General features: G+C 71.8%; 49 protein-coding genes and 1 other RNA gene (2 of these 50 running past the window's edge). 30 read left to right on the top strand and 20 right to left on the bottom strand.

Annotated elements, in window-relative coordinates:
- On the bottom strand, positions 1-480 hold the start of the coding sequence (locus tag ACFWYW_RS04815) for a lytic murein transglycosylase (RefSeq protein ID WP_379609705.1). It extends 678 nt beyond the left edge of the window; only the first 480 of its 1,158 coding nucleotides appear in the window; its start codon is at positions 478-480; its stop codon lies beyond the left edge, outside the window.
- Between the two features lie 78 nt (positions 481-558).
- Here ACFWYW_RS04815 and ACFWYW_RS04810 point away from each other — a divergent pair, with 78 nt between their 5' ends.
- The 4 genes from ACFWYW_RS04810 to ACFWYW_RS04795 are packed head-to-tail and all read left to right on the top strand — an operon-like array spanning position 559 to position 5,136.
- On the top strand, positions 559-1,761 hold the full coding sequence (locus tag ACFWYW_RS04810) for an MFS transporter (protein ID WP_379609704.1): 1,203 nt from the start codon (positions 559-561) through the stop codon (positions 1,759-1,761).
- Between the two features lie 56 nt (positions 1,762-1,817).
- Positions 1,818-2,528 carry a polysaccharide deacetylase family protein gene (locus ACFWYW_RS04805; RefSeq protein ID WP_184971880.1) on the top strand — a complete coding sequence of 237 codons (711 nt, stop codon included), beginning with the start codon at positions 1,818-1,820 and terminating at the stop codon, positions 2,526-2,528.
- Positions 2,529-2,573: 45 nt separating this feature from the next.
- Complete coding sequence (locus ACFWYW_RS04800; RefSeq protein ID WP_379609703.1) at positions 2,574-3,851, top strand: D-arabinono-1,4-lactone oxidase; 1,278 nt, start codon at positions 2,574-2,576, stop codon at positions 3,849-3,851.
- A 55-nt stretch (positions 3,852-3,906) separates the two neighbouring features.
- Positions 3,907-5,136, top strand: coding sequence for a sensor histidine kinase (locus ACFWYW_RS04795; protein ID WP_379609702.1), 1,230 nt, complete (start codon positions 3,907-3,909; stop codon positions 5,134-5,136).
- Between the two features lie 40 nt (positions 5,137-5,176).
- Here ACFWYW_RS04795 and ACFWYW_RS04790 read toward each other — a convergent pair whose 3' ends face one another.
- Positions 5,177-5,989, bottom strand: a complete 813-nt coding sequence (locus tag ACFWYW_RS04790) for a hypothetical protein (RefSeq protein WP_379609701.1) — start codon at positions 5,987-5,989, stop codon at positions 5,177-5,179.
- A 113-nt stretch (positions 5,990-6,102) separates the two neighbouring features.
- Here ACFWYW_RS04790 and ACFWYW_RS04785 point away from each other — a divergent pair, with 113 nt between their 5' ends.
- Both ACFWYW_RS04785 and sepH read left to right on the top strand, forming a co-directional pair.
- Positions 6,103-7,236 (top strand): S8 family serine peptidase, encoded by a 1,134-nt coding sequence (locus tag ACFWYW_RS04785; protein WP_379609700.1) that lies wholly within the window; start codon positions 6,103-6,105, stop codon positions 7,234-7,236.
- A gap of 159 nt (positions 7,237-7,395) precedes the next feature.
- The gene (gene sepH / locus ACFWYW_RS04780) at positions 7,396-9,630 is read left to right on the top strand and encodes a septation protein SepH (RefSeq protein ID WP_379609699.1); all 2,235 of its coding nucleotides are present in this window, start codon (positions 7,396-7,398) and stop codon (positions 9,628-9,630) included.
- A 198-nt stretch (positions 9,631-9,828) separates the two neighbouring features.
- Here the strand turns inward: sepH and ACFWYW_RS04775 are convergent, their stop codons facing one another.
- Both ACFWYW_RS04775 and ACFWYW_RS04770 read right to left on the bottom strand, forming a co-directional pair.
- Positions 9,829-11,286 carry a PH domain-containing protein gene (locus tag ACFWYW_RS04775; RefSeq protein WP_379609698.1) on the bottom strand — a complete coding sequence of 486 codons (1,458 nt, stop codon included), beginning with the start codon at positions 11,284-11,286 and terminating at the stop codon, positions 9,829-9,831.
- A gap of 170 nt (positions 11,287-11,456) precedes the next feature.
- A complete protein-coding gene (locus ACFWYW_RS04770) occupies positions 11,457-11,990 on the bottom strand; it encodes a PH domain-containing protein (protein WP_379609697.1) in 534 nt (177 codons plus the stop codon).
- Positions 11,991-12,085: 95 nt separating this feature from the next.
- On the opposite strand from ACFWYW_RS04770, the gene ACFWYW_RS04765 reads away from it, so the two are divergent.
- On the top strand, positions 12,086-13,033 hold the full coding sequence (locus ACFWYW_RS04765; RefSeq protein ID WP_379609696.1) for an ATP-binding cassette domain-containing protein: 948 nt from the start codon (positions 12,086-12,088) through the stop codon (positions 13,031-13,033).
- Entirely contained in the window at positions 13,034-13,831 is a 798-nt protein-coding gene (locus tag ACFWYW_RS04760; RefSeq protein WP_379609695.1) for an ABC transporter permease, read from the top strand.
- Here the strand turns inward: ACFWYW_RS04760 and ACFWYW_RS04755 are convergent.
- Positions 13,815-16,970: a BTAD domain-containing putative transcriptional regulator gene (locus tag ACFWYW_RS04755; protein WP_379640909.1), complete on the bottom strand. Its 3,156-nt coding sequence runs from the start codon at positions 16,968-16,970 to the stop codon at positions 13,815-13,817. The two genes, ACFWYW_RS04760 and ACFWYW_RS04755, sit on opposite strands and share 17 nt — an antisense overlap.
- A 108-nt stretch (positions 16,971-17,078) precedes the next feature.
- On the opposite strand from ACFWYW_RS04755, the gene ACFWYW_RS04750 reads away from it, so the two are divergent.
- From ACFWYW_RS04750 to ACFWYW_RS04735, 4 genes are all read left to right on the top strand, one after another.
- The gene (locus ACFWYW_RS04750) at positions 17,079-17,651 is read left to right on the top strand and encodes a YbhB/YbcL family Raf kinase inhibitor-like protein (protein ID WP_379609692.1); all 573 of its coding nucleotides are present in this window, start codon (positions 17,079-17,081) and stop codon (positions 17,649-17,651) included.
- Positions 17,652-17,834: 183 nt separating this feature from the next.
- Positions 17,835-19,313: a hypothetical protein gene (locus ACFWYW_RS04745; RefSeq protein WP_379609691.1), complete on the top strand. Its 1,479-nt coding sequence runs from the start codon at positions 17,835-17,837 to the stop codon at positions 19,311-19,313.
- Positions 19,314-19,371: 58 nt separating this feature from the next.
- Positions 19,372-21,588 (top strand): SulP family inorganic anion transporter, encoded by a 2,217-nt coding sequence (locus ACFWYW_RS04740; protein WP_379609690.1) that lies wholly within the window; start codon positions 19,372-19,374, stop codon positions 21,586-21,588.
- 34 nt (positions 21,589-21,622) lie between these two features.
- Positions 21,623-22,636, top strand: a complete 1,014-nt coding sequence (locus ACFWYW_RS04735; RefSeq protein ID WP_379609689.1) for an NAD-dependent epimerase/dehydratase family protein — start codon at positions 21,623-21,625, stop codon at positions 22,634-22,636.
- Positions 22,637-22,733: 97 nt separating this feature from the next.
- On the opposite strand, the gene ACFWYW_RS04730 is transcribed toward ACFWYW_RS04735, so the two are convergent.
- The 6 genes from ACFWYW_RS04730 to ACFWYW_RS04705 form a co-directional block, all read right to left on the bottom strand.
- A complete protein-coding gene (locus ACFWYW_RS04730; protein ID WP_379609688.1) occupies positions 22,734-23,201 on the bottom strand; it encodes a GNAT family N-acetyltransferase in 468 nt (155 codons plus the stop codon).
- Positions 23,202-23,233: 32 nt separating this feature from the next.
- Positions 23,234-23,539, bottom strand: coding sequence for a hypothetical protein (locus ACFWYW_RS04725; protein WP_379640907.1), 306 nt, complete (start codon positions 23,537-23,539; stop codon positions 23,234-23,236).
- A gap of 46 nt (positions 23,540-23,585) precedes the next feature.
- Positions 23,586-23,975: RNase P RNA component class A (gene rnpB / locus ACFWYW_RS04720), an RNA gene on the bottom strand.
- 27 nt (positions 23,976-24,002) lie between these two features.
- Positions 24,003-25,544 (bottom strand): histidine phosphatase family protein, encoded by a 1,542-nt coding sequence (locus ACFWYW_RS04715; RefSeq protein ID WP_379609687.1) that lies wholly within the window; start codon positions 25,542-25,544, stop codon positions 24,003-24,005.
- Positions 25,541-26,281, bottom strand: a complete 741-nt coding sequence (locus ACFWYW_RS04710; protein ID WP_379609686.1) for a zinc ribbon domain-containing protein — start codon at positions 26,279-26,281, stop codon at positions 25,541-25,543. The genes ACFWYW_RS04715 and ACFWYW_RS04710 overlap by 4 nt, the downstream gene beginning before the upstream one ends.
- Before the next feature lie 2 nt (positions 26,282-26,283).
- On the bottom strand, positions 26,284-27,084 hold the full coding sequence (locus ACFWYW_RS04705) for a Nif3-like dinuclear metal center hexameric protein (RefSeq protein ID WP_379609685.1): 801 nt from the start codon (positions 27,082-27,084) through the stop codon (positions 26,284-26,286).
- Positions 27,085-27,191: 107 nt separating this feature from the next.
- Between ACFWYW_RS04705 and ACFWYW_RS04700 the strand changes: the two genes are divergently transcribed.
- The 8 genes from ACFWYW_RS04700 to ACFWYW_RS04665 all read left to right on the top strand — a co-directional run bounded on the left by ACFWYW_RS04700 (position 27,192) and on the right by ACFWYW_RS04665 (position 37,620).
- Entirely contained in the window at positions 27,192-28,943 is a 1,752-nt protein-coding gene (locus tag ACFWYW_RS04700) for a flavin-containing monooxygenase (protein WP_379609684.1), read from the top strand.
- Positions 28,944-29,043: 100 nt separating this feature from the next.
- Positions 29,044-30,072, top strand: coding sequence for a dipeptidase (locus ACFWYW_RS04695; protein ID WP_379609683.1), 1,029 nt, complete (start codon positions 29,044-29,046; stop codon positions 30,070-30,072).
- Positions 30,069-31,157, top strand: a complete 1,089-nt coding sequence (locus ACFWYW_RS04690; RefSeq protein WP_379609682.1) for a M20/M25/M40 family metallo-hydrolase — start codon at positions 30,069-30,071, stop codon at positions 31,155-31,157. The genes ACFWYW_RS04695 and ACFWYW_RS04690 overlap by 4 nt, the downstream gene beginning before the upstream one ends.
- A 7-nt stretch (positions 31,158-31,164) precedes the next feature.
- Positions 31,165-31,923, top strand: coding sequence for a GNAT family N-acetyltransferase (locus tag ACFWYW_RS04685; protein ID WP_379609681.1), 759 nt, complete (start codon positions 31,165-31,167; stop codon positions 31,921-31,923).
- Positions 31,924-31,932: 9 nt separating this feature from the next.
- Positions 31,933-33,360: an Nramp family divalent metal transporter gene (locus tag ACFWYW_RS04680; protein WP_379609680.1), complete on the top strand. Its 1,428-nt coding sequence runs from the start codon at positions 31,933-31,935 to the stop codon at positions 33,358-33,360.
- Between the two features lie 224 nt (positions 33,361-33,584).
- Positions 33,585-35,522, top strand: coding sequence for a zinc-binding dehydrogenase (locus tag ACFWYW_RS04675; protein ID WP_379609679.1), 1,938 nt, complete (start codon positions 33,585-33,587; stop codon positions 35,520-35,522).
- 17 nt (positions 35,523-35,539) lie between these two features.
- Positions 35,540-36,493 carry a helix-turn-helix transcriptional regulator gene (locus ACFWYW_RS04670; RefSeq protein WP_379609678.1) on the top strand — a complete coding sequence of 318 codons (954 nt, stop codon included), beginning with the start codon at positions 35,540-35,542 and terminating at the stop codon, positions 36,491-36,493.
- 35 nt (positions 36,494-36,528) lie between these two features.
- Entirely contained in the window at positions 36,529-37,620 is a 1,092-nt protein-coding gene (locus ACFWYW_RS04665) for a C45 family autoproteolytic acyltransferase/hydolase (protein WP_379609677.1), read from the top strand.
- Here ACFWYW_RS04665 and ACFWYW_RS04660 read toward each other — a convergent pair.
- Both ACFWYW_RS04660 and ACFWYW_RS04655 read right to left on the bottom strand, forming a co-directional pair.
- On the bottom strand, positions 37,604-38,263 hold the full coding sequence (locus ACFWYW_RS04660) for a response regulator (RefSeq protein WP_379609676.1): 660 nt from the start codon (positions 38,261-38,263) through the stop codon (positions 37,604-37,606). The genes ACFWYW_RS04665 and ACFWYW_RS04660 overlap by 17 nt on opposite strands.
- Positions 38,260-39,318 carry a sensor histidine kinase gene (locus ACFWYW_RS04655; RefSeq protein ID WP_379609675.1) on the bottom strand — a complete coding sequence of 353 codons (1,059 nt, stop codon included), beginning with the start codon at positions 39,316-39,318 and terminating at the stop codon, positions 38,260-38,262. Before ACFWYW_RS04655 ends, ACFWYW_RS04660 begins: the two co-directional genes overlap by 4 nt.
- Before the next feature lie 122 nt (positions 39,319-39,440).
- On the opposite strand from ACFWYW_RS04655, the gene ACFWYW_RS04650 reads away from it, so the two are divergent.
- Positions 39,441-40,655, top strand: coding sequence for an FAD-binding oxidoreductase (locus tag ACFWYW_RS04650; protein ID WP_379640906.1), 1,215 nt, complete (start codon positions 39,441-39,443; stop codon positions 40,653-40,655).
- 2 nt (positions 40,656-40,657) lie between these two features.
- Positions 40,658-41,569: a carboxymuconolactone decarboxylase family protein gene (locus tag ACFWYW_RS04645; RefSeq protein WP_379640905.1), complete on the top strand. Its 912-nt coding sequence runs from the start codon at positions 40,658-40,660 to the stop codon at positions 41,567-41,569.
- 50 nt (positions 41,570-41,619) lie between these two features.
- Here the strand turns inward: ACFWYW_RS04645 and ACFWYW_RS04640 are convergent, their stop codons facing one another.
- Genes ACFWYW_RS04640 through ACFWYW_RS04630 form a run of 3 tightly spaced genes read right to left on the bottom strand, consistent with a single transcriptional unit; the run spans position 41,620 to position 45,187 of the window.
- The gene (locus tag ACFWYW_RS04640) at positions 41,620-43,068 is read right to left on the bottom strand and encodes an AMP-binding protein (protein ID WP_379609670.1); all 1,449 of its coding nucleotides are present in this window, start codon (positions 43,066-43,068) and stop codon (positions 41,620-41,622) included.
- Complete coding sequence (locus ACFWYW_RS04635; RefSeq protein ID WP_379609669.1) at positions 43,068-44,054, bottom strand: acyl-CoA dehydrogenase family protein; 987 nt, start codon at positions 44,052-44,054, stop codon at positions 43,068-43,070. The genes ACFWYW_RS04640 and ACFWYW_RS04635 overlap by 1 nt, the downstream gene beginning before the upstream one ends.
- Positions 44,051-45,187, bottom strand: a complete 1,137-nt coding sequence (locus tag ACFWYW_RS04630; RefSeq protein ID WP_379609668.1) for an acyl-CoA dehydrogenase family protein — start codon at positions 45,185-45,187, stop codon at positions 44,051-44,053. Before ACFWYW_RS04630 ends, ACFWYW_RS04635 begins: the two co-directional genes overlap by 4 nt.
- A 192-nt stretch (positions 45,188-45,379) precedes the next feature.
- On the opposite strand from ACFWYW_RS04630, the gene ACFWYW_RS04625 reads away from it, so the two are divergent.
- The 6 genes from ACFWYW_RS04625 to ACFWYW_RS04600 all read left to right on the top strand — a co-directional run bounded on the left by ACFWYW_RS04625 (position 45,380) and on the right by ACFWYW_RS04600 (position 50,792).
- Positions 45,380-46,687: a sensor histidine kinase gene (locus tag ACFWYW_RS04625; RefSeq protein WP_379609667.1), complete on the top strand. Its 1,308-nt coding sequence runs from the start codon at positions 45,380-45,382 to the stop codon at positions 46,685-46,687.
- Positions 46,688-46,721: 34 nt separating this feature from the next.
- Positions 46,722-48,050: a sensor histidine kinase gene (locus tag ACFWYW_RS04620; RefSeq protein ID WP_379609666.1), complete on the top strand. Its 1,329-nt coding sequence runs from the start codon at positions 46,722-46,724 to the stop codon at positions 48,048-48,050.
- Positions 48,051-48,064: 14 nt separating this feature from the next.
- Complete coding sequence (locus tag ACFWYW_RS04615; protein WP_379609665.1) at positions 48,065-48,664, top strand: TetR/AcrR family transcriptional regulator; 600 nt, start codon at positions 48,065-48,067, stop codon at positions 48,662-48,664.
- A 68-nt stretch (positions 48,665-48,732) separates the two neighbouring features.
- The gene (locus ACFWYW_RS04610) at positions 48,733-49,716 is read left to right on the top strand and encodes a diiron oxygenase (RefSeq protein ID WP_379609664.1); all 984 of its coding nucleotides are present in this window, start codon (positions 48,733-48,735) and stop codon (positions 49,714-49,716) included.
- Entirely contained in the window at positions 49,713-50,555 is an 843-nt protein-coding gene (locus tag ACFWYW_RS04605) for an SDR family NAD(P)-dependent oxidoreductase (protein ID WP_379609663.1), read from the top strand. Before ACFWYW_RS04610 ends, ACFWYW_RS04605 begins: the two co-directional genes overlap by 4 nt.
- Positions 50,556-50,579: 24 nt before the next feature.
- Positions 50,580-50,792: a hypothetical protein gene (locus ACFWYW_RS04600; protein WP_379609662.1), complete on the top strand. Its 213-nt coding sequence runs from the start codon at positions 50,580-50,582 to the stop codon at positions 50,790-50,792.
- A gap of 173 nt (positions 50,793-50,965) precedes the next feature.
- Here ACFWYW_RS04600 and ACFWYW_RS04595 read toward each other — a convergent pair whose 3' ends face one another.
- Entirely contained in the window at positions 50,966-52,645 is a 1,680-nt protein-coding gene (locus ACFWYW_RS04595) for a beta-galactosidase family protein (protein WP_379609661.1), read from the bottom strand.
- Positions 52,646-52,702: 57 nt separating this feature from the next.
- Entirely contained in the window at positions 52,703-53,461 is a 759-nt protein-coding gene (locus ACFWYW_RS04590) for a class I SAM-dependent methyltransferase (protein ID WP_379609660.1), read from the bottom strand.
- 50 nt (positions 53,462-53,511) lie between these two features.
- Between ACFWYW_RS04590 and ACFWYW_RS04585 the strand changes: the two genes are divergently transcribed.
- Complete coding sequence (locus ACFWYW_RS04585; protein WP_379609659.1) at positions 53,512-54,114, top strand: copper resistance protein CopC; 603 nt, start codon at positions 53,512-53,514, stop codon at positions 54,112-54,114.
- Positions 54,111-55,256, top strand: a complete 1,146-nt coding sequence (locus tag ACFWYW_RS04580; protein ID WP_379609658.1) for a copper resistance D family protein — start codon at positions 54,111-54,113, stop codon at positions 55,254-55,256. Before ACFWYW_RS04585 ends, ACFWYW_RS04580 begins: the two co-directional genes overlap by 4 nt.
- Before the next feature lie 34 nt (positions 55,257-55,290).
- On the opposite strand, the gene ACFWYW_RS04575 is transcribed toward ACFWYW_RS04580, so the two are convergent.
- Positions 55,291-56,454: a hypothetical protein gene (locus ACFWYW_RS04575; protein WP_379609657.1), complete on the bottom strand. Its 1,164-nt coding sequence runs from the start codon at positions 56,452-56,454 to the stop codon at positions 55,291-55,293.
- Between the two features lie 55 nt (positions 56,455-56,509).
- Positions 56,510-57,182: the 3' portion of a cytochrome P450 gene (locus ACFWYW_RS04570; protein WP_379609656.1), read on the bottom strand. 584 nt of this gene lie beyond the right edge of the window; the window shows 673 of its 1,257 coding nt (coding positions 585-1,257); its start codon lies beyond the right edge, outside the window; the stop codon is at positions 56,510-56,512.

Here is a 57,182-nt window from a genome sequence, read left to right as displayed (position 1 = left end):
GGTGTCGGCGACCAGTTCGCCGCGGCTCAGCGCGCTCCAGACGGCCGGCTCGTCGGCGACCGGCTTCGGGGTCCAGGCGCGGAAGTCGGCCGGGGTGACGGCCAGCACGTTCAGGCCGGTGCCGGAGATCTTGATGGCGCCCGCGTCCACGACCGCCACCTTCTGCACGTGCTTGAGCCGGCTGAGCGCGTAGCGGGCCTGCTTGGGCACGGTGGCGCGGGCGATCGCCAGCACCCTGGGCGGGGTGGGGGTGATGCCGGGGCCGCCTCTTCCGAAGTCCTTCACCTGTTCGGGGACCATCCGTTCCAGGGGTTCCGGCCTGGCCTGCGGTTCTTGGGCGCGGCGGGTCGGCTGGGGCCGGGCCGGGTCGGTGAACAGGTCGTCGCGGACGAGGAAGACCACGCCGCCGCTCGTCACGGTGACCACGGCGACCGCGGCCACGAGCAGCACCGCGGAACGGATCGAGGGAAGAGCGGACACGCGGGACACGTTACCCAAAATCAGTTGCGCTTCCGCGAGGGTCTGCAGAAGGGTGTCACGCGGCGATAGGGGGATTTTGTGGTCGGGCCGTATCGGGGACTGTTCAACGCGCCCGGAGTCAAGGGTTTCGTCCTGGCCGGATTCGTGGGGCGCTTCCCCATGTCGATGCTGGGGATCGGGATCGTCCTTCTGATCTCCGCGCTGACCGAGTCCTACGCCACAGCGGGAGCCGTCGCGGCCGTGGTCAACGTCTCCTATGCGATCGCGGCGCCGTTCTCGGGACGGCTGGCCGACCGCTTCGGCCAGAACCGGGTGATCGTCCCCTTCTCCGTCGTCAACGCGGTGGCCCTGGTCTCGCTCATCCTGAGCGCCGGGTTCCGGCTGCCCGAATGGACGCTCTACGCCTCGGGCCTGCTCGTCGGCGCGACCTCGCTCTCGCTGGGCTCGATGGTGCGCGCGCGGTGGTCGAACCTGCACGGCGGCTCGGGCAAGCTGCACACCGCCTTCGCGTTCGAGTCGGTGGCCGACGAGGTCATCTTCGTGACCGGGCCGGCGGCGGTGACGCTGCTGGCCACCTATGTCAATCCGTACGCGGGGCTGGTGGTCGCCGTGGTGGCGATGCTGGGCGGGTCGCTGGCGCTGGCGGCGCAGCGGCGTACGCAGCCGCCGATCGTGGCGGTGCGCGCCGCCGGCGGCACGCCGATCCTGATCCCGGGCGTGGCCCTGCTGTCGGCCGTGTACGTGGGCCTGGGCGCCGTGTTCGGCTCGGTCGACCTGATCACCGTGGCCTTCGCCGAGGAACACGGAGCCAAGGGGGCCGCGGGTTTCCTGCTGGCCAGCTTCGCGGGCGGTTCGATGGTCTCGGGCCTGTGGTTCGGCTCGCGGCACTGGCGTATCCCGATGCGCGGGCGCTTCGTGCGGGCGCTCGGGGTGTTCGTCGTCGGCCTGCTGCCGATCATGTTCGTGGGTGACACGCGGATCATGGCGCTGGCGCTGTTCGTCGCGGGACTGGCCATCTCGCCGACGCTCATCACGGGCTTCTCGCTGACCGAGCGCCTGGTGCCGCCCGCGCTGCTGACCGAGGGAATGGCCTGGATCTCGACCTCGATCGGCTTCGGCGTCGCGCTCGGCGCGTGGGCGGGCGGGCGGCTCACCGAGGCGTTCGGCGCCTCCAACGCCTACGCCTTCTCCCTGGCGTGCGCGCTGTTCGCGGCCCTCGTCGGGGTGTCAGGTTCGGGTTTGCTGAGGATTCCTGAAGCGCCTTCACCGGCGAAGAGCTGATCCGCTACGGTCGGGAGATCCCTCAAGCAACACCCTCAACTCACGAAAGCTCCGTAATGTCCCGACAAATTGCTTCACTTCTAGCCATCGCCGCTGTCACCGTCACTCTGGCCCCAGCGCCGGCGTCGGCCGCTCCTGAAGTCGACTGCACGCAGGTCAAATGCCTCGCGCTGACCTTCGACGACGGGCCGGGCAAGTACGCTGACAAGCTCCTCGACACCCTGAAGAAGGCCAACGCGAAGGCGACCTTCTTCCTGGAGGGCCAGTACGTCAAGACGCGGCCCGCCTTCGCCAAGCGCATGGCCAAGGAGGGCCACGAGCTCGGCAACCACAGCTACAAGCACCCCAACTTCACCGATCTCGAGCCGGGGGCCATCCGGAACGAGGTCAAGAAGACCCAGGACATCATCTACAAGACGACCGGGGTCACGCCCAAGCTGCTGCGCCCGCCGTACGGCATGGCCGACATCCAGGTGTCGGACGTGGCGGCGGAGTTCGACATGCCGATCGTGTTGTGGACGGCCGGCTCGCGTGACTGGGCCACCAAGAACGCCGACGAGATCAAGAAGCAGACCTTGGCGGTCGCCCAGCGCGACGGCATCATCCTGATGCACGACTGGGTCAAGCAGACGGTCGACGTGATGCCGAGCCTGGTCAAGCTGCTCCAAAGCCGCGGCTACACGCTGGTGACCGTTTCCACACTGCTCAAGAGCCAGAACCTTCAGCCCGGCGACATCTACCCTGTTCCCGAAGGCTGGGAGAGGTGAGTATCGTTCACGTTTAACGGAACGATCCTTTCCAGGGGGCGCGTCATGGTCTTCACCAACTGGGCCGGCAACCAGTCGGGCACCCCCGCCGAGGTGCGTACACCCGCCTCGGTAGAAGACGTGGTCAGCGCCGTCCGGGACGCCACACGCACCGGACGGCGGCTGCGCATGGTCGGAACGGGCCACTCCTTCACCGGAGTGGCCCTCACCGACGGCATCATGCTCCGCCCCACCGGTCTCACCGGCGTCAGGACGTGGGCGGAGGACCGGGTGACCGTCCTCGCCGGCACCCCGCTCAGCCACCTCAACGAACTGCTCGACCAGCGCGGCCTCGCGCTCGCCAACATGGGCGACATCACCGAGCAGACCGTCTCCGGCGCCATCCAGACCGGCACCCACGGCACCGGCCGCGACACCGGCGGCCTGGCCGACCAGGTCGTCGAGCTGGAGCTCGTGCTCGCCGACGGCTCCGTGGCCACGGTCAAGCCGGGCGAGGACCTCTTCGACGCCGCCCGGGTCGGGCTCGGCGCGCTCGGCGTCCTGACCGCGGTCACGTTCAAGGTCGAGCCCGCGTTCCTGCTGCACAACCGGCGCCGCCGTCTCCCCCTCACCGAGATCCTGTCCTCGCTCGACTCCATGACCTCGGCCAACGAGCACCTCGACTTCTTCTGGGTGCCGCACACCGACGCCTGCCTGGTCAAGACCAACAACAGGAACCCGGGGCCGGCCCGGCCGCCGAGCGCGTTCAAGCACTGGCTGGACGCGGTCTTCCTGGAGAACACGCTCTTCGGCGCGGCCTGCGCGCTCGGCGCCCGCTCCCCCGGCCTGATCCCGCGCATCAACGCCGTCAGCGCCGCCGCGCTCGGCGACTCCGAGTCCGTGGACACCTCCTACAAGATCTTCACCGCGCGGCGCGACGTGCGCTTCCTGGAGATGGAGTACGCCGTGCCGCGTGAGCACCTGGGCCAGGCACTACGCGAGACCCGCGACCTGGTCGAGCTCATGGACTGGAAGATCACCTTCCCGGTCGAGGTGCGGGTGACGCCGCCGAGCGACGCCTGGCTGTCCACCGCGTACGGCCGGGACTCCGCCTACATCGCCTGCCACATCTACCGCCCCACTCCCAACCCCGCCTACTTCGAGGGCGTCGAGGAGATCATGACCAGGCTGGGGGGCCGCCCCCACTGGGGCAAGATGCACACCCGCGACGCCGCCTACCTCGCGACCGTCTACCCGCGCCTGCCCGACTTCGTGGCGCTGCGCGACCGCCTCGACCCCGGCCGCGTCTTCACCAACCCCTACCTGGACACCGTCCTCGGCTGAGTCGTATAGCTGGCTGGAGTGCCAGGCGGCCCGGGACGTCCATACCCTTTGAGGCATGACGCGTGACGCCCTCGAGGCTCTGGACCGCCTCGCGGGCGGGCTCGGCACCGCCGTACTCGCCCTGTTCGTCGCGATGGCGTGGTGGGTGACGCTGGTGAGCTGTCTCGCCGGCGTCGGCCTGCTGGCGCTGCCCGGCATGATCGGGCTGACCAGGTCCGTGGCCGAGCGGGAACGCGCCCGCCTGGGCCGCCGCGGCGAGCCGGTCATCTCCCCCTACGGCGAACCGGCGGAGGGCAACTGGGCCGAGCAGATGAAGGCGGCCTGGCACGATCCCTCCGTACGGCGCGACCTGGCGTGGGTGGCCGTCCACTCCACGATGGGGCTGGTGCTCGGTCTCGCCGGGCTCGCGCTGCCGATCATGGGGCTGCGCGACGTGACGTTCCCGCTGTGGTGGCACCTCCTGCCCGCGGGCGAGGTGGGCTCCTCGCTCGGCGTACGCGCGGAGACGTGGCCCGCGGTCCTGGCCGTCGGCCTGTCGGGGGTGCTCTGGCTGGGGCTGGCCATCGTGCTGGGGCCGCGGCTGGCCGTCCTGCAGAGCCTGCCCGGCCGCAGGCTGCTGTCGCCGCACGCCTCGGTGGACCTGTCCGCGCGGGTCGCGCGGCTGACCGCCACGCGGGCCGCCGCCCTGCGCGCTCATGCCGCCGAACTGCGCAGGATCGAGCGCTCGCTGCACGACGGCGCCCAGAACAGGCTGGTCGCCGTCGTCGTCACCGTCGCCGCCGCCAGGCGCGCGCTCTCCAGGAACCCCGAGGCCGCCGACCCCGCGCTCGAACGCGCCCAGACCGCCGCCGAGCAGGCCCTCGCCGAACTGCGCGGCGTCGTGCGCGGCATCCTGCCGCCGGTGCTGGAGGACAAGGGCCTGTCCGGCGCGCTGTCGGCGCTGGCCGCCGGGTCGGCCGTCCCGTGCGGCCTGAGCGTGGGCGAACTCGGGCCGCTCCCGCTGTCGGTCGAGGCCACCGCGTACTTCACCGTCGCCGAGGCCCTCACCAACGTCGCCCGCCACAGCGGCGCCACCCGGGTCGACGTCGAGGTCATCCTGTACGGCGAGGCGCTGCGGATCACCGTGGAGGACGACGGCAGGGGCGGCGCCGGCGAGGAGACCGGCGGGGGCTCGGGGCTGGCCGGGATCAGGCGGCGTGTGGAGTCGCACGACGGCGTCCTCACCCTGTCCAGCCCGGAGGGCGGTCCGACCCGGCTGCAGGTCGTCCTCCCACCGGCCTCCTGACACAGAGTTCGTCGTCAGCCGTACCGGAGGGGAGGGGTTGTCAGGGGATGGGGGCGCGTTCCTGGTCGGCGGGTGCCTCGTCCGGGGGTGGGGTGGCCTCCTCCTCGGGCTGGCCGGTCTCCTCGGGCGGGTCCGTGGTCGGCTCGCCCGACGGCTCCGCCTCGCCGGTTTTGGTCGGCGTCGGCGTGGGGGTCGGCGTCCTGGTCTTGCTCGGCTTGGGTGTCGGAGTGGGCGTCGGGGTCGGCGTGGGCTCCGGTTCGTCCTGGGTGGCCGGGGTCTCGGTGGGCGGCGTGGTGTGCTCGTCCTCCTTGACCGGTCCCTTGGGTTCCTCCCTGACCGAGGCCGGGCGCTTGCCGGGCAACTGGTCGGGGATCGCCGAGCCGCTGGCCGCCTGGTAGACGAGGATCGCGCCCATGCTGATCGCGAATACCAGCGCGGCGGCGAACCCGAGCTTCAGCCACGGCAGCGGGCGGCGCCGTTCCGGCTTCTCCACCGCCGCCATGACCAGGGTCGCCTCCCCCGCGCCCGGCTCCGGCGGCGGCTCGTCGCGGAGGGTCGCCTGTGCCGCGGTGGCCAGTTCCCCCTCGCCGTCGCGGTGCGGCGGCACCTCCTCGCCGTCCTCGTGCTCGCGCCACGCAAGCACCGTGTGTTCCTTGACCTTCTCGCCGGTCCGCTTCAGGTAGTGCGTGTAGATCGCGCTGCCGACCGTGCTGGCCACACTGGCCACGGCCGCGCCGATCACCGTCCCCGCCACGCCGAGATACGACGCCGCCACCGCGGCGGTCACCGCGGCCAGGGCTCCACCGAGGACCTGCGGCACGCTCAGCTCGAACCTCCGCTGCTCGCCGCTCATCCTCCAGATCAGTCCCCTCTTGTCATTCGACAGGTAAAGAGCTTCCTCGTGAATAGACGCGAGTGCGTGTCCTGTTGTTCCTGTGACCTGCGTGACAGGAAGGCTCAAGGGCCGTGCCCCGCCGATTCGGACTGCCCTCCGTCTATGCCGCCGCGGCCGTGGCCACGGCCGTCACGACCGTCGCCCCGCTCGCCGTGACCGAACCCGCCTCAGGACTGTCCGCGCGGCCGGTGGTGACGGAGCCCACCCGCCCGTACATCGTGACCGCGCACACACGCGGCGACGCGCGGGACCTGGTCAGCGAGGCGCGCTGGCGGGTACGCCGCTACTACACGGCCGTCCTGCCCGGATTCGCGACGTGGCTGAGCGACAGGGAGGCGGCCGAACTGCGGGCCGACGCGCGGGTACGCTCGCTCGAACCCGACCGGCAGGTCCACCCTATGGGCGGCTGGGCACTGGACCGGCTCGGCGAGCGCGAACTCCCCCTCGACGGCCGCCACCGCACCACGGCGACCGGCCGGGGCGTCACCGTCTACGTGCTCGACAGCGGCGTGGACGTCGGTCACCGCGAGTTCGGCGACCGCGCCTGGCGCGCCTTCGACGCCACCGGCGGGCGCGGCGCCGACTGCAGCGGTCACGGCACGCAGGTGGCGGGTGTCGCCGCGGGCCGCACGTACGGCGTGGCCCCGCAGGCCAGGATCGCCTCGGTGAAGGTGCTGGGCTGCGGCTTCGGTTCGATGTCGGACGTGCTGGCCGGAGCCGACTGGGTGCGCAGGCACGCGCGCGGCCCCGCCGTGGCCAACATGTCGATCGGCGCCGAGCCCTCCCCCGCACTGGACGCCGCCGTGAGCAACCTCACCCGGGCGGGCGTCCTGGTCGTGGCCGCCGCGGGCAACTCCGGCGAGAGCGCCTGCTCGGTGTCACCGGCCCGCCGGGCGTTCGCGGTGGCGGCCAGCGACTCCGCGGACCGGCGGGCGCCGTTCTCGGGCCACGGCCCTTGCGTCGATCTTTACGCGCCGGGCGTCGACGTGCGTTCCGCCTGGCTGGAGGGGACCACGCGCGAGGAGAGCGGCACTTCGATGGCCGCCCCGCACGTGTCCGGAGTCGCCGCCCTCTACCTGGAGTCCCATCGCGGCTCCAGCCCGTCAACTCTCGCGTCTTGGCTCAAGTCCACGGCGACCCGTGGCGTGATTCGCCAGAATCCGTCGAGGACCCCTAACCTCCTGCTGCACTCCGGCGGGCTATAAAGGATGGAATCGACAAATGTGACCGGCGTCACAACGCTTGGGGAGTATCCCAGGCAGGCGATGTTCGGACATGCCGGGTACGGTGCTGGCAGGCAACCGGCACACGCGAGAGACTCAAGGGTCCGGGGGAAGAATGAGCGCGCTGACGAAGGGACTCGCATGCAGGAGCTCCGACTCGTCGCGGTGAGTGAGGACGGCACGTATCTCGTCCTGGCGACAGCCGGGCGGGGTACGCGGTTCACGCTCCCCGTGGACGACCGGCTCCGCGCTGCCGTCCGCGGAAACTTCTCCCGTCTCGGCCAGTACGAGATCGAAGTGGAGAGTCCGTTGCGCCCCAAGGAGATCCAGGCACGCATTCGCGCTGGAGAGACCGCGGAAGAGATCGCCGCGACCGCGGGAATCCCGGTCGAGCGTGTCCGCTGGTTCGAGGGTCCCGTGCTCCAGGAGCGGGAGTACGTCGCCCAGCAGGCGCAGCGCGTCGCCGTTCGCATGCCTGGAGAGTCCGCCCCGGGACCCACGCTCGGCGAACTCGTCGCCGAGCGCCTCACCCGCCGCGGCGTGCCCACCGACGAGATCGACTGGGACTCCGCCAAACGCGACGACGGCCTGTGGCGGGTCAAGCTCGGCTACGTCTGGAACGGTCACACCCGGCACGCGGAGTGGCTGTTCGACCCGCGCAAGCGGCACGTCACGCCGCATGACGACGAGTCCATGAGGCTGTCGGCGGCCGACTTCGACCCGAACCCGCCCGCCGAGGACACCACCGTCACGCCGTTCGCGCCGCGGGCCGCCAAGCTGCAGCCGGTGCCGCCGCTGCCGTCGGTGATCCGGCACGAGCCGCCCGCCGTGGCCAGGCCCGGCGACGGCCCGGCCGTCGCCTACCCGCCCGGCCGTGACGGATTCCCTCCCGGCCGCGACGCCTTCCCGCCCGGACGCGAGTCCTTCCCGCCCGCCCGGGAAGGCTTCGCGCCTGGACGTGAGGGGTACGCGCAGGGCAAGGAGGGCACCGGCCGCGACGGGTTCCCGCCGAACCGGGACGCGTACTCACCGGCCCGCGGCGAAGGCGCCTACGTCCGCCCGCCCGAGACCCCCTCCAGGGAGGCCGAGCGCGGGTACCCGTTCGAGGACGAGACATCCGACTTCGACGGGCGGGGTGGAGAGGGTGTACGCCGGGCACCGGCGGCCTGGCACCCGGACTTCGCCACCAACCGCCCGGAACGCCCGCAGCCCCGCGACACCGACCCCATCTACGCCCCGGCCCCGCGCCCCCCCGACCCGGCCCCCGCACCCCTCCCCCAGGAGCCCACAACCCCGGAGCCGGTAGCCCAGGAGCCGGTAGCCCAGGAGCCGGTAGCCCAGGAGCCCGCGACCCCCGAACCGGCCACCCACGAGCCCCCGGCACCCGTCATCCAGGTGCCCGCGGCCGCTGTCGCCGAGGTCCCCTCGGCCCCTGTCGTCCGGGAGCCACCGGCCCCTGCGGTCCAGGAGCCACCGGCCGCTGAGGCAACCGCCCCTGAGCCGACCGCCCAGGAGCCTGTGGCCGCTGAGCCGGTCGTCCATGAGGTCGTTGCCCCGGTCGCCCCGGTCGTGCAGGAGGCGCCGGTTGTGCAGGAGGCGCCGGTCGTGCTGGAGGCGGCGGTTGCCGCGCCTGACGTCCGGGAGCCGGAGACCGCCGAGCCGGTCGCCGAGCCTGCCGCTGCCGACGAGCCCGCCGCCACCGTGGAGGAGCTCACGGCCGAACCGGTTGTCGAGGAGCCGGTTGTCGCGGAGCCCGTTGCCTCTGAGCCGGTGGTAGAGCCGGTCGAGGCGGCGCCCGTGGAGGCCGTGGCCGCCGAGGCTGTTGTGGAGGAGGCCCCGGTCGAGGCTGTCGTGGTACAGCCTGCTGCGCCTGAGCCCGCCCCTGAGCCGAAGGCCGCCGCCCAGCCGATCGAGCCACCCAAGCCCGAGATCCCCAAGGCCGAGACTCCCAAGCCCGAAGCCCCGGAGCCCGAGGCTCCCAAGGCCGAAGCGCCCAAGCCTGAAGCACCGAAGGCCGAAGAGCCCAAGACCGAGGCGCCGCAGCCTGTGGCGCCGCCGGTTGAGGTGGCCGAGGTGGAACCTGCCAAGGCGGAAGAGGCGGTTGCCGAGAAGCCGCCGGTCGAGGAGACCAAGGCCGGGAAGGTTCAGGAGGACGAGGCGGGCAAGGACGAGGAGGCGGCTGTGCCGGCGGCCAGGGACGGCAAGGACGAGCCGATCGCCAAGCCGAAGCCCAAGCCGAAGGACCCGTCGACGGTGCCCGTTCCGTCGCCGCCGCCCGCGCCCGCGGCTCGGCAGCCGCGCAAGGGTTCCAAGGGGCGGCGCGCCTCCGTCCCGACCTGGGACGAGATCATGTTCGGTGCCCGCAAGCAGGACTGAGGCTCCGGGTACGGCCGGCCACGGTAAGTGGCCGGCCGTGCGTCGTTACGGCGGGTCGTTCGTGCGACTGCCGGGCGCCTGACGACCGGGCCCGGCGCACGGCGGCGGGAGGCGCCCGCTTGGCTTGCCGTAAGAGATAAGGGCATGCACAGACCCCAGCCACAGACCCCGGCCACAGACCTCAGGCAGAGAGCGCGATCAGGAACCGAAGGGCGCCAGCCAGTCGGGGGTGACCTCGGTGGGAAAGGCGACCGCCTGGGTTTCCGAGACGTCGACGGCCGAGTAGCCGCCCTCGCCCGCGCCCACCCCCGCCACCAGCGTCATGACGCCCGCGCGGCGCTGGAACCACGTCTGGCGGATCCGCCACCCCACCACCGCCCGGCGTTCGAACACCGCCTGTGAACGGCGCAGCGACCCGGAACGCACCGACAGCCGGATCCCGTCGTACCCGTGGCCCAGCGACTTGTAGCGGTCGAGGCCCAGCGGGACGCCGATCCCGGCCAGGATGAGGGCGGCGACGGCGAGTACCCACCAGGCCGTGGCGGCGGTCAGGAGGGCGGCGGCCAGCGCGACGGCGGCCAGCGCGGCCCAGGGGGCGATCGCGCGGAACAGGCGGCGGTTGCGCGCCACCGGCGGGTGCGGGCGCAGCTCGGCGGTGAAGGGGCCGATCGCGGCGCCGGTGACCTGGTGGGCGACGGCGCGGGGCACGTCGGGCAGGAGCTGGCCGCGGGCCTGGGAGTCGCCGAGGCCGGTGACGATGGCCCAGACGCGTACGACTCCGGCCCAGCGTTCGGCGAGGGCGTCGGCGATCTCGTAGCCGCGTACGCGCCGGGACTCCAGGGACACGCTCCTGCGGTTGATCAGCCCGCGCTCGGCGACGAGGTAGCCGTCGCGTTCCTTGAGCGTGAAGTTCCAGTTGAACACCGCGTACATGGCCCCGCCCACCACCGGCATCGCGACCACCAGCAGGACGACGGCGACCAGCAGCAGGTAGGGACGGTCCCAGAGCCACTGCCCGGCGTCCCATGCGGCGTCGCGGCCGAAGCCGAGCTGGTCGCCCCACTGGAAGGCGAGGCCGATGGCGCCACCGGCCAGCGCGAACGGCGTCAGCAGGTACGCCCCCGACAACGGCCCGTAGAGCAGCCAGGCGCGGGGCACGCGCATGATGACCCGCTCGTTCTCCCGCGGCGGCTGAGGGGCGTCGGGAGCCGGTTGCGGCCGCTCCTGGGCGCGGGCGCGCAGGAGCACCGCCTTGAGGCGTTCGGCCTCGGCGAGGGTGACGCCGTCGAGCTCGCCCTCCTGCTCGCTGCCGCCGCTGGCTCCGGTGTCGAGTTTGAGTACGGCGAGGCCGAGCAACCGGTGCATGGGCGGCATGGAGACGTCCACCCCGCGGATGCGCTCAAGCGGGATGGTCCGGACGGAACGGCTGATCAGCGACCGCTTGATCTCCAGCCGGTCACCCGCGAGCTGGTAGCTGAACGTCGCCCAGCGCACCACCGCGAACGCCACCGTCCCGGCGACGCCCAGCGCGGCCCACAGGAACGAACGCGGCGAGAACCCGCCCACGAACAGCACGCCGACCAGCGGCAGCAGCAGCGAGGGCAGCATGCGGACCGGGTCGATGAGCAGCACCTTGGGACTGAGCCGCACCGGCACAGCCGCACCGCCAGCCGGTCCCTGAACGCCCGGCTCGCCATGATGCGGGCCGTCTGTCACGTGCCGGGTGGCTTCGGGATCGGGCTGTGTGGCCGGCCTCTCGGCCTCTCCGGGTCCGGGCTGGGCCGGTTCCGCCTCGGGTCGCGGCGCCGGGTGGTGGGGGTCGGGGGTCATGTGGCGTCGTCCCTGAGGTGCTCGGCCCGGTGGGCGAGCTGGTCGGCCAGCCCGGCGGCCACGCCGTACTCCAGACCCTTGATCGTGGAGGAACCGGCGTGCGACGCGGTGCGGATCTCCAGCGTGGCCAGCCCGAACAGCCGCTCCAGCCAGCCCTGCGCCTTGTCCACCGTCTGGATCCGGCTCACCGGCACGAACACCCATTCCCGGGTGAGGAAGCCGGAGCGGGCGTACACGACATCTCCCGACAGCTCCCACCGATGGACGGCGAAGCGCACGAACGGCTCCGCCACCAGGAACGGCGTGGCCACCACGCCCACCCCCACCGGCAGCAGCCAGGAGTCGGCCGACAGCCACCCGGGCACCCAGCCCCACCCGCTGCCGCCCACCACACGCGCCACCACGATCGCCCCGCCCACCAGGAGGACGAAGCCGATCAACGACTCCAGCATCCACAGCTGCCTGGCCTTGGGCGAGACGCGGTGCGCCGGGTCACGCAGCGTCCCCGCTCGGGGCTCGGATTCACTCACACCGACCAGCTTAGGCGCGGCTCGCGTCAGCGTTATCTCAGCGGCCCGCACGCGGGGTCAGAGAACTGTCAGTGACGTGGGCCACAGTGGGGTCCATGCGATACGCGATCGAGGCCGAGGGCCTCGCCAAGCGCTACGGCGAGACCACCGCGCTGGCCGGTGTCGACCTGGCGGTGCCGCCGGGAAGACTGCTCGGCGTGCTGGGCCCCAACGGGGCGGGCAAGACCACCGCCGTCAGGATCCTCGCCACCCTGCTGGCCCCCGACGCGGGCCGGGCCTCGGTGGGCGGGTTCGACGTGGTGCGCCAGTCCCATCAGGTGCGCTCGCTGATCGGCCTGACCGGGCAGTACGCGGCGGTCGACGAGATGCTGACCGGCGTGGAAAATCTGCTCATGATCGGCCGCCTGCTCGGCCTGTCCAGGCCGGAGTCGCGGGCGCGGGCGCGGCAGTTGCTCGATCGTTTCGACCTGGCCGACGCGGGCGGCCGGGCCGCCAAGACCTTCTCCGGCGGCATGCGCAGGCGCCTCGACCTGGCGGCGAGTCTGGTGGGGCGGCCTCAGGTGCTGTTCCTCGACGAGCCGACGACGGGGCTGGATCCGCGCAGCCGTACCGACCTGTGGGGTGTGGTGCGGGGGTTGATGGCCGACGGCGTGACCGTGCTGCTGACCACCCAGTATCTGGAGGAGGCCGACCAGCTGGCCGACGACATCGTGGTGTTCGACCACGGCAGGGTGATCGCCTCCGGAACCTCCGACCAGCTCAAGTCCATGACGGGCGCGCAGGTGCTGGAGGTGAGCCCGCTGCGGTCCGACCAGCTCGACCTGGTGGCCGAGGTGGTCCGGGCCGTGGTGGAGACGCCGCCCGAGGTCGCCGGCGGGAAGGTGACGGCGGCGGTGCACGATCCGCGGGTGGTGCCCGCGGTGGTGCGGCGGCTGGACGAGCTGGGGGTGGTGGCCGCCGAGCTCGCCCTGCGCAAGTCCAGCCTGGACGAGGTGTTCCTTTCGCTGACCGGCCACCGTGCCGATTCCAAGGTGGTGGTCTAGATGGCGGCGACGGCTGTGCGCTTGGAACGGCGGGCCGGGGTGGGCGCGACCGTCCGGCAGACGTCCACGCTGGCCTGGCGGAGCCTGGTGCAGGTCAAGCACAACCCCTGGGACCTGCTCGACCTGAGCATCCAGCCGATCATGTTCCTGCTGCTGTTCACGTATGTGTTCGGCGGCGCGATCTCCGGCTCCACCGGGGACTACCTGCAGTTCGCGCTGCCCGGCCTGGTGGTGCAGAACGCACTGTTCTACACCCTGTCCACGGCGATCGGGCTCAACACCGACATCAGCAAGGGGGTGTTCGACCGGCTGCGGAGCCTGCCCATCGCGCGCACGGCGCCGCTGGCGGGGCGGATCGTCGCGGACACGTTCAAGCAGGTGTGGGCGTTCGCGCTGCTGATGGGGCTCGGGATGGTGCTGGGCTTCCGGGTCCAGACGAGCGTGGCCGGGGTGCTCGGGGCGCTCGCGCTGCTGGTCGTGGTCGCGCTGGCCATGTCGTGGATGTCGGTGCTGATCGGGCTCAGGGCGTCGAGTCCGGAGAAGGTGCAGATGATCACGTTCTCCGCCATGATGCCGCTGACCTTCACGAGCAGCGCGCTGGTCGATCCGGCGACGTTCCCGGCCTGGTTGCGGGCCTGGTCGGAGGTCAACCCTGTCTCCTACCTGGCCGACGCGATCCGGGGGCTGCTCATCGGGGGCGAGGTGGCGACGCCGGCGCTGGTCTCGCTGCTGTGGGCGGCCGGGTTCGTGGCGGTGTTCGCGCCGCTGGCCATCAGGGTCTTCAGGACCCGCGTGTGAGCGAACCGGCCATAGCCAGGGCGGCGGGCCGGTCGAGGGTCTGACCCTGGGCGAAGTGGATGTCGAAGGAGCCGGGTGGCAGAGCGGAGCGGGTGTCGTGGGTGATCCGGGCGTGGTCGGGGTCCACGACCGTGGTGAGGCCCTTGACCGCGGCGGCCGCGCCCAGCAGGACGGCCGCGCTGGCGGCGTCGCCGGTCGCCAGCGCGTGCGCGGCGCAGCCCACCACGGCCAGGCCGGTCAGCTGCGCGTCGCCCGAGGCGGCGGCCTGCTCCAGGGCCAGCGTGAGATGGCGGCGGGCGTCGGGCAGCCGGCCCTTGTCCAGGGCGACCAGGGCCAGCGCGGTGTTGACGGCGGCGATCATCGGCTTGGGCACTCCGTCGGAGGACTCCATGATGGCCATCGCCCGCCCGTAACAGGCCAGCGCCGTGGGCAGGTCGCCGTCGTGGCGGGCCAGGTCGCCCTGGGCGGCGGTGACCCCGGCCTCGCCCACCCGGTCGCCGAAGCGGACGACCAGGCCGGCGATCTCGGCCAGGTGGCGCTCCGCGCGGGCGCGGTCGCCGGCCAGGTTGAGCGCGATCGCGAGGCGGGCGCGCAGGTAGGGGGTGTCCTCGACGGCGCCGAGCGTCTGCATGACCTCCAGGGCTTCGCCCATGACCTCGATGCCCTGGTGGATCTCGCCGCGCAGCACGTGGAGGTCGGCCACGGCGGCGAGGGCGGAGCTGATGCCCCACCGGTCGCCCACCGCGCGGTAGCCGGTGAGCGCCGCCCGCAGATCGGCCTCACAGGCGGCGATGTGGCCGCTGTAGTAGCTGAGCAGGCCGGCCATGAGGTGGCCGGAGGCGACGACCCACGGGTCGGCGTGGTTCAGCAGGTCGCCGGCCATGGGGTCGCCGGTTTCCCGGGAGGTCTGCTGGGCGCCGCCGTACAGGACGAACATGGGCATGGCCAGCGCGACCAGCGGATGACCAGGACCGCCGAGACGGCGGGCCTGCGCGAGCGCGGCGCGCGCCCCCTCCCACGGCAGCGCCGCGCCGACGGCGTTGATCCCGTGTACGGCCAGCCCCAGGGCACGCAGGTGCGCGGGAGCCGACGGCGCCGCGGCCAGCGCCTCGGCCGAGCGCTGGGCGCCTTCGAGCCGGCTGCCCCGCAGCCACCAGTACCACCCGAGCGCCCCCACCAGCCGCAACGCCATCTCCCCCGCCTCGGGATCGGCCGCCGCGTCCGCCACGCACCAGCGGAGCGCGGCGTCGAGGTTGTCGTGCTCGGCGGTGAGCGCGGCGAGGTGCCGGAGCTGACCGGCCGCGCGCAGGCCGGGCTCGGCGTCCTCGGCGAAGCGGAGATAGTACGCGGCGTGCGCGCGCCGGATCCGGTCACCCCCGGGCAGGTGCTCGGCGGCGAAGGCGCGGATGGTTTCCAGCATGCGGTAGCGCCCGGACTCGAACACGACGAGGGATTTGTCCACCAGCCGGGTCAGGGGCTCCAGGTCGGCGGCGCACACCTGCTCCACGGCCTCCAGCGTGGCCCCGCCCGCGAAGACGGACATCCGGGCGGCCAGCTCGCGCTCGGGTTCCGGCAGCAGGTCCCAGCTCCACGACACCACCGCCCGGAGCGTCTGGTGGCGCGGCTGGGCCGTACGGCTGCCGCTCGTCAGCAACGAGAACCGGTCGCCCAGGCGCGCCGCCACCTCGCCCGCGCCGAGCGAGCGCATCCGCGCGGCGGCCAGCTCGATGGCCAGCGGCAGCCCGTCCAGCGCCCGGCAGATCCGCGCGACCTCGGCGGCCTCGGCGGCGTCCGGCGCGTAGCCTGGGCGGACCGCCGCCGCCCGGTCGGCGAACAGCCGCACGGCCGCGTACTCGCGGGGGTCGCCGGCACCGGGCGGGGGCAGTTCCAGCGGCGGCACGGCCCAGCTCGTCTCGCCGGTGACAGCGAGGGGTTCGCGGCTGGTGGCCAGCACGCGTACCCCGGGGCAGGCGGCGAGCACGCGCTCGGCCACCTCGGCGGCGGCGTCGATCACGTGCTCGCAGTTGTCCAGGACGATCAGCGGCTCGCGGTCGCCGATGAGCCGCACGAGCCGCTCGATCGGGAGCTCGGGGCCCGGCACGCGGGTGCCGTCACGCAGGTCCAGGGCGGCGGACACGGCCTGCGCGACGTCCGCGGCTCCGGCCAGTTCCACCAGCCAGGCCCCGCCGGGCGGCGCGAGCGCGGCGGCGGCCTCGACGGCGAGCCGGGTCTTGCCGGCGCCGCCGGGTCCGAGCACGGTGACGAGGCGGTGCCGGCCCAGAAGGTCGCCGATGTGAGCAACATCACGATCACGGCCGACGAAGCTCGTCAGCCTGGCCCGCAGATTCCCCGCCCGCCGCTCACGGGGCTCTTCGGTGCGGGCCGCGGGCTCGTCGCGGAGCAGGTTCAGGTGGATCCGGGCCAGTTCGGGAGAGGGATCGGCGCCCAAGGCGTCGCGGAAGGAACGGCGGGCGCTCTCGTAGGCGGCCAGCGCCTCCACGCGGCGCCCCGCCCCGTGGAGGGCGCGCATGCGCAGGCCGTGCAGCCGCTCGCGCAGCGGGTGGGCGGCCAGCAGCCCGGCCAGCCCGTCGAGCGCGTCGGCGGACCGCCCGAGCCGCAGGTCGGCCTCGATCCGGTCCTCCGCCGCGGCCAGCCGGAGATGGTCGAGACGGGCGACGTAGGCCGCGACCACCTCCAGGTCGGCGAGGCCGGCGAGCGCGGGCCCGCGCCACAGCGCCAGCGCCTCCCGCAGCACCCCCGCCGCCGTCGCGGCGTCCCCCTCGGCCAGCCGCGCCTGCCCTTGCCTGGCCAGTACGGCGAAGCGGTGCGCGTCCACCTGGTCGGGACCGGCAACCAGCCGGTATCCGGCCTGTTCCGCGACGATGAGCTGGCGCACCGGGTTTTTGCCGAGTGCCGCCCGAAGCCGGGAAACCAGTGCCTGAAGGGCATTGGCGACCCCGTCAGGCGGCCGGTCCCCCCACACCCCGGCGATCAGCGTCGCCAGGGGAACGGTCCTGCCCGCCTCGACAACCAGCAGGCCAAGGAGGGTGCGTAGCCTCTGACCTGCGATCTCCACGACCTCGCCGTCCCGGCGAACCTCGAGCGGGCCGAGAATGGCGAAGGTCATGCTTGTGGTCAAGCTCACCTTCTCCATCCCATGATTCTGGATGATTTCCGGCCCTTCCCCCGCCACCGACCCTCGCGAAACGGTCGGCGCACCGCCGTGAGCCGCGTAGCATCATCCGGCATGGGGCTGCGTTACACGGCGACACGCGTGCGACGGGCCGTCGTCCTCTCGGCGGCGGTCGCGCTGGCGCTCGCGTCGTCGGGCTGCGCGCTCCTTCCGGGCCGGTCGATGGCCAAGGACATCGGCCAGCTCAACGTCACCAGTCCAGAACTGCGCGAGGGCAAGCCATTGCCCCGCGAATATTCCTGCAAGGGCAACCAGGGCAGCCCGCCGCTGCGCTGGTCGGGTGAGCCGCTGCCTGGGGCCAAGTCGATCGCGATCGTGCTCGACACCCACACCGGCGCCAATCCCGCGGTCAACTGGGTTGTTTACAACATTCCGCCAGACTGGACCGAGCTCGGCCCCAACGCCACCGAGGCACTGCCGGACGACGACACCGGCCAGGCCAAGGTGACCAGCGGCAAGGAAGGTTACGAGCCACCCTGCGACAAAGAGGCCACCTATCGGTTCAGCGTCTACGCGCTGGACGAGCCGGTGACGGTCGAAGGGGGCGCCTCTCTCCCCAAGGTCCTGAAGAACATCGCGGACCGGACCATCGCCCGGGGGCGACTGACGGTGGTCCACATCGAGTGAGAGGTCGAACACCGCAGGTAGTAATGGTTACCAATTCTTCACTTAGGGTGTGACAACGCTCATAGTGGTCCGACAGAATCAGATCCAATTGTTAGACGTCGGTGATCAATGGGGGCAGGTCGCGTCGATGGCCGCGCGATCTCACCGGCGCCACTGGGAGGCCATGGCTTTGAGGGTGGTGCAATGATCGCGGTCGTAGTCAGCTTGGTCGCTGTCGTGCTCCTCGTGCTCGTCGTCGTGGCACTGGGCATGCGTTCGATGAACAAGAGGGAGAGTTCCCTGCCTCCGGAGCGGCTGAAGGAGATGGCCGACCGGGAAGAGATGAGGACAGCGCGTTCGACCGACGAGTTCGCGGCGCACGAGCCCCGGATGAACAACTTCAGCCCGGACTTCAGCCCGATCGACGAGGTGAAGCAGCCCCGGCCGGTACGCACCGGCCAGCGTGGCAAACGCGGCGTCGACGAGTGGGGCAACCCGAGCTCCGATGACGAGGACGAGGAGTTCTGGGCGAACATCCGCAGCGATGCGGAGGAAGGCGGCTTCGGCGCCGGCGGCACCGTCGCGGCCCGCAAGGGCGCCTCCCGCCCGGTGAACGTCGACCGTCCGATGGGCGCCCCGCGCCCGGTGAAGCCGGAACAGCCGGTGAGCGCCGCCGCGGAACCCGACCCCAACGCCGCCACCGTCCAGCAGCCGCTGCCGCAGCGCACTCCCACGCCCGCCCCCGCGGCGGCCAAGGCGAACCTGGCCGACCTGGTCGAGCCGACGCAGCACATGGAAGCGGTCCCGAGCGAGGCCCCCGCCCCGCCCACGCGCCCGTCGCGGCGGGCCAAGAAGGCGGCCGCCCCCGCTCCCGCTCCGTCCACCGCCGACCTGGCCGACCAGCGCACCGTGACCTTCGCCGCCCCGACCTCGGACGTGATGAGCATCCTGGGCGCCGGCGCCCAGCCCGTGCCCCCGCCGCCCCGCCAGGAGCCCGCCCGCAACAGCGGCACCTTCCCCGCGGCCCCCACCACCCCGCCGCCCTCGCCGTCGTTCACCCCCACCAACAGCGGCTCGTTCACCGCGATCCCCAACGGCTCCCTGCACGGCGCGCCCACCAGCGACCCCTTCCCCGCCTACGTCAACAACGCCGAGACGTGGCAGAGCCCGGTCTCCCCGGCTCCCACCGCCTCCGGCTCGTGGCCGGCGACGCCGGTGCGCGACGTGCTCGACGACCCGACGCCCGTGACGCCGGGCCCGGCGGACTCCTGGCCGGCCTTCGAGGGCGCGTACGCCGCTCCGCCCGCCAACGACTTCCCGAACTCCTACGAGGTCCGCGCCGGCTGGGCCGTCGCCGATGACAGTGAGGTCACCGGCCCCACGCCCGCCTCCGGCACCCCCACGGCGCCCGCCCGCGCGGTCTCCGCCTACGACGACGTGCTGGCCGCCCCCACCGCGCAGCCCGCGCCCCAGCCCGCCCCCTACCCCGCCTACGAGACGGGCGACTACGCCCCGGCCAATGCCGCCACTCCCGGCGCCGCCTGGCCCGAGCCGCCCGCGAGCGGCCCCGGCTGGCCGAGCTACGGCGAGATGTACCCCAACGGCCAGGAGCAGCAGCCGGCCCGCCAGGGCGGCCGCCGCCGGGCGCCCGAGCAGCAGGACTATCCCGACTACTACCGGTGATCATCAAAAGCCCGAGTTAGGCGTAATCCCTGGTCAGTAGGGCACTAGAGTTGCTCGCATGATCAGGGACACACAGAGTAGCGTGATCCGCACGCTCCGATACGATCTGCCCGCCTCGCTGGTGGTGTTCCTCGTCGCGGTGCCCCTGTCCTTGGGTATCGCCATGGCCTCCGGGGCGCCGCTCGCCGCGGGCCTGATCTCGGGCGTGGTGGGCGGCATCGTGGCGGGCGCGCTGGGCGGCTCCGCCGTACAGGTGAGCGGGCCCGCCGCCGGTCTGTCGCTCGTCGTGGTGGACTTGGTGCACACGTACGGCTGGCGCGCCACCTGCATGATCACCCTGCTGGCCGGCGCGGTGCAGATCGTCCTCGGCCTCTTCCGCGCGGCACGGGCCACGCTGGCCGTCTCGCCCGCGGTCATCCACGGCACGCTGGCCGGGGTGGGCGTGGTCATCGCCCTGTCGCAGTTGCACGTGGTGCTCGGCGGCAGCCCGCAGACCTCGGCGATCGCCAACCTCATCGAGTTGCCCGCGCAGATCGCCGCCCATCACGACCACGGCTTCGCGGTCGGCGTGCTGACGATCGCGGTACTGGCGATCTGGTCGAAGCTCCCGAAACCGGTCAGGGCCGTGCCGGCGCCGCTGGCCGCGTTGCTGGCCGCCGCGGTGACGGCGTGGGCGTTCGGCTGGAACGTGACAAGGGTCGACCTGTCCGGCAGCTTCACCGACTGGGCCTTCCCGGTGCTGCCGCAGGGCGACGGGCACCGTATCGTCGTCGCGGTGCTTCTCGTCGCGCTGCTGGCCAGCGTGGAGTCGCTGCTGTGCTCGGTCGCGGTCGACGGCACGCACAAGGGCCCGCGCTCCGACCTCGACACCGAGCTGACCGGCCAGGGCGTGGCCAACATGGTGACCGGGGCGCTCGGCGGGGTGCCGGTGGCGGGGGCGATCGTGCGCAGCACCGCCAACGTCAAGGCGGGCGCGCGCAGCCGCTGGTCGACGGTGCTGCACGGCGTCTGGATGCTGCTGTTCGCGCTGGGCTTCGGCTGGTCGATCCAGCTGATCCCGATGGAGGCGCTGGCCGCGCTGCTGGTCTTCATCGGCGTTCAGATGGTCAACCTGGGCCATGTCAGGAAGGTGCACGGCCACGGCGAGGTGCCCGTCTACATCGTGACCCTGGTCGGCGTCGTCCTGCTCGGGCTGGCCGAGGGCGTGGTGGCCGGGCTGGGCCTGGCCGCGCTGCTGGCCCTGCGCCGGTTGACCTGGGTGACGGTGAACGTACGCCCGGAGGAGGACGGCCACTACCACGCGACGATCTCCGGCTCGCTCACCTTCCTCGGCGTGCCCCGGCTGACCGCCGAGCTGCGCTCGATCCCCGAGGGCGCCAGCGTCGACCTCGACCTCAACATCGACTTCATGGACAACGCCGCGTTCGAGGCGATCCACTCGTGGCGGGTGGACCACGAGCGGATGGGCGGTCACGTGGACATCGACGACATGCACGACGAGTGGTACGCGATGGCGGCCTCGGGCTCGCGCATGTTCCCCGCCAAGACCCCGCCGCGGGCGCCGGACCGCTGGTGGCTGCCGTGGGCGCACCGCCGACGGCGTACCGTCCGGCCGTCGCTGGTGCCGCAGCAGGTCGGACCGGTCGAGGTCGAGTGCCAGCTGACGGCGGGCGCGCGTGAGTTCCACCGGCGTACGGCTCCGCTGGTCCGTCCCATCTTCACCGAGCTGGCCCGCAGGCAGACGCCCTCGCACCTGTTCATCACCTGCGCCGACTCGCGGGTGATGCCGAGCCTGATCACCGCGAGCGGCCCCGGCGATCTGTTCACCGTGCGCAACATCGGCAATCTCGTGCCCCGGCGCGGCAGCGAGCCGCACGACGACTCGGTCGTGGCCGCGATCGAGTTCGCCACGCAGGTGCTGGGGGTGCGCACGATCACGGTGTGCGGGCACTCGGGCTGCGGCGCGATGACCGGGCTGCTCAGCGGCGGGCTTCAGGCGGGCAGCCTGCCTGGGCTGCGGCGCTGGCTGCGGCACGGCAACCACAGCCTGGCCCGGTTCATCGAATCCGAGAGCGACGGGAGCGACAGCGGGCCGCTGGATCGGCTGTGCCGGGTCAACGTGCAGCAGCAGCTGCTCAACCTGCGCACGTACCGGCGGGTGGACGAGCAGGTGAAGGCCGGGGAGCTGGAGCTGGTCGGGCTCTACTTCGACATCGGGTCGGCTCGGGTGCACATGCTGCCGCCGCTGCCTTCTACGCTCTCGGTGAAGAGGTGACGGAATTGGCGGGCCGTACGCGAAGAATGCAGTTATGAGAGTTCTGGTCATCGGAGGTTCCGCGTTCCTCGGCCGCGCGATCGTGCAGGAAGCGCTCGACAGAGGACATGAGGTCACGACGTTCAACAGAGGTCAGAGCGGGCCCGACCTGCCCGGTGTCGAGGCGGTGCACGGGGATCGCGAGGTCACCGCGGACCTGGAGCGGCTGGTCGACGGGCGCACCTGGGATCTGGTGGTCGACTCCTCCGGTTATGTGCCGAAGGTGGTGGGCGAGGCGGTGCGGCTGCTGTCCGGGCGGGCGGCGACGTACGCCTTCATCTCCACCATCTCCGCCTTCAAGAACTTTCCCGCCGAGCAGACCTCGGAGGACAGCCCGCTCTGGGACTGCGCGCCGGACGCCGGTTCCGACGCCGGTGACTACGGCGTGCTCAAGGCGGGCTGCGAGCGCGCCGTCGAGCAGGGCTTCGCGGGCAACGCCCTGATCATCCAGCCCGGCCTCATCCTCGGCCCCCACGAGAACGTCGCCCGCCTGCCGTGGTGGCTGACCAGGGTCTCGAAGGGCGGCAAGGTGCTGGCCCCCGGCGACCCGGCGCAGCCCATGCAGCTCATCGACGCCCGCGACATCGCCGTCTTCACGCTGGACCAGGCCGAGAAGGGCGTGGCCGACCGGTTCATCGTCACCGGGCCGCGGGGCAACGCCACCTACGGCGAGTGGCTGGGGATGTGCAAGCGGGAGACCGGGTCGGACGCGGAGTTCGTGTGGATCGCCGATGACTTCCTGATCGAGCACGAGGCCGGCGTGTGGATGGAGCTTCCGCTGTGGGCTCCCGCCCAGCCCGACATGGCCAACTTCTGGACCGTCTCGACCGCCAAGGCCGAGGCGGCGGGGCTGCGCAGCCGTCCCGTGGCCGACACCGTGCGCGACACCTGGGAGTGGCTGCGGCAGATCCCCGAGGACGAGCGGGTCTACGGCAAGAAGCACAAGCACGGCATGGAACCCGAGAAGGAGCAGGCCATCCTGGCCGCCTGGGCCGCCCGTTCTGCGTAATCTTCCGCAGACGGGGCCATTCCCCGGTTCTAGCGTGAAGAGCGTCCCGACTCCCAGGGACGTGAGTGAGGGGCGGGGTTGCCGATGCCTCCGCCTCTCACTCCGCCAGGGCCCGCAACGGCTCGTCGGTGAGGCGGTAGACGGTCCACTCGTCCATGGGGATGGCGCCGAGCTTCTTGTAGAAACCGATGGCAGGGGCGTTCCAGTCGAGAACCGACCATTCCAGGCGCTGGTAGCCCCGGTCCACACAGATCTTGGCCAGTTCGGCCAGCAGCGCCCTGCCGTACCCGCCGCCTCGGTGCTGCGGCCTCACGTAGAGGTCCTCAAGATAGATCCCGTGTACGCCACGCCACGTCGAGAAGCTCAGAAACCACAACGCGAACCCGGCGAGCTCCCCATCATCCTCGGCCACGTGCGCGAAGGCGGCGGGCCGCTCCCCGAACAGGGCCGTACGCAACTGCTCCTCGGTCGCCCTGGCCTCGTGGGGCACCTTCTCGTAATCGGCCAGCTCAGCGACCATGGCCAGGATCTCGGAGACGTCGTCGGGGGTCGCGGGTCGAATCATGTGCCTCAGGTTAACCGAGTCCCGCCCGGGCCTTATCCACCCGTGGGCGGATCCGGAGGAGGCGACTCAGCGGGCGGCTCCGGCGGCGGCTCCGGCGGCGGAGGTTCGGTCGGCGGGGCGGGTGGGGGCGGTTCGCTCGCGGGCAGGGGCGAGGGCGGCACCGGCTCCGCACCGCTTCCCATCGCCCCGGCCGCCAGCCAGATCCCCAGCAGCAGGGCAAAGACCCCCACCGAGGCTCCGGCGACCCGCCCCATGCGCAGGTGCGGCCGCACCCAGGTCCGGCCGCCTCCAGGGCGTCGCCGGTAGTGCCCCTTCACGTGCTGCCGCCTGTCGGCCATATGCGGACCGTAGACACGAAAAGGGGAACGTTCCAGCCAGACTATGGTGACGAGCCGGCCTGTAGGCCGGGTTCTGTCCCTCTGGTGAGGGGGCGACCATCCATCTAGGGCCGCCGTTGCCGGCGGCCTCAAGCGGTCTACCCGCGCGGCTCGGGCGGGCAGCCCTCGAACGCCGTGCGCGGGCGCCTCTCGCGAGACGCCCTTCTTGACCTTGCTCCAGGTGGGGTTTACCGAGCCGCCCACGTCACCGTGGGCGCTGGTGGTCTCTTACACCACCGTTTCACCCTTACCTCCCCGAAAAGGGGAGGCGGTCTGTTCTCTGTGGCACTGTCCCGCGGGTCACCCCGGGTCGGCGTTACCGACCACCCTGCCCTGTGGAGCCCGGACCTTCCTCGGCGGACCCTCGCGGGCCCGACGCGGCCGCCCGGCCGGCTCGTCTGGCAGCGAGGTTATCACTCCTTTTTCAGCGCAGGTGCGCGGTGTCGTTGAACGCCTTCACCACGGCGTTGCCGTCCGCGTAATAGTCGACCAGGCTCAGGCAGGCCAGGTCGAGGTGCATCCGGTACAACGCCGCCGGCGGCGCCATCAGCGCGAACCGCAGCAGCATCTTGATCGGCGTCACGTGCGACACGACCAGGACCGTCTTGCCCAGATGCTGCTCGACCAGGCGGTCCCTGACGCGCTGCACCCGGCGGGCGGCCTCGGCGAAGCTCTCGCCGTCCGGCGGAGCCACCGACGGCTCGGCCAGCCACGCGGCCAGTTCCTCTGGCCAGCGCCTTTGGATCTCGGTGAACGTGTGCCCCTCCCACGCCCCGAAATCGGTCTCCCTGAGGTCTTCGTCCACCTCCACGCCGAGCCCCGCGCGGGCCGCGACCGCCTCCGCGGTCTGCCGGGCGCGCTTGAGCGGCGAGCTCACAATCACATCCAGCCGGTACGGCTCCCGCGACAACCTCTCCGCGGCCGCCGCTGCCTGGGCCAGGCCGTTGGGGGTGAGCTCGGCGTCCCCCAGACCGGAGAAGCGCCGCTCCACCGACAGCGGGGTCTCGCCGTGGCGCAGCAGCAGCAGGGAGGTGGCGACGCGCGTGGCGTCACCCCAGCCCGACCCCTTGGCCCTGGTCTGGCGCGCGGCGGTGGAGGCGGAGGGCGCCGACAGATCCGCGCTGGGAGGCGGCGTCTTGCGCGCCACCGCTCCGGCCGGTGCACCACCGTCGACGAAAAGCTCCGTCTGCCCGGCCCCGCCGGCCGCCTGCCCGGCAGCGCCCCGGCCAGCTTTGGACGCGCCAGGCTCACGGGCTCCGATGCCCGGCTCACCGACTTCGCCCCTGGTTCCCGGCTCACCGGCTCCACTCCCGGTGCCTGGCTCGCCGACTTCGCCCCTGGCGCCCAGCTCACCCGCTCTGCCCCTGGTACCCGGCTCACCCGCTCTGCCCCCGGCGCCTGACTCACCGGCTCGGCTCCCGGTGCCTGGTTCGCCGGATCCACGCTGGCTGGCGGGTGCCGCCGGTGGTTCGCTCGGAAGGGCGGGTTCGCCACGGTCTGCGCGGGTTGGGGGTTCGGGGTCGGGTTGGTCGCCGGCCTGCCACGCCAGGCCCTTGGCCGCGGCGTCCATGGCCTCGTTGGCCAGGCGGTCGGCGTGTTTGTTGCGTTCCCGGGGGATCCAGGTCCACTCGGTCACCCGTAGCCGCCCGGCCAGCCGGTTGGCCTCCAGGGCGAGCGGGCGCAAGCCCTCGTTCTTGATCTTCCAGTTTCCGGCCATCTGCTCGACGACCAGCTTGGAGTCCATGCGCACCGCCACGGTGGCGCCCTCGCCGCCCAGCCGCAGCACCTCGGTCAGGCCGGCGATCAGGCCGCGGTACTCGGCCACGTTGTTGGTGGCGACGCCGATCGCCTCGGCGGTCTCGGCCAGCACCTGCCGGTCGGCGGCGTCGAGGACGACGGCGCCGTAACCCGCGGGGCCCGGGTTGCCCCGTGAGCCGCCGTCGGCCTCGATGATGTACGAGGTCACAGGCCCGACTCTGGCGTACGGACCAGGATCCTGCGGCACTCGTCGCAGCGCAGGACCTCGTCGTGGGGCGCGGCCTTGATGCGGTTCATCTCGGCGATGGACAGCGACACCTTGCAGCCCTGGCACTGGCCCCGGTAGAGCATGGCGGCGGCGACGCCGTACTGACCCTTGAGCTTGGTGTAGAGGGTCATCAGGTCGGCGGGGATGTCCGTGACGACGTCACCGCGGCGCTGCTGCACGTCGGCGGCGTCCTTGTCGATCTCGGCGAGCGCGGCGTCGCGGCGGTCCTCGGCGACGGCCCTGGTGGAGGCGAGGGCGTCGCGCTGGGCGACCAGGTCGACGGCCTTGGCGTCGGCGGCCTCACGGCGTTCCATGATCTCCAGGACGACCTCTTCCAGGTCACCCTGGCGGCGGTGCAACGAGGTGATCTCGGACTGCAGGCTGGCCAGGTCCTTGGGGGAGGTCACGGCGCCGGAGTCGAGGCGCTTCTGGTCGCGTTCCGATCGGGTGCGCACGGTGTCGACGTCCGCTTCGGCCTTGGTCTGCTCGCGCGCCAGGTCGCCCGCCTCGGTCTCGGCCTCGATCACCTCGGTCGAGAGCTTGGCGAACCGCTTGGTCTGCTCGTCGATCTCGGCCAGCTCAGGCAGGGTACGGCGGCGGTGGGCCAGCCGGTCGGCCGCGGAGTCGAGCTCTGCCAGGTCGAGCAGTCGCTTCTGTGCTTCAGGGGCTGCTTTCATGATCAATATCCTCTTGTCCAAGCATCGGTGACCGTGGCGGAGACGCGCGTCTCAACGTTAACGCCACTCGAGGCCAGGATGGACGCGGCGCTGTCCAGCCATGGCCATTCGGTGGCCCAGTGCGCGGCGTCGATGAGCGCCGGACCGTCGGCCTCCATGAACTCGCTGGCCGGGTGGTGCCGCAGATCGGCGGTCAGGAAGACGTCTACTCCGGCGGCGCGGGCCGTACCGAGGAGGGAGTCGCCCGCGCCCCCGCTGACGGCGACGCGCGAGACCTGACGGGACAGATCCCCCGCCACCCGGATACCCCAGGACGTCTTGGGCAGGCCATCGGCCGCCCGCTCGGCGAAGTCGCCCAGCGTGACGGGGGACGGCAGCGTGCCGATCCGGCCCAGGCCGCGCCAGGGGTCGTCGGGGAAGGGACTCAGCGGCACGAGGTCGCCGGTCAGGCCCACGGCTCGGGCCAGCGCGTCGGATACGCCGGGGTTGGCGACGTCGGCATTGGTGTGAGCGGTGTAGAGGGCTATGTCGTGCTTGATGAGGGTATGGACCAGGCGACCCTTGGGGGTGGTGGTGGCGACGCTCGTGGTGCCGCGCAGGTAGAGAGGGTGGTGGGTGACGATCAGATCGGCTCCCCACGCGATGGCCTCCTCCGCGACCACCGCCACCGGATCCACCGCGAACAGGACTTTCCGCACCTCAAGCGTGGGGTCGCCGCAGACCAGGCCGACCGCGTCCCAGGATTCGGCGGTGGCGGGCGGGTAGGCCGTTTCGAGCGTTCCGATCACTTCTGCCAGCGTCACGCTGCGCAGACTACCGGCCCGGACCGAGGCGTCAGGCGTGTTGTGGCGGGGGTGTCGTCCGAACAGGGTTCGGCGTAATGTAAGTGGATCCTGACGCGGAGGGCGTTATGTCACCTAGGATCGCGATCATCGGTGCGGGATTCGGTGGGCTCTGCATGGCGATCCAGCTCGAACGGGCGGGCATCACCTCCTACACCGTCTTCGAGAAGGCGGGCGAGGTCGGCGGCACGTGGCGCGACAACAGCTATCCGGGCGCGGGCTGCGACATCCCCTCCCATCTGTACTCCTTCTCCTTCGAGAAGTACGCCTCGTGGACCCGCCGCTACCCCGGCCAGCCCGAGATACTGGGCTATCTCGCCCATTGCGCCGATAAATACGGCGTCAGGGGGAAAATCCGCTTTCACACCGAGGTCTCGGCGGCGGTCTTCGACGGCGACCACTGGCACCTCACCACCCGCCCCTCCGGTACGGCCGACGCCCCCGCCACCCAGTCCACCCCACCCCCGAACCCCGGAACCAGCCCGCCGGACGGCCTCCGGCACGACGGACCCCAGGCCGACAGCCCCGGGAACGACGGCCTACGGGCTGACATCCCTGGGACTGAGAGACCTGGGGCTGGCATCCCTGGGGCTGACGTCCCTCGGGATGAGAGACCTGGGGCTGACATCCTTGGAGCTGACATCCCCGAGGACGAGGGACCCAGGGCTGACAGCCCGCGGGTGGACGGACCGCAGGACGACGGGCCTCGGGATGAGCGGTCAGTGCTCGGGGTGGGAGGTGTGCGGATTGAGGAGTTCGATGTCGTCGTGGCCGGGGTTGGGCAGCTGAATCGGCCCTTGGTGCCCGACATCCCCGGCATGGCGGACTTCGAAGGCGTCTCCTTCCACTCCGCTCGCTGGAACCACGACCACGACCTCAGCGGCCGCCGGGTAGCCGTCATCGGCACCGGGTCGTCGGCCGCGCAGTTCATCCCGCCGGTGGCGGGGAGGGCGGGGCATCTGGACGTGTTCCAGCGCACCCCGAACTGGGTCATCCCCAAGCCCGACGCCGCCTTCGGACCGCTGACCCGGCTGGCGCTGCACTTCGTGCCCGGGTTACAGCGCGCGTACCGCGAATGGATCTACCGCTACGCCGAGGGCACGCTCTACCCGGCGCTGGCCCGCGGATGGAGCGAGGGGCTGCTCAGGAAGCGGGCCCTCGGTCATCTGCGCGCGCAGGTGGCCGACCCCGGGCTGCGCGCCAAGCTCACGCCCGACTACCCGCCGGGCTGCAAGCGGGTGGTCATCGACAGCAGGTTCTATCCCGCGCTCACCCGGCCCAACGTGGACGTGGTGACCGACCGGATCGTCCGCATCACCGCCAAGGGGGTCGAGACCACGCGGGGGCTGCGCGAGGCGGACACGATCATCTACGGGACGGGGTTCAGGAGCACCGAGTTCCTCGCGCCGATCGCGTTCACGGGCCGTGGCGGGCAGCGGCTGGACGAGCGGTGGAAGCAGGGGGCGGAGGCGTACCTGGGCATCTCGGTGCCGGACTTCCCGAACCTGTTCCTGCTGTACGGCCCCAACACCAACCTGGGCCACAACTCGATCATCTTCATGATCGAATGCCAGGTGAACCACATCATGAACTGCCTGCCGTACCTCTCGGACCGGGGACCGATGGAGGTCAGGCCCGAGGCGATGACGGCGTGGAGCAGGCAACTGGACGTGGCCATGGCGCGCATGGTGTGGGGGAACGGCTGCCGGAGCTGGTACAAGACCAGCGAAGGCCGCGTCACCAACAACTGGCCCGGCCCCACTCCCTTGTACCGGAAGCTGACCGCGCTACCGCCACTACCCGCCTACCGTTTCGGCTAGCGGGGCACGGCATCGTTTGTCGCGCGGTCCCATCCACCGGGGGTGGATTTGGCCTGGGGTACGAGCGATCACGGCCACCTGGCGCGATAACGTCGTTGGCATGACAACACCCCTCCACCAGCGTTCGGTCGTGGCCGACACGCACAACGACCTGCTGATGGCGGTCTCGGCGCGACCGGCGGAGAACTGGGCTTCGTTCTTCCGCGAGCGCTGGCTGCCCCAGCTTCAGGCGGGCGGGGTGAACCTGCAGGTGCTGCCGGTGTTCATCGACGACCAGTACCGCCCGGAAGGCGCGCTCCGGCAGACGTTGCGCATGGTCGAGTGTGCCCACGTGATCGCCGAGGGCAACTCCGGTGCCGTGGCGCTGTGCCGTACCGGAGCGGAGATCGACGCGGCGCTCGCGGACGGGAAGATCGCGCTCGTCCTGGCGATGGAGAGCATGCCGGGACTCGACGCCAGTGTGGAGCTGATCTCGACCCTTCACCGGCTGGGCGTGCGGGTCGCCTCGATCGCGCACTGGGGGCGCACCCCGCTGGCCGACGGCAGCGGCGAGGACGCCACCGGCAGCGGCCTGACCTCCCACGGCGTGGCGGCGCTGCGGGAGATGGAGCGGCTGGGGATGGTGTTCGACATCTCGCACCTGGGCGCGTCGGGGGTGGCGCACGTGCTGGAGTTGTCGGCCAGGCCGCTCCTGGCGACGCATTCGAGCGCCCGCGCGCTGCGCGACCACCACCGCAACCTCACCGACGACCAGTTGCGCGCCGTGGCGGCGGGCGGCGGCGTGGTGTGCGTGAACTTCTTCGCCCCGTTCCTGCTGGAGGACGGCTCGAAGGCTCAGCTCGACAACCTGCTCGACCACATCGAGCACATCGCCACGGTGGCCGGGATCGACCACGTGGGTCTGGGCCCGGACTTCGTGTACGAGGTGCTGAAGGAGCTCACGCCGCCCTGCTGCGAGGACGTCAACCTGCGTGGCGTGGACCCGCTGCAGGCGATCCCCGGGCTGGAGGGCCCGGCGGGGCTGCCGATGGTCACCGAGGGGCTGCTGCGGCGCGGGGTGCCGGAAAACGACGTCGTGAAGATCATCGGTGGGAACGTCCACCGTTTCCTGGGGGAGCTGCTCGTATGATCGCGGAACTCGAAGAGCTGGTCACGTGTGAGTCGTTCTCCAGCGATCTGGAGGCGGTCGCGCGCAGCGCCAAGGTCGTGGGGGCGATGGGCGCCCGGCACCTCGGCGCCGAGCCCGAGTTCATCGTCGTGGACGGCGTCAGCCACCTGCGCTGGACGTTCGGCGAGCCCCGCGTGCTCCTGCTCGGCCACCACGACACCGTCTGGCCGATGGGCACGCTGCGCACCCACCCGTGGTCGGTGGTGGACGGCGTGGCGCGCGGGCCGGGCGTGTTCGACATGAAGGCCGGGCTCGTGCAGACGTTCCACGCGCTGGCGGGCCTGCCGAGCCTCGACGGGGTCAGCGTGCTGATCACCGGCGACGAGGAGGTCGGCTCGACGACGTCCAGCGGGCTGATCGAGGAGACCGCGCGCGGGCTGGCCGCCACGTTCGTGCTGGAGGCCAGCGCCGACGGCGGCGCGCTGAAGACCGCCCGCAAGGGCACCTCCGACTATCGGGTCGAGGTGTACGGCAAGGCCGCCCACGCCGGACTCGAACCGTGGAACGGCGCCAACGCGGGCGTCGAACTGGCCCGCCAGATCCTCGCCATCGACGAACTGGCCCGGATCGTCGACGGCGGCGAGCTGCCCCGGGCCACGGCCACCACGGTCACGCCGACCGTGCTGTCCGGCGGCTCGACCGTCAACACCGTGCCCGCGCACGCCCGGGTCGGCGTGGACGTGCGGGTGTCGTCGGCGGCGGCGCAGACCCGCGTGGACGAGCTCATGCGCGCCCTGTCCCCCACGACCCCCGGCACCCGGATCGAGGTCAGCGGCGGACCGAACCGGCCGCCGCTGGAGGAGGCCATGTCTGCGGAGCTGTTCGCGCTGGCCCAGCGGCTCAGCCCGGAACCCCTGACCAGCGCGCACGTGGGCGGCGCCTCCGACGGCAACTTCACCGCCGGGGTCGGCTGCCGCACCCTCGACGGGCTGGGCGGCGTGGGCGGCGGCGCGCACGCCGACCACGAACACGTGATCGTCGCCGAGATGCCGCGCCGCACGGAGCTCCTGCGCGCTCTGGTGTCGGCGGTCCTGGCGGGCGAGTGAGGGACACGTGAGCGACCTCGAGATCCGCGAACTCCACGACCGGCGGGAGTTCGCCGAACTGCACCGCCTGTTCGACGACATCTGGCAGCCGGAACCGGGCAACCCGCCGGTGACCGTGGAGCTGATGAAGGTGTTCTCGCACACGGGCGGCTACGTGGCCGGGGCCTACCGTGACGGGGAACTGGTCGGCGGATCGGTGGGAATCCTGGCCGCGGGCGGCACCCTGCACTCCCACGTGACCGGCGCGCTGCCCGGCCAGGGCATCGGGCTGCCGCTCAAGCGGCACCAGCGCGACTGGGCGCTGGCCAGGGGAATCACGAAGATCAGCTGGACGTTCGACCCGCTCGTACGGCGTAACGCCCGCTTCAACCTGGTGAAGCTGGGCGCGCGGCCGGAGGAGTACCTGGAGGACTTCTACGGGGTCATGGTCGACGCCATCAACGAGGGCGACCGGTCCGACCGGCTGCTGGCGGTGTGGCGGCTGGACGAGGCGGCGGCGCCGTACCCGATCGAGAACGCCACGGCCGGAGTGGCGGAGCGGGACGGGATGCCCGTCGTGGGGCCGGTTGAGGGGCCCGTCGTGCTGGTGGCGACGCCGCGCGACATCGAGACGCTGCGGCGGGAGAACCCCGAGGCGGGCAAGGCGTGGCGGATGGCGCTGCGCGAGGTTCTGGGCGGGCTGATGGGCGAGGGCGCGCGGGTCGTGGATTTCACGGACCGTGGAGAATATGTACTAAAGCTGTCAGAGCGCGAACAGCCTGGCTAACGTCGGTGCATGACGGAATTCACCCCCACCGTCCCGCACCGTGTTCTCCCCCCGGTAACCGTAAGGGACCTGCCAGAACCACCGCGCACCACCTGGCGCGTCATCGGGCCCGGCCTGGTGGGCGCGGGCGTGGGACTGGCCTCCGGCGAGTTCATCCTCTGGCCCTACATCGCCTCCCAGGTCGGCCTGGTCTTCATCTGGGGCGCGCTGATCGGCATCGTCACGCAGTGGTTCCTCAACATGGAGATCGAGCGGTACACGCTGGCCACCGGCGAGACCGCGCTGACCGGGTTCAGCCGCATGTGGAAGCACTGGGGCCTGGTCTTCGTGCTGATGACGCTCTGCTCGAACCTGTGGCCGGGCTGGGTGACGACCTCGGCGACGATGGTCACGTACCTGACCGGCGGCGGCCAGCCGAGCGTCCGCTACATCGCGATCGGCATGCTGCTGGTCATCGCGCTGGGGCTGACGCTCGCCCCGGTCATCTACACCGTGCTGGAGCGGGTGATCTTCGTGAAGATCGCCCTCGTGCTGACGCTCGCGGTGGTCGCGATCCTGTTCGCGATCAACGCCGACGCCTGGGTGGAGCTGGGCAAGGGCCTGACCGTCGGGGCGAGCTTCCCGGTGCCGCCGCTGGAGTTCGCGGTGCTCATGGGCGCCATCGCCTACGCCGGGGCGGGCGGCGGGCAGAACCTGTGCCAGAGCAACTGGATCCGCGACAAGGGCTTCGGCATGGGCGCGTACGTGCCGCGCCTGGTCAGCCCGGTCACCGGGCACGAGGAGGCGGCGGCGTCCACGGGGTTCCAGTTCGCCCCGACCAAGGAGAACCTCGCCCGGTGGCGGCAGTGGTGGCGGTTCGCCAACATCGAGCAGGGGTCCACGTTCGCGGTGGTCTCGTTCCTGACGATCGCGCTGATGTCGATGCTGGCGTACTCGACGGTGTTCGGGAAGGAGGGGCTGGCCAACAGCATCACCTTCCTCAAGGTCGAGGGCGAGACGCTGCAGAGCGTGGTGGGGCCGTGGTTCGGCGTGCTGTTCTGGGTGATCGGCGCGCTGTCGTTGTTCGCCTCGGCGATGGGCATCGTGGACTACACCTCGCGGCTGGCCTCGGACGTCATCAAGACCGTCTACCTCCGCAACCGCGACATCACGGTCAATCGCGTCTACTTCCTCACGGTGTGGACGATGACCGTGCTCGGGATCACGATCCTGCTGCTGGGCTTCGACCAGCCGCTGATCCTGCTGGTGTTCTCGGCGAGTTTCGCGGCGGTGATGATGTTCGTGTACTCGATCCTGCTGATCATCCTCAACCGGCGGTCGCTGCCCGACGCGATCAAGGTCCGCTCGTACCGGCTGGCGGCCCTGTTCTGGTCCGTCGCGTTCTTCGGCTCGCTGACGATCCTCACCCTGGTCCAGCAGGCGGGCAAGCTTTTCTGACCGCTCTCTTCTGACGGCTCTCTTCTGACGGCGCGGCTCTGTCGGGGCTTTCTCTTTCTGACGTTTCTTCAGGCTGTTTTTCCGTTACGGCTCCCGCCACCCCCACCCCACCCACCGACCCGGGCCGGCGCCGATCGGGGGGATCGCTTCTCACGTCGGACGTGGTCCCCGCCGTTACGGCGCCCGCTTGACCTCAAGGTTGGTTGAGGTACCAGACTCCCGGTATGAACATTGTCGAAGTGACCCGGTTCGGTGGCCCAGAAGTCCTGCGGGTTCGTCAGTCCTCCCCGGTGGCCGCCGGGCCAGGGGAGGTTGTGATCGAGGTGCGCGCGGCCGACGTGTTGTCGATCGAGGTGCAGTTGCGCACCGGCTGGGGGCGGGAGTGGTTCGGCACCCAGCCGCCCTACGTGCCAGGGACGGCCGTGGCCGGGGTGGTCCGGTCTGCTCCGGAGGCGGCCTCCTGGGCAGGGCGGCGGGTCGCCGCGCTTCTGCCCGGTGGCGGGTATGCCGAGCAGGTGGCCGCGCCCTTGTCCGCGCTTGTGGAGGTGCCGGATCACGTCTCGCTGGTCTCGGCCGCCGCGCTGCTCCAGGTGGGACCGGCGGCGCTCAGCCTTCTCGATGCCGCCGAGCTCAAGCCGGGTGCGCGGGTGCTGGTGACCGGGGCGGGCGGGGCGCTCGGGCTGGTGCTCGTGGAACTGGCGGCCAGGGCGGGCGCCCATGTGGTCGGGGCCTCCCGGGGCCCGGCCAAGCGGGCCCGTGCCCTCTCGCTGGGCGCCTCGTCCGTGGTCGACTACCCGGACCTGGCCTCCGGCGACCTGGAGTTCGACGTCGTCTTCGACGGGGTGGGCGGGCAGGTGGGGGCCGACGCCTTCGCGCTGACCGTCCCGGGCGGGGTGTTCTTCGGGTACGGGGTGCTCAGCGGCGAGTTCGCGGCCGTCGGTCCCGAAGAGGCGGAGCGGCGCGGGGTGCGGCTGGTGGGGATCGAGCAGGTGCAGTTCAAGCCGGAGGCGCTGCACCGGCTGGCGGAACGGACGCTGGCCGCCGGGATCACGCCCACGATCGGGCTGGCGGTGCCGCTGGACCAGGCGCATCGGGCCCACGCGGCTCTGGAAGCACGCGAAGTGGTCGGCAAGGCGGTGCTGGTGACCCATGGGCGGGCGGTGCGCTACTCCGAACACGGTGACGCCGAGGTGCTGCGAGTGGACGAGGTGCCGATCCCCGTGCCCGGCCCTGGTCAGGTGCGGGTGGCGGTCAGGGCGGCCGGGGTCAACTCCGTGGACTGGAAGATCCGCAGCGGCGCCTTCGACATCCCCCTGGACGGGCCCACGGGGACGGGCCTGGAGTTCTCAGGCGTGATCGACGCAATCGGACCAGACGTGAACGGCACGAGCGCGGACGGCGCGGGTGCGGGCGTGGGCGTGGGTGTGGGTGCGGGCGTGGGTGTGGGCGTGGGTGTGGGCGTGGGTGTGGGTGCGGGCGTGGGTGTGGGTGGGGAGCCGTTGCGGGTTGGGCAGGGGGTGGTGGGGCGGCATACCGGGGCGTTGGCCGATTATGTGCTGGCCGTGCCGGGTGAGCTGGGGCTCAAGCCTGACGGGCTCAGCCATGTCGAGGCGGCGGCGTTGCCGGTGGCGGTGGAGACGGCGGCTCGGGCGCTGGGGCTGCTTGGGCTAAAGGAGGGGCGGACGTTGCTCATTCACGCTGTCGCGGGCGGTGTCGGGCTGGCCGCCGCGCAGCTGGCGATCCGGGCGGGGCTCCGGGTGGTCGGTACGGCCAGCGAACCCCACCACCCCTACCTGAAAGGCCTGGGCGTGCACCCGGTGACCTACGGCGAGGGGCTGGAGGAGCGGATCGGGGAGCCGGTGGACCTGGTGCTGGACGCCTCGGGTAGGGATGTGGTGGCGATGTCGGTCAGGCTTACCGGCGATCCGGACAAAGTGGTCAGCATCGCCGATCCCGGTGCGGGCAGCCACGGGGTGCGCTTCTCCAGCGGATCATCCAACCCCATCAAACTTCGCGAAATTTCGGAAGAAATCGCTGCCATCCGCCTCCCCATCGCCGCCGAGTTCCCCCTCGAACAAGCGGCCGACGCCCACCGGCTCAGCGAGCACGGCCACTTCCTCGGCAAGATCGTGGTCAATGCGGAAGCAAACGTTCCTCGTTAGCGGGCACACTGGGCCACATGCTGGAAACCTCGGCCCGCCTGCTCAAGCTCCTGTCCCTGCTCCAGGCCCACAAAGAGTGGTCGGGACCCGAGCTGGCCGACCGGCTCCAGGTCTCCACCCGGACGGTCAGGAACGACGTCGAGCGCCTGCGCACGCTCGGTTACCCGGTTCACGCCACCCCGGGCGTGGCCGGCGGCTACCGGCTCGGCGCCGGGGCGGCGCTGCCGCCGCTGCTGCTCGACGACGAGGAGGCCGTGGCGGTCGCGGTCGGTCTGGGGCGGGCGGCCGGCGGTGGCGTGGCCGGGATCGAGGAAACCTCGGTACGCGCGCTGGCCAAGCTGGAGCAGGTGCTGCCCTCGCGGTTGCGCCGCCGGGTCAGCGCGCTCAACACCCACACGGTGCACATCCCGGGTGAGGCGCCGTCGGTGCCGCCCGAGGTGCTGACCACGCTCGCCAACGCCGCCCGTGACCATGAGCGCCTGCGCTTCGACTACGTGGGGCACGGCGGGGCGGTGAGCAGGCGGGACGCGGAGCCGTACCGGCTGGTGCATCGCAGGGGGCGCTGGTATCTGATGGCGTGGGACGTCGAGCGGGCCGACTGGCGCACGTTCCGGGTGGACCGGATCACGCTCAAGGTGCCCGCCACCGGGCCGCGGTTCGTGCCGCGGGAGCTGCCCGGCGACGTGGCGGCGTACGTGGAGAAGGGGATCAGCACCGCGATGTGGGAGCACACCGGAACGGTGCTGCTGCACGCGCCGGCGGAGCGGATGCGTGAGCTGGGGCTCGGCCTGGAGATCGAGCCGGACGGCGAGGAGCGCTGCCTGATGCGGGTGGGCGGCGACAACCTCACCGGCATCGCCGTCTGGATCGGCTTCCTCGACGTGGACTTCGAGGTGCTCGACCCGCCGGAGCTCGCCACCGCGGTGAAGGCGCTGGCCGACCGGTACGGCAGGGCGGTCAGCGACCGGTAAGCCCGCGGTCAGGGGCCGGCGGCATCGTCTGGGGCATGGATATCACGCAGGTCGCAGGCAGCAGGGACGACTTCCAGCTCGTCCGCCACATCACCGTCGCCGGCTCACAGGAGGAGATCGGCGGGCAGCTCGCGCAGGAGGCGCGCCGGATCGGCTGGCAGCCCGCCCCCGCCGATCCCGAGGTCAACCGGGCGCGCAGGGAGTGGTTCGCCCGCCACTGGCCGCAGCATCTGGCCCGCATGAACGGCGCCGCCGCCGCGCTCGGCCTCGACCCCGAGCAGGACGAGGTCACGCTCGACGGGCTGACCGCGTTGCCGCAGGCCTGCTCGGCGCTGTGGGTGCCGCCCTCGGCGGCCACGGACGGGCACGGCAGGATCGGCCGCAACTACGATTTCTTCACCATGACCACGAGCGAGCTCATGGGCACCCCTCCGGTGCCGGACGAGCTGCCGATGGCCTCGCGCCCGCACGTGATCACCACCCGGCCCGCCGAGGGCCTGGCGAGCACGGTGCTGACGATGACGGAGTTCGACGGCTGCATGGACGGCGTCAACGAGGCCGGTCTCGCCGTGGTGCTGCTGATCGCCGACTTCGAGAGCGCCGAGCCGCCGGAGGACTTCTCCCCGCAGGCCGGCGTGAACTCGGTGCAGTTGCCCCGCTTCCTCCTGGACACCTGTGAGACGGCCGAGGAGGCCAGGGCGGCGCTGCGGGAGGCCACGACGTACGACTTCGGGATGCCGCTGCACTACCTGATCGCCGACGCGCGGGGGCAGGCGTTCGTGTGGGAGGGGCCCGGCCACGTGACCGAGGCCGGTGACGGCGCGCTGTGCGTGACCAACCACCTGCTGCACCGCCACCCCGACCCCAAGGCGCTGCCGGCGGACACCCCGGGGTCCTTCGCCTCCTACGCCCGCCTGCGTACGCTGCACGAGCGCAGCCAGGACGCGGTCATGAGCCCGGCGGACCTGCGCGCGAGCCTGCTGGAGGTGGCGCAGACCGGGGACCCGTCGATGCGGACGCTGTACACCTCGTTCCTCGACACCGCGGAGCGCACGATGACGGTCCGCTTCTACCTGGGCGAAGGCCGCGGCCACTCCCCCGAGCTGGTCTTCAGCCCTTCGCCCTGACCAGGCCGGACTCGTAGGCGAACACCACGAGCTGGGCGCGGTCGCGCGCGCCCAGCTTCGTCATGGCCCTGCTCACGTGCGTCTTGGCGGTGAACGGGCTGACCACCATGCTCTGGGCGATCTCGGCGTTGGTCAGCCCGCGCGCCACCAGCGCGACGGCCTCGCGCTCGCGCGCGGTCAGCAGGTTGGCCTCCCCCGGCGGCAGCGTCAGCGGCGGCCGGGTCACGAACTCGCTGATCAGCCTGCGGGTGATGCCGGGCGACAGCAGCGCGTCGCCGCGCATGACCACGCCGACCGCGTGCACGAGGTCGCCGGGGTCGGTGTCCTTCAGCAGGAACCCGGCCGCGCCCGCGCGCAGCGCGGAGAAGACGTACTCGTCGAGGCCGAAGTTGGTGAGGATCACCACGTGGACGCCGGCCAGCTTCGGGTCGGCGGCGATGGCGGCGGTGGCCTCGATGCCGTCCATGACCGGCATCTGGATGTCGAGCAGGACCACGTCGGGCAGGAGTTCCCGCGCCAGCTCGATCGCCTCCTGCCCGTTGGCCGCCTCGCCGACGACCTCGACGTTCTCCTCGGCGTCCAGCAGCGCGCGAAAGCCGGCCCTGATGAGCTTCTGGTCGTCGGCGAGCAGGACGCGGATCATGCGGGCAGCTCCGCCCGCACGCTGAACCCGCCCTCGGGCCGCGGCCCCGCCGCCAGCGTGCCGCCGAGCGCGGCGACCCGCTCGCGCATGCCGGTCAGCCCGACCCCCGGCGTACCCGCCGACCGGCCGTGCCCGTCGTCGTCCACCTGCAGGACCAGCTCGGCGCTGCCGTAGTTGACGACCACGTCGGCGGCGGCCGCGCCGCCCGCGTGCTTGGTGACGTTGGTCAGCGCCTCCTGCACGATCCGGTAGGCGGCCTGCTCGACCTCCTCGGGCAGCGGGCGGGGCGAGCCGCCGACGGTCAGCCGCACGTCCTGGCCGCCCGCCCTGGTCCGTTCGACCAGTCCGGGCAGCCGCGCGAGCGCGACCGTCTCATCGCGCAGCGCCTCCAGCGTCGCGCGCAGCTCGCGCATCGCGTCGCCGCTGGCCTCCTGGATCGTCAGCAGCGACGCGGGCACCTCCTCGCCGCGCTTCTTCGCCAGGTGTACGGCCACGCCCGCCTGCACCTTGATGACCGAGATCGCGTGGGTGAGGGTGTCGTGCAGTTCCCTGGCGATGTAGAGCCGCTCCTGCTCGGCCCGGCGCAGCAGGGCCTCCTCCCGGGTGCGCTCGGCCTCGGCGGCCCGCTCGTCGGCCTGCAGGAGCGCCACGCCCATCGCCATCGCCGCCACGTACCAGCCCATGACGAGGAAGCCGCCCTTGATCGCGGCCACCGGAGGCAGACCGGCCAGGAGGTTCGCCGCGATCACGCCGAGGATGAGCGTCAGCGCGGAGGCGAGCGCGTACGGCCGGCCTTGGATCCTGACCACGCTGGTCAGCGCGATGAGGGCGGGCACGCTCGCCGCGATCTCGGGTTCGACGGTCAGGAAGTAGACGAGCGCGAGCCCGGTGGTGGTGGCCAGCACCGGGATGGGCGCGCGCCGGTGGAAGTGCATGGCGGCCGCGGCGGCCAGCAGCAGCGCGTAGCCGATCGGGCCTGCTTTGCCGGTGAGGGCGGCGTTGGCCACCATTACGGCCGCCACGACGGGCGCCATCAGGAGATCGGGCCTGCTCATGGCGGCAAACTACGCCATATATCGCCACAGCGCGTCGTCCGGGGGTGCTACTCCCCGGAGAGTAGGCAAGTGCGTTCGCTGGTACGACGACCTGCGGCGATCCGGCGGCGATCGTCGATGGCATGCGAATCGACACCTTCTCCGGCCCGACCCACCTGCCCGGCGACCCCGGCTACGACGGCGGCCGCTGGACCTGGAACCAGGCGGTCGACCAGCGGCCCGCGGTCGTCGCCGAGGCGCTGGGCGCCGAGGACGTGCGGGCCGCGCTGCTGGCCGCCCGTGAACGCGGCCTTCCCCTGACCGTGCAGGCGACCGGCCACGGCACGCTGGCGCCGGCCGACGGCGGCCTGCTGCTGAAGACCACCCGGATGGCCGGCGTGGAGGTCGACCCGGTGCGCCGCGTGGCGGTCGTGGAGCCGGGCGCGGTGTGGGAGGACGTGCTGTCGGCGGCGGCCGCCCACGGACTGGCCCCGCTGGCGGGCGTGCCGTCGGTCGGCGTCACCGGCTACACGCTCGGCGGCGGCGCGGGCTGGCTGTCGCGCCTGTACGGCCTCGCCGCCGACAACGTGGTCGGCGCCGAGGTCGTCACCGCCGACGGCCGGATCCTGGAGGCCGGCGAGGAACACCACCCCGACCTGTTCTGGGCGCTGCGCGGCGGCAGCGGCAACTTCGGCGTCGTCACCCGGCTGGAGTTCCGCCTGTTCCCGGTGGCGCGGATGGTGGCCGGCATGACCATGCACGCCTTCGAGCGCGCCGGCGAGACGCTGGCCGCCTTCCGCGACTGGGAGCAGCCGGACACGGTCAACGCCGCCGTCTTCGTCATCAGGATGCCCGACGGCACGCGGATGCTGGGCGTGCGCGTCGTGGCGGTGGGCGAGCCCGAGTCGGTGCTGGCGCCGCTGCTGTCGGCGGCCGGCGAGCCGCTGAGCGGCGAGTACGCCGAACTGCCCTACGAGCGGGCCGTGGGCGTGCTGGCCCCCGCCCACGGGCCGATGCCGCTGGGCAACGGCTTCGAGTACGTGCGGGACCTGCCCGACGACCTGATCGCCGCGCTCCTGGAGTCACCGGTGGGCGGCATCGAGATCCGCAGGTGGGGCGGTGCCATGGCGGCGCCGGGCGGCCCGGCGGGGCATCGCGACGTGCCGTTCTCGGTGATGGCCGGTGAGCCGATCGAGGTCCCGCACGCGACCGGCGGCGCGTTCCTCAACTTCCTGACCGACACCTCCAGGACGGCCGACGCCTTCACCCCGGCCGCCTACGCCCGCCTGCGCGAGCTGAAGAAGGCCTGGGACCCGGAGGGCGTGCTGCGCCCGAGTCACCTGATCGAGACGGAGTGAGCATGGGATTCCTGCACATCAGCCCGGCCGAGCCGAAGGCCGCCACGGGCCTGGTCGCCGAGGTCTACCGCCGGCAGGCCGCCGACGTGGGACTGACCCGCATGCCCGCCCTGATGGCCGTGTCGTCCGTGCCCGCCCTGCTGGCCGCCACCTGGTCGCTGCTCAGGGAGTCGCTGATGGCGGGGCCGCTGTCCAGGACGGAGCGGGAGGTCGTCGCGCTGGGCGTGTCGACGGCCAACCGGTGCCCGTACTGCGTGGGCGCGCACACCCTGTTCCTGCACGCGACCGGTGACCACGCGCTGGCCGAGACCCTGCTGGCGGGCGGCAGGCCGGCCGAGCCGCGCCAGGCGGCCTTGTACGCCTGGGCGATGGGCGAGACCCGCGACGCCCCGGAGGCGCCGGAGCTGCTGGGGACGGCGCTGGCCTTCCACTTCATCAACCGGATGGTCACCGCTCTGCACACGCCCGACGTGCTGCCGGGCGGGCTGCAGAAGACCCGGCTGGTGCGCCGGGCGGCGGGCCGTACGCTGGCCCGGCCCGCCCGGCGGCTGCTGCCGCCTGGCGAAAGCCTGCGGCTCCTGGACGCGCCGCACCCCGCCGCGCCCGCCTGGGCGCACGGCTCCCCCGCCGGTACGGCCTACGCCGCGCTGACCGAGGTCGCCGGGCGGGGCGGCGCCCTCCTGACGTACCCGGAGCGCGTGGCGGCGGCCGTGGCCCGCTGGGACGGCGGCCATCCGCCCATGGGCGGCTCCTGGCTGGCCGACGCCCTGTCCGGGCTGCCCGCCGCCGAGGGGCGCCCACGCGGCTGGCCCTGCTGGCGGCGCTGGCGCCGTACCGGATCACCGAGGGGGACGTGGCGGCGTGGCCGCACACCGACGAGAGCCTGGTCCGGCTGCTGGCCTTCGGCGCGGTGACGGCGGTGCGGCACGCCGAGCGGAGCTTCAGCCCGGCGGCGGCGAGCTGATCAGCGGGCGGCCAGGTACTCCTCCCTGACCTTGCTCCGGGACAGCTTGCCGGTCGGCGTGCGGGGCAGCCGCTCGCGGAACTCGATCACCTTCGGGTGCTTGAAGCGGGCCAGGCGCGGCTCCAGGTGAGTCAGCAGGGCGTCGGCGGTGATGGGGGCGTGTGGCTGGACGAGGGCAACGACGTTGTGGCCCCACTCCTCGTCCGGCACGCCGATGACCGCGACGTCGGCCACGGCCGGGTGCTCCAGGATCGCGGCCTCGATCTCGGCGGGGTAGATGTTGACGCCGCCGGAGACGATGAGGTCGGTGCGGCGGTCGCACAGGAACAGGAAGCCGTCCTCGTCGAGGTAGCCGATGTCGCCGGGGGCGTACCACTCGCCGCGCATGCTGGCGGCGGTCTTGGCCGGGTCCTTGCGGTACTCGAACGTGCCGAGGCTCGACTTGACGTAGATCATGCCGGGCTCGCCGGGCGGGAGTTCCTCGCCCGCCTCGTCGAGGATCTTGGCCTCGAACGTGGGGGCGGGGCGGCCGACCGTGCCGGGGCGGGCCAGCCAGTCGTGCGGCTTGACGGAGAAGGCGATCGTGGACTCGGTCGAGCCGTAGTACTCGTACAGGACCGGGCCCCACCAGTCGAGTATGCCCTGCTTGACGGCGACCGGGCAGGCGGCGGCGGTGTGGATGACCTGGCCCAGCGAGCTGAGGTCGTAGCGTTTCCTGACCTCGGCCGGGAGCTGGAGCATCCGGTGGAACATGGTCGGCACCATCATCGCGTTGGTGACCCGGTACCGCTCGACGAGGGCCAGGATCGGCTCCGGCTCGAAGCGCGGGGCGATGACGACGGTGTGGCCGAGGTGGAGGGCGAACTGGGTGTGGGCGCACGGCGAGGAGTGGTACATGGGCGAGGTCACCAGGTGCACGCCGTCGCCCGGCCGCAGGTCGCACACCTCGCCCAGGAACCAGACGTACAGCGGGACGATCGCCTCCGGCTCCGCGCCGGGCAGCGGGCGCTGCACGCCCTTGGGGAAGCCGGTGGTGCCGGAGGTGTACCACATGACGGCGCCCGAGGTGCGGTCCTCCGGGGCGGTGCCGGGGCGGCCCTCGGCCAGGCTCGCCACGTCCGCGGGGCCGGTCACCACGACCTTGGCGTCGCAGTCCTGGATGATGTAGTCGACCTCGGGCTCGGTCAGGTGCCAGTTGATCGGCACGTAGTAGAGCCCGATCTGGCCGGTGGCCATGAGCATGACGACCGCGTCGACGCCGTTGCGCAGGATGCCGGCGACCACGTCCCCGTTGCCCAGGCCGCGGGCGCGCAGGCCGTGGGAGACCTGGTTGACGCGGGTGAGCAGGTCGCCGTAGCTGGTGGCGGAGCCGTCCACGTCGATCACGGCGGTGCGGCCGGGATCGGCCGCCGCGATGGCGTAGAAGCCCGGGGTCTGGCTGAGGTCCATCACAGCTCCAGCAGCTCGGCGAGACGGGTTCGGTGGCGGCGGGGCGGGCCGAGCAGGACCTCGTCGGCCTTGGCGCGCTTGTAGTACAGGTGGGCGTCGTGTTCCCAGGTGAAGCCGATGCCGCCGTGCAGCAGCAGGTGGTCGCGGGCCACCTCGAAGCAGGCGCGGCCGACGTAGGCCTGGGCGAGCGCGGCGGCCTCGGGCAGGTCGGCGGGCGACTCGTCCCCGGCCCAGGCGGCGTAGCGGACGATCGACTCGGCCTGTTCGAGCTTGCCGTGCATGTCGGCCAGCTTGTGCTTCACGCCCTGGTAGGAGCCGATGTAGCGGCCGAAGGCGACGCGGACCTTGGCGTAGGCGACGATGGCCTCCAGCGCGGCCCTGATCACGCCGAGCTGCTCGGCCGCGAGGGCGACGGCCTGCAGGTCGCGGATGACGGCCAGCGTCTCGGGGTCGTCGGTGACCAGCCTGCCGGGCGGCGCGGTGACCCGCGCCTGGCGCCGCGTGAGGTCGAGCGTCTCCAGCGGCTCCCTGGTGACCTCCTCAGCCGGTACGGCCCGCAACTCGTTCCCGTCGTCCAGCAGGATGAGGCCGGCCTCCATGCCGTTGGGCACGTGGCCGGCGTCGGCGGCGTAGGTGGCGACGAGGCCGCCGTCGGCGATGCCGGGCAGCAGTTCCTTGTCGCCCGCCCTGGTCAGCGCGATGGCGGCGAAGGTGGTGGCCAGGAAGGGGCCGGGCAGCAGGGCGGCGCCGGTCTCCTCCAGGACGACCGCGAGCTCGGCGTGGCCGGCGCCGGCTCCGCCGTACTCCTCGGGGACGATCAGGCCGGTGAGCCCGAGCTCGCCGGAAAGGCGCGCGTAGACCTCGCGGGAGTACCCGTCGGGCGACTCCATGTCGCGGCGCACCTGGGCGAGCGGCGAGGCGGCGGCGAGGAAGGACCGTACGGCGGCGCGCAGGTCCTGCTGCTCCTGGCTGAGCACGAGCTTCACGACTGGGTCCCCACCTTCAGGTCCTTGAACGGCACGGTCTTGTCCACGCGCGGCTCCGGCGGCAGCCCGAGCACCCGGTCGCCGACGATGTTGCGCATGATCTCGTTGGTGCCGCCGCCGAGGGCGAGCGCGGGCGCCAGCGCGATCGCCTGGGACAGGCCGTCGTCGGTGACCGCGTCGGGTCCGGCGAGGGAGGTGGCGAGGTCGGCCTGGAACATGGTCAGCTCGGCCAGCAGCAGCTTGGCGGCGCTGCCGCGGGCGCCGGGGAAGACGCCGGCCCTGGTCTCCTGCGACAGACGCTGGTTGAACAGCGACAGCGCGCGGGAGCGGATGTGCAGCTCGACGAGCTGGTCGCGGACGTAGGGGTCGCCGGTGTCGAGCTTGTCGCGCAGGGCCTCGAACGAGACGGGGTTGTCGCGCTGGCCGCTCATGCCGACGCCGGCGGAGATCGACAGGCGCTCGTGCAGGAGGGTGGTGACGGCGACGCCCCAGCCGTCGTTGACCTCGCCGATGCGGTCGGCGTCGGGGATCGTCACGTCGTCGAAGAAGATCTCGTTGAACCTGGCGTGGCCGGTCATGTCCTTGAGCGGCTTGACGGTGACGCCGGGGTGGTGCATGTCGACGGCGAACATGGTCAGGCCCTTGTGCTTGGGCACGTCCACGTCGGTCCTGGCCAGCAGCAGGCCCCAGTCGGCGTGCTGGGCCACCGAGGTCCAGACCTTCTGGCCGTTGACGACCCAGCCGTCGCCGTCGCGCTCGGCCTTGGTCTGGAGGCTGGCCACGTCGCTGCCGGCGCCGGGCTCGGAGAACAGCTGGCACCACACGTGCTCGCCGCGCAGCAGCGGGCGCAGGAAGCGGGCGCGCTGCTCGTCGCTGCCCCGGTCGAGGATGGTCGGGCCGCACATGCCCAGGCCGATCGAGAAGACGTAGGTGGGCAGGTTGTGGTGGCGGGCCTCGGCGGCGAAGGCGCGTTCCTCCGCCTGGGTCAGGCCCTGCCCGCCCCACTGCTTCGGCCAGGTGATGCCGGAGTATCCGGCGTCGTGGAGCCGGGCCATGAAGGCCTTCGGATCGTCCTCCCGGGCATTGTCCGCCAGCCAGGCACGGGCCTCGCGCCGATACTCATCAAGGTTCACATCGTCTCCTTGGCATCAGTGCTCACTTACTCTAACTAGCCCGAAGTCGCATTCATAGAGCATTGCTCTGGCGTCGTTTTGTCCGGATTTATCGATGAATCTCCGTTGATTAGAGATGAGGGCACCTAGTGTGATCACCTGATCACGGGGGAGGACGTGATAGCGCGCTTTCGGGGTTCGGTACGGGGAAGGTTGACGCTCTTCGCGAGCTTCACCATCGCTTTGCTGTGCCTCGTGGTCAACACGTTCGTGCTGGTCGCCATCAGGGAGACCGCCGAGGAGTATCGGGCCAACGAGGTCGTCGGCGCCGCCCTGCGCGTGGTCCACCTGATCAAGCGGGGCACGCTGCCGTCCACCATGGCGCCCGAGCCCGGCGGCGCCCTGCAGGTGCTCAACAGCGACGGGAAGGTGGTCGCCTCCTCGCCCAACCTCAAGGGCAAGCCGCGCGTGTCCGACACCACGCCCACCGCCGACAACTCCGCCAACATCAGCGTGGAGTGCGACCTGTACGCCTACCCCGGCCAGTGCATGGTGGTGTCGACCTTCCGGGTGTACGAGCCGGACGGCGACTGGTACGTCTACACGGTCGGCCCCGTCGTGCCCTGGTACGTGCACCTGAGCGTGCTCGCCTTCCTCATCGGCATCTCGATCGCGCTGACCGTGCTGGTGGCGTTCGGCACGTGGAAGGTCGTGGCCAACACGCTCGCGCCGGTGGACGCCATCCGCTCCAAGCTGTCCGACATCACCGCCACCGACCTCGGCCAGCGGGTGCCGGTGCCGATCACGCACGACGAGATCCGCGCCCTCGCCCTCACCGCCAACGAGACGCTGGACCGGCTGCAGACCGCCGTCGAGCAGCAGCGCAGGTTCGCCTCCGACGCCTCCCACGACCTGCGCAGCCCGATCACCGCCATGCGCGCCCAGGTCGAGGAGGCGCTGCTCTACCCCGACACCGCCGACTGGCCGCGCACCGCCGAGGCGATCGTCGGCAGCCTGGACCGGCTGCAGGCCATCGTCACCGACCTGCTCACGCTGGCCAAGCTCGACGCCGGCGCCTCCGGGGCCAAGGAGCCGGTGGACCTGGCCGACCTCGTCATCTCCGAGACCATCCGGCCGAGGGTCAAGAAGGTCGTCACCTCCCTCGACCCGGGCGTGGTCGTCACCGGCGACCGGCTGCGGCTGGCCCGCCTGCTGACCAACCTCATCGACAACGCCGAGCGGCACGCCGACCACACCATCACCATCACCGTGCGCGAGCAGGACGGCCGGGCCGTACTGGAGATCCTGGACGACGGCGCGGGCATCGCGCATGACCAGCGCGACATCGTCTTCCGGCGCTTCACCCGGCTGGACGCCTCCCGCAACCGCGACGCCGGCGGCACCGGTCTCGGCCTGCCGATCGCCCGCGAGATCGCCACCAGCCACCACGGCACGCTCACCATCGGCGACTCCGCGCGCGGCGCCCGGTTCGTGCTCTCACTGCCACTCAGGGAGCCGTGACCAGGTGTTCACCCGATGGTCGGTGAGAAGCCGGATGACGGCGATCGCGGCGGGCAACGCGCTCGTGCTCAACCTCGTCGTGGCCATCCTCGTCACGCCGCTGGTGCACGTGGTGATCAGCGACTACGTCACCGAGCGCGTGGCCAAGGCGGCCCGCCGCGTCGCCTTCAACGTCGAGCGCTTCGCACCCGTCGGCGAGCTCAAGTCCGTCACGCCCACCGAGGAGATCGACGCCCTGCAGGTCGTCGACAACGAGTCGAAGGTACGGCAGGCCAGCAAGCGGCTCCTCGGCCTGCCGCCGCTGACCAACCTGAAGCCCACCGAGGACGACGGCCGGGTGTCGACCACCACCTGCACCAGGCTGCTGCCCGGCAACCCCTGCCTGACCACCGTGGGCTTCCGCGTCAGCGTGGACGGCAACTACTGGATGTCCTACGCCTTCGGCCCCGACATCCCGTGGTACATCAGCCCGCTCTACGCGCTCGGCCTGCTGGCCGGCGCGCTCGTGCTCACCGTGCCCAGCTCGGTGGTGGCGTGGGCGGCGGTCGGCAACGCCCTGCGGCCGGTCAAGGACATCAAGACCGAACTGGCCGAGATCACCGCGACCGACCTGGGCCGCCGGGTGCCGCGCTCGCCGCGCCGCGACGAGCTCGACGACCTGGCCAGGACCGTCAACGACACGCTCGACCGGCTGGAGGTGGCGGTGGAGCAGCAGCGCAGGTTCGCCTCCGACGCCTCCCACGACCTGCGCAGCCCGATCACCGCCATGCGCGCCCAGGTCGAGGAGGCGCTGCTCTACCCGGACGAGACCGACTGGCCGCGGACGGGCAGGGAGGTGCTGGCCAGCCTGGACCGGCTGCAGGCCATCGTCGGCGACCTGCTCACGCTGGCCAGGCTGGAGGCGGGGGCGCCGGGCCGTACGGAGCGGGTGGACCTGGGCGAGCTGGTGGCGGCCGAGTCGGGGCGGCCCAGGTCGAAGCAGGTGGCGACCTCGCTGGAGCCGGGCGCGACGGTCATGGGCGACCGGGTACGGCTGGCCCGCCTGCTGACGAATCTCGTCGACAACGCCGAGCGGCATGCCGACGAGTCGATAACGATCACGGTTCGAGCCGAGGGCGGGCAGGCCGTACTGGAGGTGCTGGACGACGGGGACGGCATCGCGCCCGATCAGCGCGAGGTGGTTTTCCGGCGTTTCACCCGGTTGGACGCCTCCCGCAACCGCGACGCGGGCGGCACGGGACTGGGTCTGCCGATCGCCCGGGAGATCGCCACGAGCCACGACGGGACGCTCACGATCGAGGATTCGACCCACGGTGCCCGGTTTGTCCTGCGGATCCCACTCGCTGATGGTTACCGAGGGTAATAGAGTTCTCGGCTGTGACACGGGGTTTCAGCCGATTACGACGTGAGGATCTCCTCAAGACGGCCTGCGAGGTGATTGCGGCCCGTGGGTTCGGGCATACCCGGACCCTCGACATCGCCCGGGCGGCGGGCGTGAGCCAGGCGTTGCTGTTCTACCACTTCGAGACGAAGGAACAGCTGATCGCCGAGGCCTTCGCCTATGCGGCCAGGCAACATCTGAACGCCATCGGCAAGATCGAGCGCTCGCCGCACTCGCCGACGGAGCGCCTGCGCGCGCTGATCAGGCTGAGCTCGCCGGGCACCTCGGCCGCGGGCTGGCGCATCTGGATCGACGCATGGTCGGAGTCGATGCGCAACCCCGAACTGGAGGCCACCACCCGCCGCATGGACGTGCACGGCAGGACCGTGCTCAAGGAGATCATCGCGGCCGGGGTCGAGTGCGGCGAGTTCACCTGCGCCGATCCCGAGGCCTCCAGCTGGCGGATCTTCGCGATGATCGACGGCCTCGCCGTACAGCTGCACGTGCACGACAAGCTCATCTCCCGCCGCAAGGTCCTCCTGCTCGTCCGTACGGCTGCCGCGATGGAGGTGGGCCTGACGGTCGACGACGTGTGAGCCGGGTCACTCTTCCCTCGCTATTGGATGCTCCGTACAATTACGTGGCGAGGAGAGGAGTGCCTGCGATGACAGCCGCACCGAGCTCTACCGCCGCACGGGAATCCGACGAGACGGTCGCCGACCGCAGTGCCTACGAGACGGTCATCCATCGCCTCTCGAAGGCCTCGGTCGACAAGCATTGGGAGCCGTACAAGGACATCCCCTGGGACGACCCCGAGTTCCTGATCGACCAGGACGACCCGCGCTGGGAACTGCCCGAGGTCGACAAGCTGGGCGCGCACGCGTGGTACCGGTCCCGCTCCCCCGAGGTCAGGGCGCGGATCGGGCTGTTCAGGGTGACCACCGCGATGAAGATCGGGCTGCAGTTCGAGAACCTGCTCAAGCGGGGCCTGCTCAACTACGCCTACCGCCTGCCCAACGGCGCGCCCGAGTTCCGCTACGTCTACCACGAGACCATCGAAGAGGGACATCACGGGATGATGTTCCAGGAGTTCGTGAACCGCACGAAGATGCCGGTACGCGGCATGCCGGGGCCGCTCAGCCTCATCGCCCAGGTGGCGCCGTGGATCCCGCTGATCTCCACCGAGTTGTTCTTCATCTTCGTGCTCGGCGGCGAGGACCCCATCGACCACGTGCAGCGCAAGATGCTCAAGGACGGCAGGAAGCACCACCCGCTCGAAGAGACGATCATGCGCATCCACATCGCGGAGGAGGCCAGGCACATCTCCTTCGCCCGGCACTACCTGCGCAACCGGGTGCCGCGCATGCCCCGCCACCGCAGGCTGCTGCTCGGGATCATCTCGCCGATCATCCTGGGCGTCATGGCCCGGATCATGCTGGCCCCGCCCGGCCCGATGATCAAGCGCTTCAACGTCCCGCCGCACGTGGTCAGGGAGGTCTACACCAACAGCCAGGCCGCCGCCGCGGAGATCCGCGACTCGGTCGGCAAGACCCGCGAGCTGTGCGTGGACGTCGGCCTGGTTAACCCGCTCACCCGGCGGATCTGGCAGGTCATGGGCATCTGGGCGCCGAGCGGGAAGAGCGCGTGAACCCCTCGCCCGCCGGGCGGGTGAAGTGCGCGATCGTCACCGGAGGCGCGTCCGGAATCGGGCGGGCGCTGGCCCGGGACCTGTCCCTGAAGGGCGTGGCGGTGACGATCGCCGACCTCGACGAGGCGGCGGGCAGGCGGGTGGCGGCGGAGTTCGGGCTGGACTTCGCCCCGCTCGACGTCACCGACGCCGAGGCCGTGGCCGCCCTCTTCCATCGGGTACGGCAGGAGCGCGGGCGGCTCGACTTCGTGTTCAACAACGCGGGCATCGCCATCGGGGGCGCCACCGAGGAACTGTCCCTGGCGCACTGGGACAAGGCCGTCGACGTGAACCTGCGCGGCGTGGTCCACGGGGTGCACGCGGCGTACCCGATCATGCTGAAGCAGGGGTTCGGGCATCTGGTCAACACCGCGTCGATGGCGGGGCTGGTGCCGGCGCCGTTCATGCTGCCGTACACCACGACCAAGCACGCGGTGGTCGGGCTGTCGCTGGCGTTGCGGGCGGAGGCGGCGGCGCGGGGCGTGCGGGTGAGCGTGGTGTGCCCGGGGTTCACCGACACGCCGCTGCTCGACCACGCCAACCCGGGACTGCCGGAGACCGAGATGGGCCGCCAGGCCAGGAGCGCGGCGGTGCGGGCTCAGGGGCGGCTGTACTCGGTGGACGCGCTGTCGCGCGACATCCTGCGCGGGGTGGCGCGCGACCAGGCGCTCATCGTGGCTCCGGCCTCGGGGCGGATGGCGTGGCGCGGGGCCAGGATGTTCCCGGCGGGCGCCGTGCGGGCGGCGGCGCTGGCCGTGCGGCGATTGCGTGTTTCACTTCCCGACAAAGCGGACATATAGCCATAAATCGGGGAGGTGTTCCGTGTGAGTTCCAAGTCGCGCCAGTCGCGCGAGCAGCACGAGGACAGTACCGGCCGGCGATCCGAAGTGGAGACGCCGAAACCCTTCGCGAAGGTCAGGGCGGCCTCGCGGGGGACCACGGAACGTACCGCGTCCGGCGGCGCGCTCTCGCGGCGGCTGGCCAAGCAGTCCCTCCCCCTGCGCCGCGGCCAGCGCGGCGGCACCACCAAGAGCTGACCTGGACGCCCTAGGCCGCCACCTAGGGAACGCCGGGGCGCCCCCACCGCCCACCTGGGGGCGCCTCCGGTTCCAACGAGCGGCGCGGCCGGAACCCCGAACGGCCGCGCGTCACGTGGGGGTGGAACCGAGAGGCCGGTCCCGGGCCCTCCAGCCCGGGACCGGTACGCAAGCTAGAGCTGGGGCTCCGGCCGCAGTTCGACGCGGGCGTCCCGGGGCGCTCCGTCCATCTCCAGCACGACGATCTCGTTGGCGCCCTCACGCAGCAGCGGCCACGGCAGGTACAGGGTGACCTGCGGGCCCTTGTCCCAGTAGCGGCCGAGGTGGAAGCCGTTGACCCACACGTGCCCCTTGACCCAGCCGGGCAGCGCGAGGAAGCCGTCCGCCGGCCGTTCGACGTGGAGGGTGCCGCGGTGGAAGGCCGGGCCCTCGGCAGCGGACGAGCGCCCCCACGGCAGCGCCGAGACGTCGGACAGCGGCACGGGGTCGATCTCCCAGCCGAACAGGTACTGCTGGTCGTGCTGGACGCCGTCCAGGACGCCCTTGCGCTCGCCCACCAGCGGGCCGTAGTTGACCCGGCCCATCGCCTCGACCACCAGCGTCAGCTCCGCGCCCTCCGCGGGCGTCTTGACCTCCACGTCCGAGGCCCCGTCGCGCTCCAGCACCCCGGCGACGGCGCCGTCGACGAGCACGTTCGCCCGGTCGTGCAGGCCCCTGACGCGCACCCGGAGCGCGTCGCCGCGCGGCCCGGGGATCCGGGTGCGATAGACGGCCAGGCCGTAGTCCTGGCCGAGCTCCTCGAACGTACGCGTGGCCGCGCTGCGCACGGTCCCGGCCGAGAGGACGTCCAGGCAGTCGAGCAGCGCCAGCCGTTCGCCCAGCTCCACCCGCTGCGGCGGCAGCGTCTCCCGAACGCTCTCCGGCACCGGCGGCAGGTCGGCGTGGCGGCCCAGTACCTCCCGGTAGGCCCAGAACTTCGGCGTCAGCGTCCCGCTCTCCGAGATCGGCGCGTCGTAGTCGTAGGAGGTGACGGTCGGCTGGTAGGTGTCGCCGTCGGCGTTGGCCCCGGCCCAGAAGCCGAAGTTGGTGCCGCCGACGGCCATGTAGAAGTTGACGGAACCGCGCTCCAGGATCTCCTCCAGGGCCTGGGCGGCGTCCCGCGGGTCGCGGGTGTGGTGCCGCTCGCCGTAGTGGTCGAACCAGCCGTTCCAGAACTCCATGCAGAACAGGTCGTCGTCCGGCCGGTGCCGCGCCAGCGCCTCGAACTGCCGCTCGGCCCCGCTGCCGAAGTTGGCCGTCGCCAGGACGCCGGGCAGGGTGCCGCCGGTCAGCATCAGGTCCGTGGCGCCGTCGGAGGTGAACAACGGGACGTCGATGCCGCGCCGTACCAGGCCGTCGGCCAGGTGGCGCAGGTAGACGGGGTCGGTGCCGTAGGAGCCGTACTCGTTCTCCACCTGCACCATGACGACGTTGCCGCCCCTGGTCGCCTGGTGGGCGGCGATGCGCGGGATCAGCTCGTCGAAGAAGCGGTCCACCGGCTCCAGGAAGCGCGGGTCGTGGCAGCGGTAGGGGCCGGGCAGCCAGGACGGCAGCCCGCCGTTCTCCCACTCGGCGCAGATGTACGGCCCGGGCCGCACGATGACCTTCAGCCCGGCCTCACCCGCCGCCAGGAAGAAGCCCTCCATGTCGGCCAGGCCGGTGAAGTCGAACTGGCCGGGGCGCGGCTCGTGCAGGTTCCACGGCACGTACGTCTCGACCGTGTCCACACCCATCGCCCGCAGCTTGCCCAGCCGGTCCGGCCACTGCCGGGGCAGCGTCCGGAAGTAGTGCATGGCTCCGCTGAGCACCTTCATCGCCGGTTCCCTTTTGCCGATTACGGTTTGCTTCGCCGTACTTTAGAGCATCTGTGCTCAGGGACGGCGGGCGAGCAGGACCTGCGTGCGGACCTCCTCCACCCAGCGGCCGGACGGGTTCGCCGCGGTCAGGGCGGCGCGCAGCGCGCCGACGAAGGCGTCCTTGCGCTCGCCGAGGCGGGCGGGCGCCGAGTAGGAGTAGGAGAGCTGCAGGCCGATCACGTCGTCCTGGTCCCGGTCGCGCCGCCAGGTGAACACCTCCGCCTCCAGGTCCCCGAACGGCGAGTCGGCCAGCACCTCGTCGTGGTGCTTGCCGCTGGCCTGGAAGGAGTCGCGGGCGGTCAGCCCGTTCACCCCGAACTCCTCCCGCACCCGCCGCGTCACCGGCTCCCACGGCAGGTTCTCGTGGTCGCGCGTGGGGCCGACCAGCGCGACGATCCCGTCCGGCGGCAGCAGGTCGTCCAGGTCGGCGAGGACCGTCCGCCGGTCCATCCAATGGAAGGAACGGCCCATCACCACGTGGCCGAAACCCGGCAGTTCCCGCAATGTGGTCGAGTCGCCGGCCAGCCACCGGATGTTGGCCCGCCCGGCGCCGAGCTTGCGCCCCTCGGCCAGCATCTCCTCCGCCGGATCGACCGCCAGCACCCCTTCCACCTGCTCCGACAGCGGGATCGCCACCGTGCCGGGGCCGCAGCCCAGGTCGAGCACGGTGGCCCGCGCGCCGAACGCCGCGGCCAGCCGGTCGATCGCCGCGTCGCCGTGGTCGGCGCGGTGTCTGGCGTAATAGGGGGCGGCACCGCCGAACAGGTCATCCATAGGTGGGACCATAGACGGGTTTCGAGGTGTTCGAGGGAAGGTCAAGATCGGTGAGGCGGCTTCTCACGGTCCTGCTGCTCGCCTGTGCGGCGGTCGGCGGCTGGATCGCTCCAGCGCGGGCGCACAACGTGCTGGTCTCCAGCGATCCCCGAGCGGACGCGGTGCTCACCGCCGCGCCGCAGCGGGTCACGCTCGTCTTCGACCAGCCGGTACGGCAGGGCTACGCGCAGATCGGCCTGACCGGGCCGGGGGGCGAGGCGCTCACCGCGGGCGCGACGGTGGTGGCCAAGGAGCGGGTGAGCGTACCGCTGAAGGCGCTGACCGCGAACGGCGCGTATGTGGTCGGCTACCGGATCCTGTCCTCGGACGGGCACCCGGTGACCGGCCAGGTGCGCTTCACCCTCAAGCTGTCCGCCCCGGCGGGCGAGTCGCCGCCCGGTGACGGGCAGCCCGGCGCCGCCGCGGTGGCACAGCCCGCCGACCTCAGCGCGCGGGCCGCGGAGGCGGCGGCCAACGGCGGGGCCGGGATGGCGGTCGTCTGGATCGTCGGCGCCCTGCTGCTGCTCGCGGCCGGAACCGTGATCGCCCTGCGCCGAAGCGCCCAGCCCGCCACCGAGCCGCCGTCCCCAGGCGACAAGGGCACGCGGGCATGAGCGGCACCACACCGGTGCGCAAGAGCGACGAGCCCGTGGCCGGGACACCCGGTCCGGGCACCGACCGCAGCCCGGCCGGGGCGCGCGGTCCGGCAGAGGCGCACGGGAGCGCCGGAATGCGTGAGAGCGCCGAGGTGCGTGGGTCGGCTGGGGTGCGTGGGATGGCCGGGGTGTTCGTGCTGGCCGCCGTCGCCTCGGCTGTGGTGGCGAGCACGGTGACCGCGCAGGAGGCGGTGCCGGGGATCGTGCTGCCGGGGCCGGTGGTGGCCTTCGGGCTGCCGGTCGTGCGGGTGCTGCTCGACGTGGCCGCCGTGGCGACGGTCGGGCTGAGCCTGCTGCCCAAGCTGCTCGGGTTCGACGAGCCGGAGCGCACCGAGCCGGTCCTGCGCCGGGTGCGCCCGCTGGCCGTCACCGCCGCCTGGGCATGGGCGATCTGCGCGCTGGTCACGATCGTCTTCCAGGCCGCCGAGCTCAACCCGGGCGGCGTCCCCACCCTCGGCATGATCACCGCCTACGTGAACGGGGTGGGTACCGGCCAGGGGCTGCTGTTCAGCGCCGCGTGCGCGCTGGCGGCGGCGGGGATCGGGCTGATGGCGGTGCGGTTCGGCGAGAAGGTGCCGGCGGAGCTGCGGATCGTGGTGGCGGCGTTCGGGCTGCTGCCGATCCCGGTGACCGGGCACGCGGTCGACTCCGTCTGGCACGACCCGATCATGATCTCGATGGAGTTGCACGTGATCGGCGCCGCCGCCTGGACCGGCGGGCTGCTGGCCACCGTGGTGTTCCTGGCGCCGCGCCGCGACCTGCTGGCCACGGCGCTGCCCAGGTTCTCCCGGCTGGCGACGCTCGCGCTGGTGCTGGTGGCGGCGTCCGGGCTGGTCAGCGGCCTCGGCACGCTGGCGCTGACGCCGGGTGTGGAACTGCCGGGCGCGATCCTGACCACCGAGTACGGCCTGCTCGTCGTCACCAAGGTCGCCCTGACCGCGCTGCTCGTGCCGCTGGCCGCGCACATCAGGTGGCGCCTGCTGCCCGGCATCGCGGCCGGAAAGGCCACCTCCGTGGTCGGCTGGGCGAGCGCGGAGGTGGCCGTGATGGGCCTGGCGTACGGCGTCGCCGTAGCCATCACCCGCGCCTCGATCGGCTGAGGCGGACACAACCCCCACACGGCCAGCGGAATGCTCAGGCGGGCACGACGTCGCGGGGTTCGAGGGGGTGGAGTTCGAAGCGGTTGACGAACCATTCGCAGGCCAGCCAGGCGGCCAGCAGTCCCGCTCCCGCCCAGACAGCCGACGCCGTGGCCAGGGGCGGGGCTCCCAGGAGTCCTTCCATGCCGTTGAGCGTGCCGTACACGCCGCCCATGAGCGCGCTCTGCGCGACCAGCCCGCCGTAGACGGCGGCGGTCGCGAGGACGGTCCCGGCGACGGCGCGTACCACCGGCATCCTGATCGCGAACGCCAGGTCCACCGCGATCGCCCCGGCGACCAGGAAGAACGGCACCGCCGACGGCGGGAACCCGGTGGTGGTCAGCATCGGCCACACCAGCGTCCTGAACCCCACGTACGCGAGCGCGACCAGCGTGGCACTGCCGAAGCGACCGATCATCAGCCGGGCGACGGCGAGCACGGTCATGCCGACGACGACGGCGTAGACGGGATAGAGCGCGTCCGGCACCGGCAGCGAGAAACCGACCATGGTGGTCCGGTCGACCTCCCGCCCCATCTGGTCGGCGGCGAACTGCAGCAGGATCGGCTCGGCGTAGGCGGAGTTGTTGTCCCAGGCGCCGATGGACAGCACGCCGTACTCCTGGTGCTGTTCGGGGAAGTGCACGTTCTCCAGGAAGAACGCGAAGAACGCGCCCAGCACCACGGTACGCTCCCGGCCGGGCGGCGCCCCGGTGAACCAGCCCCGGATCACCCCGGCGATCATGAAGAACGTGCCCACGTACAGCAGGATGTGCGACGGGCTCCACGAGGTGATGTCGAGGCCGTTGACGCGGTGGTTGATCAGGTCGAGCGGGACCGCCACCAGGAAGATCCCGGTGCCCCACTGGATGAGCCGCAGCGCCGTCCTGTCGACGCCGTAACCGGTGTAGCCGTGGACGATGGTGAGGGCCAGGGCGAGGACCGTTCCAGCCGAGTTCAGCAGGTGCGGCGGGGCCAGGTCGTCGCGCAGCCACTTGAAGTGCCAGGAGACGTCCCAGGCCGAGCCGAGCAGTTTGAGTGAGAACGCCGCCAGCCAGCCGTAGTAGAGGACCCGGAAGAGGTCCGGTGGCGTCTCGCGCCCCGCCTGGCCTCTGGTCCAGTACGGCAGAGCCCAGTCCTTGATCATTGCTGCTCGTTTCACGGCACGAAATCTTGCCCGGCCTTTACCCACATCGCAATCGGACACAAACCGCAGATCAAGCCGGGCGCAGCCGTACGGGAAGGTGCTTGAGGCCGTTCTGGAAGTTGGAGGTGAGGCGGACCGGCTCCCCGGTGAGCGTGACCTCCCAGCGCAGCAGTTCGGTGAAGACGGCGCGCATCTGCACCCTGGCCAGATGCGCGCCCAGGCAGAAGTGCGGTCCGAAGCCGAAGCTGACGTGGTCGTTGGGGGTACGGCCGGCGTCGAAGCGGTCAGGGTCGGCGAAGGCCGCCGGGTCGCGGTTGGCGGAGGCGTGGTAGACGACGACCTTGTCGCCCTCCTTGATGTCCTGGCCGGAGAGGGTGAGGTCGCGCGTGGCCGTACGGCGGAAGTTCATGACGGGCGGCCAGAAGCGCAGCATCTCCTCGATCGCGGACGGCAGGAGCGCGGGGTCGGCGCGCAGGCGGGCGTGCTCGGCGGGATGGCGCAGGAGGGTGAGCAGGCCGCCGGGGATGCCGTTGCGGAGAGTCTCGTTGCCGGCGACGGCGAACAGGAAGAACATGTTCTGGAACTCGTCCTCGGTGAGGCCGCCCTTGAGCATGGCCGACATCACGGACGTCTCGTCGGTCGGGGTGGCGGCCAGCGCCTTGGCGTAGGCGAACATGTCGGCCAGGGCGGCCTTCGAGCGGGGGTTCACGCCGGGTTCGAGCTCGGGGCGGGCCGCCAGCGCG

The sequence above is a fragment of the Nonomuraea sp. NPDC059023 genome (assembly GCF_042740095.1).
GTDB lineage: Bacteria > Actinomycetota > Actinomycetes > Streptosporangiales > Streptosporangiaceae > Nonomuraea.
This window is presented reverse-complemented; position numbering and strand designations above follow the sequence as displayed.

Coding starts and splice junctions, on each gene's coding strand:
- ACFWYW_RS04805 (WP_184971880.1), top strand. CDS start 1,818: ATGTCCCGACAAATTGCTTCACTTCTAGCCATCGCCGCTGTCACCGTC.
- ACFWYW_RS04800 (WP_379609703.1), top strand. CDS start 2,574: ATGGTCTTCACCAACTGGGCCGGCAACCAGTCGGGCACCCCCGCCGAG.
- ACFWYW_RS04795 (WP_379609702.1), top strand. CDS start 3,907: ATGACGCGTGACGCCCTCGAGGCTCTGGACCGCCTCGCGGGCGGGCTC.
- ACFWYW_RS04790 (WP_379609701.1), bottom strand. CDS start 5,989: ATGAGCGGCGAGCAGCGGAGGTTCGAGCTGAGCGTGCCGCAGGTCCTC.
- sepH (WP_379609699.1), top strand. CDS start 7,396: ATGCAGGAGCTCCGACTCGTCGCGGTGAGTGAGGACGGCACGTATCTC.
- ACFWYW_RS04765 (WP_379609696.1), top strand. CDS start 12,086: ATGCGATACGCGATCGAGGCCGAGGGCCTCGCCAAGCGCTACGGCGAG.
- ACFWYW_RS04760 (WP_379609695.1), top strand. CDS start 13,034: ATGGCGGCGACGGCTGTGCGCTTGGAACGGCGGGCCGGGGTGGGCGCG.
- ACFWYW_RS04750 (WP_379609692.1), top strand. CDS start 17,079: ATGGGGCTGCGTTACACGGCGACACGCGTGCGACGGGCCGTCGTCCTC.
- ACFWYW_RS04745 (WP_379609691.1), top strand. CDS start 17,835: ATGATCGCGGTCGTAGTCAGCTTGGTCGCTGTCGTGCTCCTCGTGCTC.
- ACFWYW_RS04740 (WP_379609690.1), top strand. CDS start 19,372: ATGATCAGGGACACACAGAGTAGCGTGATCCGCACGCTCCGATACGAT.
- ACFWYW_RS04735 (WP_379609689.1), top strand. CDS start 21,623: ATGAGAGTTCTGGTCATCGGAGGTTCCGCGTTCCTCGGCCGCGCGATC.
- ACFWYW_RS04730 (WP_379609688.1), bottom strand. CDS start 23,201: ATGATTCGACCCGCGACCCCCGACGACGTCTCCGAGATCCTGGCCATG.
- ACFWYW_RS04725 (WP_379640907.1), bottom strand. CDS start 23,539: ATGGCCGACAGGCGGCAGCACGTGAAGGGGCACTACCGGCGACGCCCT.
- ACFWYW_RS04710 (WP_379609686.1), bottom strand. CDS start 26,281: ATGAAAGCAGCCCCTGAAGCACAGAAGCGACTGCTCGACCTGGCAGAG.
- ACFWYW_RS04700 (WP_379609684.1), top strand. CDS start 27,192: ATGTCACCTAGGATCGCGATCATCGGTGCGGGATTCGGTGGGCTCTGC.
- ACFWYW_RS04695 (WP_379609683.1), top strand. CDS start 29,044: ATGACAACACCCCTCCACCAGCGTTCGGTCGTGGCCGACACGCACAAC.
- ACFWYW_RS04690 (WP_379609682.1), top strand. CDS start 30,069: ATGATCGCGGAACTCGAAGAGCTGGTCACGTGTGAGTCGTTCTCCAGC.
- ACFWYW_RS04680 (WP_379609680.1), top strand. CDS start 31,933: ATGACGGAATTCACCCCCACCGTCCCGCACCGTGTTCTCCCCCCGGTA.
- ACFWYW_RS04675 (WP_379609679.1), top strand. CDS start 33,585: ATGAACATTGTCGAAGTGACCCGGTTCGGTGGCCCAGAAGTCCTGCGG.
- ACFWYW_RS04670 (WP_379609678.1), top strand. CDS start 35,540: ATGCTGGAAACCTCGGCCCGCCTGCTCAAGCTCCTGTCCCTGCTCCAG.
- ACFWYW_RS04665 (WP_379609677.1), top strand. CDS start 36,529: ATGGATATCACGCAGGTCGCAGGCAGCAGGGACGACTTCCAGCTCGTC.
- ACFWYW_RS04660 (WP_379609676.1), bottom strand. CDS start 38,263: ATGATCCGCGTCCTGCTCGCCGACGACCAGAAGCTCATCAGGGCCGGC.
- ACFWYW_RS04655 (WP_379609675.1), bottom strand. CDS start 39,318: ATGAGCAGGCCCGATCTCCTGATGGCGCCCGTCGTGGCGGCCGTAATG.
- ACFWYW_RS04650 (WP_379640906.1), top strand. CDS start 39,441: ATGCGAATCGACACCTTCTCCGGCCCGACCCACCTGCCCGGCGACCCC.
- ACFWYW_RS04645 (WP_379640905.1), top strand. CDS start 40,658: ATGGGATTCCTGCACATCAGCCCGGCCGAGCCGAAGGCCGCCACGGGC.
- ACFWYW_RS04640 (WP_379609670.1), bottom strand. CDS start 43,068: ATGGACCTCAGCCAGACCCCGGGCTTCTACGCCATCGCGGCGGCCGAT.
- ACFWYW_RS04620 (WP_379609666.1), top strand. CDS start 46,722: ATGACGGCGATCGCGGCGGGCAACGCGCTCGTGCTCAACCTCGTCGTG.
- ACFWYW_RS04610 (WP_379609664.1), top strand. CDS start 48,733: ATGACAGCCGCACCGAGCTCTACCGCCGCACGGGAATCCGACGAGACG.
- ACFWYW_RS04595 (WP_379609661.1), bottom strand. CDS start 52,645: ATGAAGGTGCTCAGCGGAGCCATGCACTACTTCCGGACGCTGCCCCGG.
- ACFWYW_RS04590 (WP_379609660.1), bottom strand. CDS start 53,461: ATGGATGACCTGTTCGGCGGTGCCGCCCCCTATTACGCCAGACACCGC.
- ACFWYW_RS04580 (WP_379609658.1), top strand. CDS start 54,111: ATGAGCGGCACCACACCGGTGCGCAAGAGCGACGAGCCCGTGGCCGGG.